The 50,470-nt window shown below is 72.9% G+C and carries 59 protein-coding genes and 2 pseudogenes; 22 read left to right on the forward strand and 39 right to left on the reverse strand.

Annotation, left to right across the window (positions count from 1 at the left end):
• Window positions 1-124 precede the first annotated feature (124 nt).
• Window positions 125-379 carry a WhiB family transcriptional regulator gene (locus ACZ4WZ_RS23155; protein ID WP_467893025.1) on the reverse strand — a complete coding sequence of 85 codons (255 nt, stop codon included), beginning with the start codon at window positions 377-379 and terminating at the stop codon, window positions 125-127.
• 195 nt (window positions 380-574) lie between these two features.
• On the opposite strand from ACZ4WZ_RS23155, the gene ACZ4WZ_RS23160 reads away from it, so the two are divergent.
• A complete protein-coding gene (locus ACZ4WZ_RS23160; protein ID WP_388940513.1) occupies window positions 575-883 on the forward strand; it encodes a hypothetical protein in 309 nt (102 codons plus the stop codon).
• A gap of 53 nt (window positions 884-936) precedes the next feature.
• Here the strand turns inward: ACZ4WZ_RS23160 and ACZ4WZ_RS23165 are convergent, their stop codons facing one another.
• The gene (locus tag ACZ4WZ_RS23165; protein WP_467893027.1) at window positions 937-1,422 is read right to left on the reverse strand and encodes a DUF5709 domain-containing protein; all 486 of its coding nucleotides are present in this window, start codon (window positions 1,420-1,422) and stop codon (window positions 937-939) included.
• Between the two features lie 142 nt (window positions 1,423-1,564).
• Here ACZ4WZ_RS23165 and ACZ4WZ_RS23170 point away from each other — a divergent pair, with 142 nt between their 5' ends.
• Both ACZ4WZ_RS23170 and ACZ4WZ_RS23175 read left to right on the forward strand, forming a co-directional pair.
• Window positions 1,565-2,302: an alpha/beta fold hydrolase gene (locus ACZ4WZ_RS23170; protein WP_467893029.1), complete on the forward strand. Its 738-nt coding sequence runs from the start codon at window positions 1,565-1,567 to the stop codon at window positions 2,300-2,302.
• 50 nt (window positions 2,303-2,352) lie between these two features.
• Window positions 2,353-2,832 (forward strand): hypothetical protein, encoded by a 480-nt coding sequence (locus ACZ4WZ_RS23175; RefSeq protein WP_467893031.1) that lies wholly within the window; start codon window positions 2,353-2,355, stop codon window positions 2,830-2,832.
• Here ACZ4WZ_RS23175 and ACZ4WZ_RS23180 read toward each other — a convergent pair.
• The 3 genes from ACZ4WZ_RS23180 to ACZ4WZ_RS23190 form a co-directional block, all read right to left on the reverse strand.
• A complete protein-coding gene (locus tag ACZ4WZ_RS23180) occupies window positions 2,818-3,156 on the reverse strand; it encodes a hypothetical protein (RefSeq protein WP_467893033.1) in 339 nt (112 codons plus the stop codon). The two genes, ACZ4WZ_RS23175 and ACZ4WZ_RS23180, sit on opposite strands and share 15 nt — an antisense overlap.
• A 13-nt stretch (window positions 3,157-3,169) precedes the next feature.
• Window positions 3,170-4,903, reverse strand: a complete 1,734-nt coding sequence (gene ctaD, locus ACZ4WZ_RS23185; protein WP_467893035.1) for an aa3-type cytochrome oxidase subunit I — start codon at window positions 4,901-4,903, stop codon at window positions 3,170-3,172.
• Between the two features lie 174 nt (window positions 4,904-5,077).
• Entirely contained in the window at window positions 5,078-5,464 is a 387-nt protein-coding gene (locus ACZ4WZ_RS23190; protein ID WP_467893037.1) for a hypothetical protein, read from the reverse strand.
• Window positions 5,465-5,874: 410 nt separating this feature from the next.
• Here ACZ4WZ_RS23190 and ACZ4WZ_RS23195 point away from each other — a divergent pair, with 410 nt between their 5' ends.
• On the forward strand, window positions 5,875-6,357 hold the full coding sequence (locus tag ACZ4WZ_RS23195; RefSeq protein WP_467893039.1) for a DedA family protein: 483 nt from the start codon (window positions 5,875-5,877) through the stop codon (window positions 6,355-6,357).
• Between the two features lie 85 nt (window positions 6,358-6,442).
• Here ACZ4WZ_RS23195 and ACZ4WZ_RS23200 read toward each other — a convergent pair whose 3' ends face one another.
• The 7 genes from ACZ4WZ_RS23200 to ACZ4WZ_RS23230 form a co-directional block, all read right to left on the reverse strand.
• On the reverse strand, window positions 6,443-6,823 hold the full coding sequence (locus ACZ4WZ_RS23200) for a hypothetical protein (RefSeq protein ID WP_467893040.1): 381 nt from the start codon (window positions 6,821-6,823) through the stop codon (window positions 6,443-6,445).
• Window positions 6,820-7,407 (reverse strand): TetR/AcrR family transcriptional regulator, encoded by a 588-nt coding sequence (locus tag ACZ4WZ_RS23205; protein ID WP_467893042.1) that lies wholly within the window; start codon window positions 7,405-7,407, stop codon window positions 6,820-6,822. Before ACZ4WZ_RS23205 ends, ACZ4WZ_RS23200 begins: the two co-directional genes overlap by 4 nt.
• 210 nt (window positions 7,408-7,617) lie before the next feature.
• The gene (locus tag ACZ4WZ_RS23210; protein ID WP_467893044.1) at window positions 7,618-8,550 is read right to left on the reverse strand and encodes an aminoglycoside phosphotransferase family protein; all 933 of its coding nucleotides are present in this window, start codon (window positions 8,548-8,550) and stop codon (window positions 7,618-7,620) included.
• Entirely contained in the window at window positions 8,547-9,059 is a 513-nt protein-coding gene (locus tag ACZ4WZ_RS23215) for a hypothetical protein (RefSeq protein WP_467893046.1), read from the reverse strand. Before ACZ4WZ_RS23215 ends, ACZ4WZ_RS23210 begins: the two co-directional genes overlap by 4 nt.
• Window positions 9,056-10,270, reverse strand: coding sequence for a M48 family metallopeptidase (locus tag ACZ4WZ_RS23220; RefSeq protein WP_467893047.1), 1,215 nt, complete (start codon window positions 10,268-10,270; stop codon window positions 9,056-9,058). The genes ACZ4WZ_RS23215 and ACZ4WZ_RS23220 overlap by 4 nt, the downstream gene beginning before the upstream one ends.
• Window positions 10,267-10,800, reverse strand: coding sequence for a hypothetical protein (locus ACZ4WZ_RS23225; RefSeq protein ID WP_467893048.1), 534 nt, complete (start codon window positions 10,798-10,800; stop codon window positions 10,267-10,269). Before ACZ4WZ_RS23225 ends, ACZ4WZ_RS23220 begins: the two co-directional genes overlap by 4 nt.
• Window positions 10,801-10,944: 144 nt before the next feature.
• On the reverse strand, window positions 10,945-11,175 hold the full coding sequence (locus ACZ4WZ_RS23230) for a DUF5133 domain-containing protein (RefSeq protein ID WP_467893050.1): 231 nt from the start codon (window positions 11,173-11,175) through the stop codon (window positions 10,945-10,947).
• Window positions 11,176-11,341: 166 nt separating this feature from the next.
• On the opposite strand from ACZ4WZ_RS23230, the gene ACZ4WZ_RS23235 reads away from it, so the two are divergent.
• The 4 genes from ACZ4WZ_RS23235 (at window position 11,342) to ACZ4WZ_RS23250 (ending at window position 14,672) form a co-directional block, all read left to right on the forward strand.
• Window positions 11,342-12,577, forward strand: a complete 1,236-nt coding sequence (locus ACZ4WZ_RS23235) for an MFS transporter (RefSeq protein ID WP_467893052.1) — start codon at window positions 11,342-11,344, stop codon at window positions 12,575-12,577.
• Between the two features lie 140 nt (window positions 12,578-12,717).
• Complete coding sequence (locus ACZ4WZ_RS23240; protein WP_467893053.1) at window positions 12,718-13,119, forward strand: hypothetical protein; 402 nt, start codon at window positions 12,718-12,720, stop codon at window positions 13,117-13,119.
• 141 nt (window positions 13,120-13,260) lie between these two features.
• The gene (locus tag ACZ4WZ_RS23245) at window positions 13,261-14,055 is read left to right on the forward strand and encodes a bestrophin-like domain (protein ID WP_467893054.1); all 795 of its coding nucleotides are present in this window, start codon (window positions 13,261-13,263) and stop codon (window positions 14,053-14,055) included.
• Window positions 14,056-14,135: 80 nt separating this feature from the next.
• Entirely contained in the window at window positions 14,136-14,672 is a 537-nt protein-coding gene (locus tag ACZ4WZ_RS23250; RefSeq protein ID WP_362400150.1) for a GNAT family N-acetyltransferase, read from the forward strand.
• On the opposite strand, the gene ACZ4WZ_RS23255 is transcribed toward ACZ4WZ_RS23250, so the two are convergent.
• Both ACZ4WZ_RS23255 and ACZ4WZ_RS23260 read right to left on the reverse strand, forming a co-directional pair.
• Window positions 14,656-15,408, reverse strand: a complete 753-nt coding sequence (locus ACZ4WZ_RS23255) for an IS5 family transposase (protein WP_467893056.1) — start codon at window positions 15,406-15,408, stop codon at window positions 14,656-14,658. The genes ACZ4WZ_RS23250 and ACZ4WZ_RS23255 overlap by 17 nt on opposite strands.
• Window positions 15,409-15,453: 45 nt before the next feature.
• Window positions 15,454-16,305: a caspase family protein gene (locus ACZ4WZ_RS23260; RefSeq protein ID WP_467893057.1), complete on the reverse strand. Its 852-nt coding sequence runs from the start codon at window positions 16,303-16,305 to the stop codon at window positions 15,454-15,456.
• Between the two features lie 246 nt (window positions 16,306-16,551).
• On the opposite strand from ACZ4WZ_RS23260, the gene ACZ4WZ_RS23265 reads away from it, so the two are divergent.
• Together ACZ4WZ_RS23265 and ACZ4WZ_RS23270 are read left to right on the forward strand one after the other, a co-directional pair.
• Window positions 16,552-17,612, forward strand: a protein-coding gene (locus ACZ4WZ_RS23265) for an IS630 family transposase (protein WP_467893177.1) whose coding sequence is annotated in 2 segments (ribosomal slippage) — window positions 16,552-17,038 and window positions 17,038-17,612 — 1,062 coding nt in all. Because the reading frame shifts where the segments join, the coding sequence is not laid out codon by codon here.
• 8 nt (window positions 17,613-17,620) lie between these two features.
• A pseudogene (locus ACZ4WZ_RS23270) lies at window positions 17,621-17,810 on the forward strand (glyoxalase/bleomycin resistance/dioxygenase family protein); the annotation flags it as partial.
• Window positions 17,811-17,866: 56 nt separating this feature from the next.
• Here the strand turns inward: ACZ4WZ_RS23270 and ACZ4WZ_RS23275 are convergent.
• The 8 genes from ACZ4WZ_RS23275 to ACZ4WZ_RS23310 all read right to left on the reverse strand — a co-directional run bounded on the left by ACZ4WZ_RS23275 (window position 17,867) and on the right by ACZ4WZ_RS23310 (window position 26,798).
• Entirely contained in the window at window positions 17,867-18,652 is a 786-nt protein-coding gene (locus ACZ4WZ_RS23275) for a maleylpyruvate isomerase family mycothiol-dependent enzyme (RefSeq protein WP_467893059.1), read from the reverse strand.
• Between the two features lie 1,251 nt (window positions 18,653-19,903).
• Window positions 19,904-21,331 (reverse strand): NAD(P)/FAD-dependent oxidoreductase, encoded by a 1,428-nt coding sequence (locus tag ACZ4WZ_RS23280; RefSeq protein ID WP_467893060.1) that lies wholly within the window; start codon window positions 21,329-21,331, stop codon window positions 19,904-19,906.
• 88 nt (window positions 21,332-21,419) lie between these two features.
• Window positions 21,420-22,649, reverse strand: a complete 1,230-nt coding sequence (locus ACZ4WZ_RS23285) for an MAB_1171c family putative transporter (RefSeq protein ID WP_467893062.1) — start codon at window positions 22,647-22,649, stop codon at window positions 21,420-21,422.
• Window positions 22,646-23,842 (reverse strand): DUF6545 domain-containing protein, encoded by a 1,197-nt coding sequence (locus ACZ4WZ_RS23290; protein ID WP_467893063.1) that lies wholly within the window; start codon window positions 23,840-23,842, stop codon window positions 22,646-22,648. Before ACZ4WZ_RS23290 ends, ACZ4WZ_RS23285 begins: the two co-directional genes overlap by 4 nt.
• A 1-nt stretch (window position 23,843) precedes the next feature.
• Window positions 23,844-24,437, reverse strand: coding sequence for a toxin-antitoxin system, toxin component (locus tag ACZ4WZ_RS23295; RefSeq protein ID WP_467893065.1), 594 nt, complete (start codon window positions 24,435-24,437; stop codon window positions 23,844-23,846).
• A 174-nt stretch (window positions 24,438-24,611) separates the two neighbouring features.
• Window positions 24,612-25,286, reverse strand: a complete 675-nt coding sequence (locus ACZ4WZ_RS23300) for a helix-turn-helix domain-containing protein (RefSeq protein ID WP_467893067.1) — start codon at window positions 25,284-25,286, stop codon at window positions 24,612-24,614.
• 172 nt (window positions 25,287-25,458) lie between these two features.
• A complete protein-coding gene (locus tag ACZ4WZ_RS23305) occupies window positions 25,459-26,631 on the reverse strand; it encodes an MAB_1171c family putative transporter (protein ID WP_467893069.1) in 1,173 nt (390 codons plus the stop codon).
• On the reverse strand, window positions 26,628-26,798 hold the full coding sequence (locus ACZ4WZ_RS23310) for a hypothetical protein (RefSeq protein ID WP_467893071.1): 171 nt from the start codon (window positions 26,796-26,798) through the stop codon (window positions 26,628-26,630). The genes ACZ4WZ_RS23305 and ACZ4WZ_RS23310 overlap by 4 nt, the downstream gene beginning before the upstream one ends.
• A gap of 256 nt (window positions 26,799-27,054) precedes the next feature.
• Here ACZ4WZ_RS23310 and ACZ4WZ_RS23315 point away from each other — a divergent pair.
• Window positions 27,055-27,179, forward strand: a pseudogene (locus ACZ4WZ_RS23315) (pyridine nucleotide-disulfide oxidoreductase); the annotation flags it as partial.
• Between the two features lie 579 nt (window positions 27,180-27,758).
• Here the strand turns inward: ACZ4WZ_RS23315 and ACZ4WZ_RS23320 are convergent.
• From ACZ4WZ_RS23320 to ACZ4WZ_RS23350, 7 genes are all read right to left on the reverse strand, one after another.
• Window positions 27,759-28,835 (reverse strand): DUF8094 domain-containing protein, encoded by a 1,077-nt coding sequence (locus tag ACZ4WZ_RS23320; RefSeq protein WP_467893073.1) that lies wholly within the window; start codon window positions 28,833-28,835, stop codon window positions 27,759-27,761.
• A gap of 145 nt (window positions 28,836-28,980) precedes the next feature.
• Complete coding sequence (locus ACZ4WZ_RS23325; RefSeq protein WP_467893075.1) at window positions 28,981-29,544, reverse strand: GNAT family N-acetyltransferase; 564 nt, start codon at window positions 29,542-29,544, stop codon at window positions 28,981-28,983.
• A 178-nt stretch (window positions 29,545-29,722) separates the two neighbouring features.
• On the reverse strand, window positions 29,723-30,160 hold the full coding sequence (locus ACZ4WZ_RS23330) for an ankyrin repeat domain-containing protein (RefSeq protein WP_467893077.1): 438 nt from the start codon (window positions 30,158-30,160) through the stop codon (window positions 29,723-29,725).
• A gap of 11 nt (window positions 30,161-30,171) precedes the next feature.
• Window positions 30,172-30,630 (reverse strand): STAS domain-containing protein, encoded by a 459-nt coding sequence (locus ACZ4WZ_RS23335; protein ID WP_467893178.1) that lies wholly within the window; start codon window positions 30,628-30,630, stop codon window positions 30,172-30,174.
• A 92-nt stretch (window positions 30,631-30,722) separates the two neighbouring features.
• Window positions 30,723-31,163, reverse strand: a complete 441-nt coding sequence (locus ACZ4WZ_RS23340) for a DUF2267 domain-containing protein (RefSeq protein ID WP_467893180.1) — start codon at window positions 31,161-31,163, stop codon at window positions 30,723-30,725.
• A 59-nt stretch (window positions 31,164-31,222) separates the two neighbouring features.
• Complete coding sequence (locus tag ACZ4WZ_RS23345) at window positions 31,223-31,618, reverse strand: DUF2267 domain-containing protein (RefSeq protein WP_467893079.1); 396 nt, start codon at window positions 31,616-31,618, stop codon at window positions 31,223-31,225.
• A 151-nt stretch (window positions 31,619-31,769) separates the two neighbouring features.
• Window positions 31,770-32,204 carry an Hsp20/alpha crystallin family protein gene (locus tag ACZ4WZ_RS23350; protein WP_467893081.1) on the reverse strand — a complete coding sequence of 145 codons (435 nt, stop codon included), beginning with the start codon at window positions 32,202-32,204 and terminating at the stop codon, window positions 31,770-31,772.
• A gap of 102 nt (window positions 32,205-32,306) precedes the next feature.
• On the opposite strand from ACZ4WZ_RS23350, the gene ACZ4WZ_RS23355 reads away from it, so the two are divergent.
• The 3 genes from ACZ4WZ_RS23355 (at window position 32,307) to ACZ4WZ_RS23365 (ending at window position 35,294) form a co-directional block, all read left to right on the forward strand.
• A complete protein-coding gene (locus ACZ4WZ_RS23355; protein WP_467893083.1) occupies window positions 32,307-33,017 on the forward strand; it encodes a type III effector protein in 711 nt (236 codons plus the stop codon).
• 238 nt (window positions 33,018-33,255) lie between these two features.
• A complete protein-coding gene (locus ACZ4WZ_RS23360; protein WP_467893085.1) occupies window positions 33,256-33,531 on the forward strand; it encodes an isoamylase early set domain-containing protein in 276 nt (91 codons plus the stop codon).
• 377 nt (window positions 33,532-33,908) lie between these two features.
• Window positions 33,909-35,294 (forward strand): M20/M25/M40 family metallo-hydrolase, encoded by a 1,386-nt coding sequence (locus ACZ4WZ_RS23365; RefSeq protein ID WP_467893087.1) that lies wholly within the window; start codon window positions 33,909-33,911, stop codon window positions 35,292-35,294.
• Window positions 35,295-35,336: 42 nt separating this feature from the next.
• On the opposite strand, the gene ACZ4WZ_RS23370 is transcribed toward ACZ4WZ_RS23365, so the two are convergent.
• Entirely contained in the window at window positions 35,337-36,614 is a 1,278-nt protein-coding gene (locus ACZ4WZ_RS23370) for a preATP grasp domain-containing protein (protein ID WP_467893089.1), read from the reverse strand.
• A 227-nt stretch (window positions 36,615-36,841) separates the two neighbouring features.
• Here ACZ4WZ_RS23370 and ACZ4WZ_RS23375 point away from each other — a divergent pair, with 227 nt between their 5' ends.
• Both ACZ4WZ_RS23375 and ACZ4WZ_RS23380 read left to right on the forward strand, forming a co-directional pair.
• Window positions 36,842-37,012, forward strand: coding sequence for a hypothetical protein (locus ACZ4WZ_RS23375; protein ID WP_467893187.1), 171 nt, complete (start codon window positions 36,842-36,844; stop codon window positions 37,010-37,012).
• Between the two features lie 28 nt (window positions 37,013-37,040).
• A complete protein-coding gene (locus tag ACZ4WZ_RS23380) occupies window positions 37,041-37,394 on the forward strand; it encodes a UBP-type zinc finger domain-containing protein (protein ID WP_467893091.1) in 354 nt (117 codons plus the stop codon).
• A 358-nt stretch (window positions 37,395-37,752) separates the two neighbouring features.
• Here ACZ4WZ_RS23380 and ACZ4WZ_RS23385 read toward each other — a convergent pair whose 3' ends face one another.
• Window positions 37,753-38,247 (reverse strand): cupin domain-containing protein, encoded by a 495-nt coding sequence (locus tag ACZ4WZ_RS23385; RefSeq protein WP_467893092.1) that lies wholly within the window; start codon window positions 38,245-38,247, stop codon window positions 37,753-37,755.
• A gap of 143 nt (window positions 38,248-38,390) precedes the next feature.
• Here ACZ4WZ_RS23385 and ACZ4WZ_RS23390 point away from each other — a divergent pair, with 143 nt between their 5' ends.
• Window positions 38,391-39,284: a LysR family transcriptional regulator gene (locus tag ACZ4WZ_RS23390; protein ID WP_467893093.1), complete on the forward strand. Its 894-nt coding sequence runs from the start codon at window positions 38,391-38,393 to the stop codon at window positions 39,282-39,284.
• An 8-nt stretch (window positions 39,285-39,292) separates the two neighbouring features.
• Here the strand turns inward: ACZ4WZ_RS23390 and ACZ4WZ_RS23395 are convergent, their stop codons facing one another.
• Complete coding sequence (locus ACZ4WZ_RS23395) at window positions 39,293-39,982, reverse strand: VanZ family protein (protein ID WP_467893095.1); 690 nt, start codon at window positions 39,980-39,982, stop codon at window positions 39,293-39,295.
• Window positions 39,983-40,234: 252 nt separating this feature from the next.
• Here ACZ4WZ_RS23395 and ACZ4WZ_RS23400 point away from each other — a divergent pair, with 252 nt between their 5' ends.
• Window positions 40,235-40,624, forward strand: a complete 390-nt coding sequence (locus ACZ4WZ_RS23400) for a hypothetical protein (protein WP_467893096.1) — start codon at window positions 40,235-40,237, stop codon at window positions 40,622-40,624.
• On the opposite strand, the gene ACZ4WZ_RS23405 is transcribed toward ACZ4WZ_RS23400, so the two are convergent.
• Genes ACZ4WZ_RS23405 through ACZ4WZ_RS23420 form a run of 4 tightly spaced genes read right to left on the reverse strand, consistent with a single transcriptional unit; the run spans window position 40,590 to window position 44,293 of the window.
• Entirely contained in the window at window positions 40,590-41,192 is a 603-nt protein-coding gene (locus ACZ4WZ_RS23405) for a GTP-binding protein (RefSeq protein ID WP_467893098.1), read from the reverse strand. The genes ACZ4WZ_RS23400 and ACZ4WZ_RS23405 overlap by 35 nt on opposite strands.
• Complete coding sequence (locus ACZ4WZ_RS23410) at window positions 41,179-41,550, reverse strand: DUF742 domain-containing protein (protein ID WP_467893100.1); 372 nt, start codon at window positions 41,548-41,550, stop codon at window positions 41,179-41,181. Before ACZ4WZ_RS23410 ends, ACZ4WZ_RS23405 begins: the two co-directional genes overlap by 14 nt.
• Window positions 41,550-41,954, reverse strand: a complete 405-nt coding sequence (locus tag ACZ4WZ_RS23415; RefSeq protein ID WP_388940587.1) for a roadblock/LC7 domain-containing protein — start codon at window positions 41,952-41,954, stop codon at window positions 41,550-41,552. Before ACZ4WZ_RS23415 ends, ACZ4WZ_RS23410 begins: the two co-directional genes overlap by 1 nt.
• Entirely contained in the window at window positions 41,951-44,293 is a 2,343-nt protein-coding gene (locus tag ACZ4WZ_RS23420) for a sensor histidine kinase (RefSeq protein ID WP_467893102.1), read from the reverse strand. The genes ACZ4WZ_RS23415 and ACZ4WZ_RS23420 overlap by 4 nt, the downstream gene beginning before the upstream one ends.
• A gap of 245 nt (window positions 44,294-44,538) precedes the next feature.
• On the opposite strand from ACZ4WZ_RS23420, the gene ACZ4WZ_RS23425 reads away from it, so the two are divergent.
• Window positions 44,539-45,570: a sulfotransferase gene (locus ACZ4WZ_RS23425; RefSeq protein ID WP_467893104.1), complete on the forward strand. Its 1,032-nt coding sequence runs from the start codon at window positions 44,539-44,541 to the stop codon at window positions 45,568-45,570.
• A 27-nt stretch (window positions 45,571-45,597) separates the two neighbouring features.
• Here ACZ4WZ_RS23425 and ACZ4WZ_RS23430 read toward each other — a convergent pair whose 3' ends face one another.
• The 3 genes from ACZ4WZ_RS23430 to ACZ4WZ_RS23440 form a co-directional block, all read right to left on the reverse strand.
• Complete coding sequence (locus tag ACZ4WZ_RS23430; RefSeq protein ID WP_467893105.1) at window positions 45,598-46,101, reverse strand: metallophosphoesterase family protein; 504 nt, start codon at window positions 46,099-46,101, stop codon at window positions 45,598-45,600.
• A 189-nt stretch (window positions 46,102-46,290) separates the two neighbouring features.
• The gene (locus ACZ4WZ_RS23435) at window positions 46,291-46,896 is read right to left on the reverse strand and encodes a TIGR03086 family metal-binding protein (protein ID WP_467893107.1); all 606 of its coding nucleotides are present in this window, start codon (window positions 46,894-46,896) and stop codon (window positions 46,291-46,293) included.
• Window positions 46,897-47,028: 132 nt separating this feature from the next.
• Complete coding sequence (locus ACZ4WZ_RS23440) at window positions 47,029-48,138, reverse strand: GlxA family transcriptional regulator (RefSeq protein WP_467893109.1); 1,110 nt, start codon at window positions 48,136-48,138, stop codon at window positions 47,029-47,031.
• A 139-nt stretch (window positions 48,139-48,277) separates the two neighbouring features.
• Between ACZ4WZ_RS23440 and ACZ4WZ_RS23445 the strand changes: the two genes are divergently transcribed.
• The 3 genes from ACZ4WZ_RS23445 to infA all read left to right on the forward strand — a co-directional run bounded on the left by ACZ4WZ_RS23445 (window position 48,278) and on the right by infA (window position 50,383).
• Window positions 48,278-49,156, forward strand: a complete 879-nt coding sequence (locus ACZ4WZ_RS23445; RefSeq protein ID WP_467893110.1) for a dienelactone hydrolase family protein — start codon at window positions 48,278-48,280, stop codon at window positions 49,154-49,156.
• A 149-nt stretch (window positions 49,157-49,305) separates the two neighbouring features.
• On the forward strand, window positions 49,306-50,070 hold the full coding sequence (locus ACZ4WZ_RS23450; protein WP_467893111.1) for a GNAT family N-acetyltransferase: 765 nt from the start codon (window positions 49,306-49,308) through the stop codon (window positions 50,068-50,070).
• Between the two features lie 88 nt (window positions 50,071-50,158).
• Window positions 50,159-50,383 carry a translation initiation factor IF-1 gene (infA, locus tag ACZ4WZ_RS23455; RefSeq protein WP_467893112.1) on the forward strand — a complete coding sequence of 75 codons (225 nt, stop codon included), beginning with the start codon at window positions 50,159-50,161 and terminating at the stop codon, window positions 50,381-50,383.
• Window positions 50,384-50,470: the final 87 nt, after the last annotated feature.

Raw genomic sequence — 50,470 nt, forward strand, 5'->3', positions numbered from 1 at the left:
TGGCCGAGCCCACCCCAAAACAGACCGCCCCCACCCCTCCACCCCCCCAACCCCCCCCCCCCCCCCCCCCCCCCCCCCCCCCCCCCCCCCCCCCCCCCCCCCCCCCCCCCCCGCGGGACGGGGGTCAGCCTGTCGACCGGGCACGGGAGCGGGCGGCCCGCCGCTTCGCGGCCCGTCGTTCCTCCTCGCTCATGCCGCCGCACACGCCGACGTCCTGGCCTGCTTCGAGGGCCCATTGGAGGCAGTCCTCCATGACGGGGCAACGGTGGCACACCGCTTTGGCCTCCTCGATCTGGAGCAGGGCCGGACCGCTGGATCCCACGGGGAAGAACAGATCGGGTTCTTCCCACCGGCAGGCAGCCTCGTGGCGCCAGTTCATCGTCTTTCCTCCATCCTTTTCGTCCGAATCCCTATCCCCACGCTCCTGGCCGGTATCGGCCCTTCTATGCGGGGCCGGGGCGAGTACGTGCCGTTTCGGCATCGACCGGCTGATGTGTCGGGACCGAGGGGTTCGAAACGCGGTGCCGGGGCATTCCCCAACGAGACCCGCCTTTTCCAGCCGATGGGAGCAGCAGTGACCACGTACGTCATCACCGTGCCCGGCACGTTCCTGAAGGACGTCGACGATGCGGCCCGCTCGGCGCTGGCGAGGAGCCTGGCCTCCCACCACACCGACTTGAGCGAGACAGAAGACGTGGAGCTGCTGACGGTCCACGAGGACGGAACCTTCTCCGTCCGCCTCGAAATCGAGGCCCCGGACCGGGCGGCGGCCGAGGAAGGGGCCGTCCGCCTGGCGGGCGGCGCCCTGCGGGAACTGGGGTACTCGGAGAAGGACGCCCCCCTGGGGCCGCCGGCCGTGACCGGCATCGAGGGTGAGCTCTGAGACGACCCGGTCATTCCGCTCGCGGGCCCGGGCCGGAGCTACGGCTCCTCGAGCTACGGCTCCTCAGGGGCGTCGTCCGGCTCTTCCGGCTCGACGACGTGGACGGCGGCTTCCTCGGCGCTCGCCGCGCCACCGTCGATGCCCACGTCCTCGGCGGTGAGTTCCGCGACGGTGTCGGGGTGGGCGCCCTCGTCGGGCGCCACCATCCGGCCGGCGCGCCCGGTGCCGACCTCGCGGTCGAGCGCTTCGCCCTCACCGCCCGGCAGGTCGCCGATCCCGTCGCCTTCGGCCTCCCCCACGTCGGGCACCTCCTGGGCCAGCCTCTGGTCGAGGCTTTCGCCCTCCCGCTGCTCCGCGGCCGTGGTGCCCGGCTTGGTGACCCCCAGCGGCCGTTCCGGGGGTGAGTAGCCCTCGTCCAGCATGGCGTCGTACGTGCGCTCGTCCACGGCGTTCTGGAGGTCCAGCGGCGCCGCGTCCTCCTGCTCCTCGTTGGTGCCGGTCGGCTGGTAGGCGTCGTCGGCCTGCGGTGTCTCACTCATCGGGATCTCCTCGCGTCGGCATGGCCTCTCTACGCGCTGCTGTCCCTCCTACCCCACCCAAAACGTGCCATGCCGGGATGGATCCGACAGTGATGACCAGCACCAGGGGCCTGGCCGCCCCGGGCGCCGATAGGGTCGCCCCGTGGGTGACATCGTGGTGGTGCGCGACGGCTCCGGGCCGGAGGTCCTGACGGTGCACGGCGGAGCCGGCCCCCGGACGACGTGGGGGGCTCTGGCTCCGCTGGCTGACCGGTGGACGCTGGCGCATGTCCACCGCCGCGGATATCCGCCGAGTCCGCCACCGCGGGGGCGTCAGGACTTCGCGACGGACGCGCTGGACCTGGCGCCGCTGCTCGCCGGCCGCCCGCACGTCGTCGCCCACTCCTACGGCGTCCTCGGGACGTTGCTCGCGGCCGCCGCCGCCCCGGACGGCGTGCGCTCGCTCACCCTGATCGAACCGCCGCTCACCTACCTCGTCGCCGACGACCCCGAGGTGGCGCGGCTCGAGCGCATCGGCGACGCGGTCCTCGACCGCGGCATGGAAGCGGACCCGACCGAGCTCCGGGAGTTCCTGCGTCTCGCCGGCGCACCCGTCGGCGACGGCCCGCTCCCCGCGGGCGTGGTCGCCGGCGTTCGGCGGGCGCACGGCAGCCGGCCGACGAGCGAGGCGCGCCCACGGCTCGACGTGATCCGGGACGCCGGTGTTCCGGTGCTCGTCGCGTCCGGAGCGCACGCGGCCGCGCACGAGCGGATCTGCGACGCCCTCGCGGATGCGCTGGGCGGCGAGCGCAGCGTCCATCCGGGCGCCGGTCACTTCGTCGCCGCGGCGCCGGGCTTCGCCGGACGGCTCGAGGCCTTCCTGCGCGAGAACGTCACGTGACGAGCTCCCCTCGCCGGCACCGGCCCTTCCGCGTGGGGCATCCTTCCCGCATGACATGGATCCGCGCACTGGTGTTCGGACTGCTCGCGGGCAGTTTGGGCGCTCCGCTCGCAGGCCCGCGGGGCGAGGGCGCCGGCCACCTGTGCCTCGCACTGGTAACAGGAGCGGTGGCCGGGCAGGTGCCGGCCGTTCCGCTGTCGCTCGCCGGAGCGGGCGTATGGACGTGGGCCCGGGGGCGGCCGGGGCCGACGTGGCGGTGGGATCCCGTCCTGGGGGCGGTGTCGCTCGCCTACGGCGTGCTGGCGCTCGCGCTGGCGCGCGCGGTACTGCGATGGCTGGATGCCGAACCCGTTCCCAGCGGTGTGGGCGATCCCGACGGCGAGACCTCCCTGGCTCTGCTCGCCGGCCTGTCGGGAGGCTTGGCCGTCCTGCTGGGCCTTTCGGTCCTGGTACGCCACCTGATGACGCGGGCCGGGCGGCGCAGCGCGGACACGGGAACGGGAACGGGCCGGAGCTCACCGGGTGCGTGACAGGCCGATCGCGAGGAGGCCCACGGCGGTGGCGCTGCCGAGGAGGACGGTGGCGAGCATGCGGCGGCGCAGGACGTGGTAGCGGCGGGAGTACTCGTCCCTCAGTTCCTGGCTGCGGCTGGTGACCTCGTGCAGGACCTGGCGCGTGCGGGCGAGGTGGCGGGCGGCGTAGAGGCGGATGACGTCCTCCCGTTCCGCGCCTCCGAGCCAGGGCAGGCAGTCGGCGAAGGCTTCCGCTTCGCGGGCGGCGCGGTGGTGGGCCGCCCGGCTCATCAGGTACCCCTCCAGCTCGGCCAGGCCGGCGGTCACGTCGTCTCCGTGCAAGTCGCCCACCCCTTCAGCCCCCGGAAGGACCTTGGCCCGATCCCGGGGACTCGCGGTTCCGGGGGTCGTCGAGGACGTCGCGCTTGGCGCGGTCGTTGGCCTCGTCGAGGGCGGCGATCTCGGGATGGTTCAGGTCGAAGGCGGGGGATTCCGACCGGATGCGGGGCAGGGTCAGGAAGTTGTGGCGGGGAGGCGGGCAGGAGGTGGCCCATTCCAGGGAGCGGGCGAAGCCCCAGGGATCGTCAACGGTGACGCGGGGGGCGTATTGGGCGGTCTTCCACACGTTGTAGAGGAACGGCAGGGTGGAGAGGCCGAGGAGGAAGGCGCCGATGGAGGAGAGGGTGTTGAGCCCGGTGAAGCCGTCGGCGGCGAGGTAGTCGGCGTACCGGCGGGGCATGCCGTCGGCGCCGAGCCAGTGCTGCACGAGGAAGGTGGTGTGGAAGCCGATGAACAACGTCCAGAAGTGGATCTTCCCGAGGCGTTCGTCGAGCATCGTGCCGGTCATCTTCGGCCACCAGAAGTAGAAGCCGGCGAACATGGCGAAGACGACCGTGCCGAAGACCACGTAGTGGAAGTGGGCGACGACGAAGTAGGTGTCGGTGACGTGGAAATCCATTGGAGGCGAGGCGAGGATGACGCCGGTCAGCCCTCCGAACACGAAGGTGACGAGGAAGCCGATCGACCACAGCATCGGCGTCTCGAAGGAGAGGGAACCCTTCCACATGGTGCCGATCCAGTTGAAGAACTTCACCCCGGTCGGCACCGCGATCAGGAACGTCAGAAAGGAGAAGAACGGCAGCAGGACGGCTCCGGTGGCGAACATGTGGTGGGCCCACACGGTGAGGGAGAGTCCTGAGATCGCGATCGTCGCACCGATCAGGCCCAGGTAGCCGAAGAGGGGCTTGCGGGAGAAGACCGGGACGATCTCGGTGACGATCCCGAAGAACGGCAGCGCGATGATGTAGACCTCGGGGTGCCCGAAGAACCAGAAGAGGTGCTGCCACAGCAGCGCACCGCCGTTGGCCGGGTCGAAAACGTGCGCGTTGAAGCGCCGGTCCGCCTCCAGCGCCAGCAGCGCCGCGGCCAGCACGGGGAACGCGAACAGCACCAGGACCGAGGTGAGGAGGATGTTCCAGGTGAAGACCGGCATCCGGAACATCGTCATCCCCGGCGCGCGCAGGCAGATGATCGTGGTCGCGAAGTTGACGGACCCCAGGATGGTGCCGAACCCGGACAGGGCCAGCCCCATGATCCACATGTCGCCCCCGACGTAGGGGGTGCGCTCACCGCCGCTGAGCGGCGTGTAGGCGGTCCAGCCGAAGTCCGCGGCCCCCTGGGGGGTGAACAGGCTCGCCACCACGATGATGCCGCCGAACAGGAACAGCCAGAAGGACAGCATGTTCAGTCGCGGGAACGCGACGTCCGGGGCGCCGATCTGCAGGGGCATGATGGCGTTCGCGAACCCGGCGAAGGTGGGCGTCGCGAAGAACAGCAGCATGATCGTGCCGTGCAGGGTGAAGATCTGGTTGTACTGCTCGCTCGAGACGATCTGCATCCCGGGCCGGGCCAGCTCGGCGCGCAGGAGCAGCGCCAGGATGCCGCCGATCAGGAAGAACCCGAAGGACGCGATCAGGTAGAGGTGCCCGATCTTCTTGTGATCGGTCGTCGTCAGCCACGACACGATCACCTGGCCCGGCGTCCGTCCGGGCGTCGGAACGGGAGCGATCGGCTCGGTCATCGTCACCATGACAAGCCCTTACGGCAGAGGGGGTCGGCGAGCGCGCCGGGGGCCCGTCCAGCGTCCAGCACCCCACACGCTCTCGATCTGTCTACCGTGAACCGTGGATCCCCGCGTCACTGCCACGCGGACGCGTCCAGGTGATGGGAAGGGCGCTTCCCCTTCTCGGCTCGCACGGGCAGGTCAGTGACCTCGACGGCCGCCGCCCCCCACGGCGCGGCCGAGCCTGCGCAGGAGGCCGCACCAGCGCCGGAGAGGACGGGGCGACGGGCTCCGCCAGGCCGGCGGCTTCTCCGGGAGCAGCGGTACGCGCGGCATGAGGTAGCGCACCCCGTCGAGCTCCATCTCGCACAGGTACGCGCCGCCCGTCTCCGCCAGCGTGACGCTCAGCGGGCGCGGCGGGGATCCGGGGAGTTCGGCGCGCCACACGGTACGGTCCTCCCGGGGCGCGGCGCCCTGGGCGACGACCTTCCCGTCGACCAGCACCTCGACCGGGCGGGAAGCTCCGGCCGTCTGCACGGTGATCGAGTGGCCGTCCCGGTCCAGGTGGAAGCGGGGGTGATCAGCCATGTCTCCAGCGTACGGCCGCGCCGTCGCCACCCCCCGGCCCACGCCGTGCGCCGGGACCCCCAGCGGGGTCATCGCGTCGGCGCGGTGTTCGGCTGCGTCGGTGAGAACCGGGAAGGATGGGTCCATGCCCCGGTTGGGTCCATGCCCCGGTTCCCCTCGACCCCGCGAGACCCGCAGGGGCATATCCGCCGCATGATTGTTCGGTTAGGCTTGCCTTGCCTGGTGTACGTACCCGGGCGGACGGTTCGTGTTCCGGGCCGCAGGTGATACCGCGGGACGGAACGGGCAGAAGCGGGGTGCAGGTGAGAGACGGTGATCGGGTTCGTGTGCGTCCGGCGCCCGCTCGGGCGGGACGTCGATGCGGGTGACCGCCGACGCGGCCGCCGGCCCGGTGCCGGGGACGGGGCGTCGTGAATAGGATCGCGCTGACGGCCGGAGTCCTGTACCTCATCGTGCTGCTCCGCGCCGGAGGGACGTTCGCCCTCGGGTGGCTCGCCGGCGCCGGCGCCCGGCGCAGCAGGTTCGGCGAGCGGATCACCTCGGCGAAGTTCCAGCGCGCCGAGCGGGCGATCCAGCGGTGGGGAGCGCCGGTGGTGGCCGTATCGTTCCTGACCGTTGGTTTCCAGACCGCCGTCAACTTCCTCGCGGGCAGCATGCGCATGCCGCTGCCGCGCTATCTCCCCGCCTTGTTCGTGGGCGGAGCGGTCTGGGCGCTGATCTACGCGACCGCGGGGCTCGGCGCGCTCGAAGTGCTGGGGAGGCTCTTCGCCGAGCAGACGGCCCTCGGGGTGTCCGCCGTGGCCGTCCTCCTGCTCGCGGTGTGCGCGGTGGTGGTGTACCGCAGAAGGAGGTCGGCCCCGTCCAGCCGGGACGCCATGACCGACGGATCGTGAGCCCGTCACGCACGCCGGCGAGCGTCCGGACCGGCCGGCCCCCCGCGCGGGCCTTCGCGGCCGCGCGGGTGATCCGGCGGCGTGGTTACGCGGCGCCCGCCGCTGCCAGGAACGCGACGGGCAGGAGCAGGATCCACTGCGGCAGGCGGAGCAGTGGTCTGGGCCAGCCGACGGACAGGGTGACGACGAGGAAGGCTGCCGCGTACGCGACGAAGTGCGCGGCCACGAACCACGCCACCGGGCCGGTACCGGGCGTACCGTTCGCCTGGGCGAGGTAGAGCAGGCCGAGGCCGGACAGCACCAGGTCGACGCTCACCATGTGCCACACGGCGTGCAGGACACGCTTGGGTTCGTCCGCGAGACCGCAGGACAGCAGCGGGCGCACCACGTCGCGGTGCCCGGCGACGATGTGCACCGCGGCCACGGCGAGAGCGGTGATCCCCGCCGCGAGGAGCCAGCCGTTCACCGGACCTCGATTCCCTTGGCCACGACGGCGGCCAGTCGTGCGGGCAGTTGGGGATCAGGGTGTTCCCCGACCAGTCCGATGTGGAAGAACACGGCTCCTGCCAGCGTGTCCAGCACCAGGTCCACGGGCGTTTCGCGGGCGATCTCGCCGCGCAGCGCGGCGCGTTCGAAGACGACCAGCAGCCGCTGCTTCGCCGGGGCCAGGAAGTCGCCGCGGATGCGCGCCTTCAGCTCCGGGTCGGCGGCGAAGTCGGCCAGCAGCCCCGGGAGGGCCGCCGCGGCGGCGGGCGCGCGGAACTCGTCGACCAGGCCCTGGACCAGCACGGTCAGATCCCCGGCCAGCGTTCCGGTGTCCGGGGGCGGAGCATCGTCCGTGGTCGCGAAGACGGCCTCGAAGACCAACTCCGGTTTGCCCGGCCACCGCCGGTAGATCGTGTCCTTGCCGACGCCGGCCCGCGCGGCCACCGCGCCGATCGACGTCGCGGCGTAGCCGGCCTCGGCCACCAGCTCTGCCGTCGCCCCGATGATCGCCTTGTGCGATCGGGGATCCCTGGGACGCCCCCGGGAAGGCGGAGAGGAGTTCATGACATTTACCTTACGGGTCGACCCGTAACGTAAACAAGGGGCAGGCGGAGTGCTCTCTCGACGACGGCCGCGGCTGTCCCCGTGGCGCGCTACCCCCGGTTGCGGCTCCCACCGACACATCGCCGACGCATCTCCGGCGGTCCCGCCGGACGGCCGCCGTCCCGCCGATGCGCGGCTGTGAGCCAGAGCCGCCCGGGGGCACCCGGCCGGCTAGGCACGTTCGAGGAGCAACTCCGCCAGGTGGTCGGCGAACTCCGTGAGCCAGTCCAGCCGTGGACCGCTGCGGGCGATACGGAAACCGTGGCGGCGGCCCCAGAACGCCGCCTGGACGGCGTGCAGCTGGGCCCACCGCCGGACGCGTTCACGGTCGAGCTCCGCAGCCTCGGCGAAGACGTCCAGGACGCGGTGGACCGCCTTGCGCGGGTCGTCCGCTTCGAGGAGGGTCAGCGCGCGGGACTTCAGCAGCGTCCCGCCGTCGTAGGCGGGATCCCCCGCGTACCCCTTGGGGTCGACGGCCAGCCATGGCTCCCGGCCGGCTCGCAGGATGTTCCGGGCATGGAGGTCGCCGTGGACGAGGACGTCCGGGCCGGCCCCCGTCAGCTCGCGAACGGTCGCCACGGCGGCGTCCCGCACCCGGCGCGGCAGTGCGTGCGTCAGCTCCTCGGCGTCCTTGCGCAGTTGCTCCTCCCACGCGTCGGCCTGCTCCCGCAGCCGGGGCAGGCCGGGCGGGGCGGGGACGGCCAGGCGGCGATTGAGCCGCCCGGCGACCGCCACCACCTCGTCGCCGTCCTCGACCTCCGCCAGGGTCGACGGCTGGACCCGCTCCAGCAGCATCGCGAACCGCTCGTCGTCGCGCTCGTGCAGCAGGACGGCGCCGCGCCCGCCCCACGCGACGAACGCATCCGGCTCATGGACGTTGCCCGGGTGCGGAAACGACACCTTCAGCGCGGCTCTCTCCTCGCCCCGCCGCCGTACCGGAACGATGATCCCGACGCCACCGTGCATGACCTCGCCGTCCGGCACGCACTCCCAGCGCCCCAGCAATTCCTTCACGATGCCGGGCAGATCGGCGAGCCAGGCCGTCCCGGCCTCCCCCTCGCGGTCGACGGTGCTCTGTGCGAACTCTTGCGGCAGCAGGATCATCCCGGCACCCTACGCGCCCGCCCGTTCCGGGGCCGTGTGATGATGCGCCCGCTCAGCGGCACCAGTGCGAGGGCTGCGGCGGCGAGGGCTCCGTACCCCGTGGGGATCTGGTCCTGAGCCACTGTGAGGACCCGGAGCAGATAGGTTCCGGTCCCGCGGTCCCCCGCGTCCGCGGACGCCGAGAACGAGAGTGCCACGTCGGTGGGGTGGATCACGTAGGACAGGCCCAGCCCGAAGCTGAGCGGTACGAGGGCGCAGCACATCACGGTGGCCACGAGGAGTTCCCGGACTCTGCCCACCGCTGTGAGGGGAGCCCAGGCCCGAGCCGTGTACGCGAGCCATTGGACGAAGGCGTAGCTGCCGACGGCGAGGAGGAAGAGCCAGGCGGCCTGTTCGCCCGGGTGAGCGGTGGGTCCCATCTGCGGCGCGCCGAGGTTGGTCGGTCTGAGGGTCGTACCGGCCAGGAAGCCCAGTCCTGTGGCGACCGCCGCACGATGGACGCTGCTCACCGCCCGCCCGAAGTGGAGGGCCGCCAGCTCCGCGCGCCAGAGCGCGTACGCCGTGCCGCCGGCCAGGGGCAGGGCAGCGGGCAGTGCTGCCAGCGGGTGACTCGGTGGGAGTCCGAGCAGTCCACTGGTGAAGGCGGTGACCGGCCCCTGGGCGATGGCGCAGAACAGGCCCAGGGCAAAGCCTTCCCAGCCGGCGAAGGAGAAGAGCGGGGCGGGATCACGCAGTGCGTCCAGCCGCGGGCCGCCAAAGGGTGCGGACGCAGGAACTCCACGGGAGGGAGCGCTGCTTCGGAGTCGATTCGGCGTTGTGCGGCGAGTACCGCCGCCAGTCCGGTACCACCGTTCTCCCAGGCGGCGGCGCGGGCATCCGCGTGGAACTCGCGGCTGCGCAGCACCGCGTTACGGGTCAGCGGCACCGACAGTCCGACGACGAGCGTTCCGGCGGCGGTACCGAGGTAGAAGGACGCCGACCCCGCGGACGGGTCGAAGACGCCGAGCGGAAAGGCGATGGTGACGGGGATCGCCACCAGAAGGGTGAAGAGCCGGGAGGAGATCAGGGTGAGGTACGCGATGTCGACGTCGCGGTTGCGCAAGTGTGCCAGCTCGTGCAGCACGATCGCCCGGAACCGTCCGGGATCGGTGTCGTGCAGCGCGATCAGACCGCGGCTGAGCAGGACGTACCGTGTGCCGACCCTTCCGAAGGCGAGCGCGTTCACCCTGCCGTCCAGAAGGTCCACCAGCAGGTTGATCCGCCGGTGGTCCGCGCCGACCGACCGCATCAGCCGGTCGAGCTCTTCATGGACGGCCGGAAAGGAACGTACGGGCAGGGGGACGTATCCCCTCCGGCGTATGCGCCGGCCGGGGAGGAACCAGTACACGGTGGCCACCAGCGCCCAGAAGCAGCCCAGGACGGCGAGCTGGATCCACAGGACGTGGCGGTCGGACAGGCCTCCGCACAGGGCGAGTTGCCGTACGGCGTCCGCGTCGCCCGAGGCCGCGCCCGGGGCGTACTTCTCGACGCACGCGCGGGTCGCCTCCAGGCCGGCCGCGCGGTCTCCGAGGAACGGCCGGACCCAGAAGAGGCCGACGGAGAAGACCGTTCCGGAGACGGCGACGATGAGCAGAGCGAAACGGAACGCCGTGCCGGAGGGGAGCGAGAACGGGGAGAGGGGAGGTGGCGCCGGCCGTGCGCCGGCCGCCGCGGGACTCATTCTCCCGTACCGGGATCCGCAGCCCCTCCGGGCAGGGCGCCGCGCCCGTCGTCGCGTTCCGCAGCACTGTCCTGGGCGCTTCGTGCCAGTCCGCCGACCAGGGCGTCCGCGAGCAGTTCCGCGCGGTCCGGGGAAAGCCCCAGCTCGACGCCCCGTTTCCGGGCGAGCTCGCGCAGCCGGCCCACTTGGGCGTCGGACAGCGGTTCCGGGTCCGGAACGGGCGGGGCCGCTTGCCGCCTCCTGCCGAACCGGAACCTGTTCCCGGTCCGGTCCGCCGCTTGTACGGCAACGTGCTGGAGAACGGAGGTGGTCACTGCCAGCGCTACGCCCGACAACACGCCGACCACCGTTTCCAGCCCCATACCGACGGGATCCCGAACCGCCATCGCACGGTAGGGAACCGGCTGGGCGAAGAAGGCCCGGGCCGTCTGGTCGAAGAGCTCCAGTTCCTCCGGCGCGATCTCGGCCACCACCGAACGGGCGAGCCGGGCGGTTTCCTCACGGTCGTGATGATGGCGCAACACCGACACCTCTGCTCCGGGCGGGCGCCGTCCCCGCCGACTGCCCTGAGACTCCATCTGGCGCCCTGACAGCGGTGGTTGTCAATGCACGAGGTGTGACTCGGTCTCCCTGCGTTCCCGCGCCGTATCGGTCGTCGCGCGGCGTGCCGCCGGTCAGGAGGGGGTGAGGACGGAGTCGTCGAAGGTGTCGGCGCCCGGCAGATGGTGACGGGCGGCTATCAGGGCGGCGTGGATGTCTGTCGTCCCCGTCGCCACGCACAGCGCCTGCGCGACGTCCTCGATCTCGGCCCGTACGTGCGACGCGCCGTTCCCTTCCGCCAGAACGGCCAAGGCCCAATAGCGGTCGACGAGACCGGGAAGCACCGCCGGGTGAGCCATCAGCATGGACGCGTCCTCTCCTCAGTGATCATTTCCTGGCTGGCCCTCAGGTACCCGGCCGCCCGCCGTCCATTCGCTCCGTTCGCCGGCAGGGCCGGAGGCGACAGCCGGGGCTGGCTTGATCCGGTGCCTCCGGCCGCGGGCGGCGGAGCGGGGCTGACACCATCTGCGGATGCTCGGAAAACGAGGTGTCGTCCTCACCGTGGTGGCCGCCGCGTACGGCATGTCCTCCCTGGGGGACCAGATGGCGATCGTCTCCCTGACCCTGCGGCTGCACGACCAGGGGCGGTCGGGCGTCGCCATCTCGGCCCTGGTGATCGCGAGCGTGCTGCCGCTGGTCGTGATCGGGCCGCTGGCCGCCCCGCTGGTCGACCGGGTCGAGAGCGGCCGGCTGATCGTCACGGTGACGGTGCTGCAGGCACTGGTCAGCGCGGGGCTGGTGTTCGTGACCGGTCTGGCCGGCACGCTCGTCCTGCTGGTGCTGCTCGGGGCGGGACTGGCCCTGGTCTCCCCGGCCCTGCTGCTGCTGGTCCCCCGGATCGTCGGTCCCGACGACACCGCCCGCGGCTACGCCCGGCTCGACGCCTTCCGGTCCGCCGGAAACGTGGCCGGGCCCGCGCTGGCCGGTGTGCTGATCGCCGTGTTCGACGTACGGGTCGCTCTGGTGGCGAACGCGGCCACCTTCGTCGTCATGGCCGTGGTGCTGTCCTGCCTGAAGGTCCGCCGCGAACCCGAGGCGGAGGCGGGCGGGCGCTGGCTGGTGCAGGTCCGCGAGGGGGTCCAGGTACTGGGAGGGGACCGCCTGCTGCGCACGGCGATCCTCGCGCTGGCGTCGGCGATCGTGTTCACCGCCGTGCTGAGCGTGGCCCGCGTCTTCTTCATCCGGGACGATCTGAACGTGTCCGGCACCGGCTACGGCTTTCTGGTCAGCGGCCACACCATCGGGATGCTGCTCTCCTCCACGCTGATCGCCCCGCGGGTCCCCTTGAAGTGGCAGCCGCGGGTCCTGGTCGGGGCCGGGGCCCTGATGGGGACCGCGCTCGCCGTCGGGGCCGCGGTGCCGGTCCTCGCCGTCACGGCGGTGGCGTTCGTCCTGACCGGCGTCGCCAACTCCCTCCAGGGGCTCGCGATCCGCAACCTCATCCACGCCCGGGTGCCCGCGCAGGTACGGGGCCGGGCCTTCGCCACCTCGGGGGCGACGCTGAACGGGGCCAACCTGGCGGGGACCGCCCTGGGCGGGCCGGCCGCGACGCTGCTCGGCGGCGCCGGGGCCCTGGAGCTGGCGGGGCTGGGGACCCTGGTCGTCACCCTGGCGGGCAGTCCGGTGCTCCTGCGGCACACCGTCGGTGCGGAGGATCCGAAGCCGTCCCGGCCTCCGGAACAGGTGGCCGATCCCGCGCAGGAGTAGGTGGCCGATTCCCGCTCATGCGCGTTGACGGGCCGCCGAGCCGTCCCTAGCGTCAAAACGCGACCGCATACGGTCGAGCACATCGTGTCTGATCTCAGAGGGCGCCAGGCAGGACTGCCGCCCGTCAGAGGGGGAAACCCATGTCCAGCACGATCCTTCCCGGCAACCCCGTAACCCGTGAACTGGTGCTCCTCGGCGACTCCGCGCCCGGACGCCGGGGCGAACGCACCATCGTCGCCCAGTCCCACTGCGAGATCGAGCTCGCCTCCGACGAGGCGCTGGACCGCTGCGTCCAGGCGCTACGGGCCTCCGACGAGCGTCTCGCCGAGCAGGCGGACGGCCCGTACGACTGGCAGCGGACCTGGGTGGAGCGCAACGGCCGGGCCGGCGGCAAGGTCATCTTCGACGTGGCCTGGTACGACGAGGAGTTCTTCCAGGAGAAGAAGGACACCTTCCTCGCTCCCGAACACCTCGCGATGTACGCGCACATCGGCGCCGGGGAGGGAGCGGTGCAGGTCACCCACTGGCAGAAGGTCGACTGACGCGACGCCCAGCACACCGGGAGGGCCGTCCGCCACCACCGTGGGCGGCCCTCCCCGCGTCGGGGATCGCTCGAACCGCCGGAAACGCCACGTGCGAGTGGACACGTGCACACCTACAGAGGGCTCCTCGTTGAGCAGCGCATGATCCTCTGGCTCTTGAATCACCTGAGTACGTTCTTCCTCGGCGTCGTCATCGTCGGCGGCTTCGTCGCCCTGGCCCTGGGGGGAAGCCTGGTGGCCCGCCGCCGGTTCCCGCACCTCGCGAACGGCGAGCACAACGAGATGGTCGGCGTCGCCCTCGGGATGTTCGGCGCGATCTACGGCATCATCCTCGCCTTCGTCGTCGTCACCCTCTGGACGCAGCTCGAGAACACCCAGAACATCGTCGCCGACGAAGCCACCGGCCTGGCCCTCGTCGTCCGCAGCGCCGAAGCCTTTCCTCCCGCCGAGCGTGCCCGTGTGGAACGCTCGGTCGGGGACTACGTGCACGCCGTCGTCGAGATCCAGTGGCCACTGATGCGCCAGGGGAAACCCAGCTTCGAGGCGACCGCCGCGCAGACGCACGCCATGTACACCGCGCTGCAGGGCTACGAGCCGGTGGGCACGCGCAGCGAGACCTTCTACGCGGAGGCGGCCGCCCGCCTCAACGACGTGGCCGGACAGCGCCGGGCGCGGGTCACGATGGCCGAGACCTCGCTGCCCGGGCTGCTGCAAGTGCTCGTGTTCGGAGGCGCCCTGGTGATCCTCCCGCTCACGTTCCTGTTCGGTCTGCGCAGTCTGAGGATGCAGCTGCTGTTCGTGTCGGCGGTGGCCGGGCTGATCGGCTTCAGCCTGCTGCTGGTGATGGTGCTGGACCGCCCCTTCGCCGGGGAGCTCAGTGTGAGCCCCGCGCCCTACAAGGAGGCGGCCCTGGCCCAGTTCTGGCCGGACCGGTAGCCGGCTCCTAGGGCGTGTATCGAAAGTGCCTGGTGAGGATGACGGAGAGCCCTTTTGTGATCAAGAATGATTGGATGGTCATGCTTGAGACTCCCCGTTTGATCCTGCGTCGCTGGCGCGAGGAAGACGTTGCGCCCATGGCTGCCGTCAATGCCGACCCCGAGGTCATGCGGTGGATCCGCGACGGCGGCGTCCTTGACGAACAGCAGACACGCGGCCGGGTCCAGGCATGGGAGAGCGAGTGGGAGTCACAGGGCTTCGGCTTGTTCGCCGTGGAGATCCGGTCCACTGGCGAGCTGGCCGGGTTCACCGGCCTTTCGGTGCCCAACTACTTGCCGGAGGTACTGCCGGCGGTTGAGGTCGGCTGGCGGCTGGGACGTTCCCACTGGGGGCAGGGCTTGGCCACCGAGGCCGCTGCGGCCGCTGTACGGTTCGGGTTCGAAGAGCGAGAGCTGGAGCGGATCGTCAGCATCGCTCAAGTGGGCAACGACGCCTCCGAACGGATCATGACCAAACTGGGGATGCATCCGGTCCGTGAGACCGTCAATCCCGCCGGTGGTCGGCGAGTACGGGTGTTCGAGTTGTCGTCGGACCAGTACGTCACAACCACTCGTTGACAGCCGCTACGAGGACGGTCGCCTCGTAGCGGACCGCGAGTTCGTCGAAGCGGGTGGCCACAGCTCGGTGCCTTTTGAGTCGGTTGATTCCACACTCGACCGCATGCCGAGCCGTGTAGTCCTCGGCGTCGAATCTGGGCGGCCGACCACCGAGAGCGCCCAGCTTCTTGCGGTTGCGTGCCTGGTCGGCCTTGTCCGGGATGGTGCAACGGATGCCGCGTCGGCGCAGGTGGGCGCGGTTCCTGCGGGAGGCGTACGCCTTGTCAGCCCTCACGCGATCGGGGCGGACACGTGGGCGGCCGGGCCTGATGCGGGGCACGCGTACCTTCTCCAGCACGCGTTCGAACTGCGGCGAGTCACCGCGCTGCCCAGCCGTGATCACGATCGACATGGGCTTCTGGCCCTGGTCGACGGCCAGGTGCGACTTAGTTGTGAACCCGCCGCGCGAGCGTCCCAGCCCGTGATCTCCGGGCTCGGTGAAGACACCTCCCGGTGGTTCCTTTTGCAGGTCACCCCGCTTGCGGGCGCCGACCGCATGCTGGTGAGCGCGGCTCCGGCCCCACGGCCCGTACTCGACTGGTACGTCCCGCCACGGCACGCCGCTACGGACCCGGAACCTTATGCCGTCGATCAGCTGCCGCCGGGGCCAGACGGGCGGCCGCCCCGCCTTCATCCCCTTCGGCAACAACGGCTCCAACACCGCCCACTGTTCATCCGTGAGATCTCCCCGACCCATGAACCGTGATCATCCACAGCTCAAGATCCACTTTCGATACACGGCCTAGATGGCGAACGGTGACTGGAAGAGGAATTCCTGGGTGGCCTTGCCCGTCCGGAACATGTTGGGCGTCTGGTAGAAGGGCATCGCCTCGACGATCTGGCGGTGGAGGGCCGCGTACGTTCCCTGGAACGCTCCGTTCTTCCAGGTCTTGAGCAGCGTTTCGGTGAACAGGCCGTTGGCTCCCACGCCGTCGCTGGAGGTCTGGTTGTCCTGGCAGCCGGAGATCAGCAGGACGTCGGCCCCGATGTCCTGCTGGTCCAGCGCGGGCACGGAGCGCTGGATCGCGTCGTACCGCTCCTGGTCGCGCTGGTAGTCGCGGAACTGGACGTCCTGCGGCAGCACACGGATGCGGGCACGGACCGCGGACGGTTCGCTGGTGTCGAAGGTGCGCACCAGTTCCGCGTCGTCGAGGAACAGCGAGACGTCCCGCGCGACGGTGCCGCTGTGACAGCTGTCGGAGAGGAGGAGGACGCGTACGTCTTCGGCGAAGGAGGCGAGGAGGGCGTACAGCTCGTCGTCGATGAACTGCCGGTCGTAGAGCACCCACGTCTCGTCGCGGCGGTCGGGCTCGTCCCCGTTCTTGTCGGGGACCTGGGCTCCGTGGCCAGCGTAGGTGAGCAGCAGGAGGTCGCCGGCGGTGAGCCGGGCGGCTGCCTCCTGCAGTACGGAGGTCACCTTCTCGCTCGTGGCGTCCTTGGTGAGCAGGGTCGCGAGGGGGGCGAAGCCGTTGGCTTCGGCGACGTTCCTCATGGCCAGGGCGTCGTTCTCCGGGTTCTTCAGCTCGCCCTTGGTTCCGTAGCGGGTCTCGTCGATCTCGTTGAGGCCGATGTGGATGGACAGTCCTTTGGGCATGGCCGTTCCTCCGTGACTCTTCGATAGCCCGCTCAGATCAGGGCGTACAGGTGGTCGTGGATCTCATGCGGGCGTGGCCGCGCGGGACCGGCAGAAGGTACCCGAGCTCCTTGAGGTTACGGAAAGTGACGGGTCGTTGCCATGACGCCGCGCGAGGGCCACACGAACAGGCGAGCGCGTTCAGGTGCGGCGGGAGCGCGCGGTCCGCTCTGCGGCCGTGGCCCTCAGGTCACTCCTGGTGGGGGCCTGACCGCTGAGCGTCGGGCGTTTCGTGAGGAGATCCGGCTTCAGGCCGGGCAGCGGTTCGCGGCGGGTGAGAAGACCTCGGTGATCGCGAAGGACCTGCGAGTGAGCGTGCGGTCGGTGGAACGCTGGCGTCGTGCCTGGCGCGAGGGCGGCATGGGGGGCCTGCGTTCGGCAGGTCCGGCGAACTCACCGACCATCACCGATGCCCAGTTCGCCGTGCTGGATATGGAACTCGACAAAGGCCCGGCGACGCACGGCTTCGAAGACGAACGCCGGACCCTGGTCCGGGTCCAGGTGGTGATCCGCCGTCGGCTGCGAGTGAGCCTGTCGGTGGCGACGGTGTGGCGGCTGCCGAAGCGGCACGGCTGGTCCTGGCAGGCGCCCGCCCGCAGAGCACTGGAGCGTGACGAGCACGCGGTGGAGCCGTGGAAGAAGGAGGTGTGGCCTCGGGCAAAAGGCTCGCGGCGGCCTCTGGAGCCTGGATCGTCTTCGAGGACGAGGCCGGCTTCTCGATGACGCCGCCCCGTGCCCGCACCTGGGGCCGACGCGGACATACCCCCGTCATCCGCGTGCGCGGCAGGTCCCGCCGCCGGACCTCGGTTGCCGCGCTGTGCTGCTACAAGGCCGGCGAGAAGAGCCGTCTCATCCACCGGCCCCGCACGCACTTACTGCTCAAGGGCGCCGGCAAGAGCTTCTCCTGGCAGGACTATCACGACCTCCTGGTGCGGGCACACATCCAGCTCGACGGACCGATCGTGGTGGTCTGGGACAATCTCAACACCCACCTGGCCGCGGGGCTGAAGCGGTACGAGGCCGAACACCACTGGCTCACCACCGTCCGGCTTCCGCCGTACGCACCTGGCCTGAATCCGGTCGAGGCTGTCTGGTCACTCGTGCGCAGAGCAATGGCCAACACTGCCTTCACCACACCCGGCGACCTCGACCGCGAGCTCCGCAGCGAGTTACGCAGGATCCGACTCCGGCCCCGTCTCATCGGCGGCTGCCTCACCGCCACAAGACTGGCCATCAACACACCGACCCCGCCTTCAAAACCTCAGTAACCGGCTCCGCGCTCCAGGACAAGGTCTGGGTGCATGGCCCTGGGCAAGGAGCCCTGGGAGGTGTACGTCGTCAAGGCCGACGCCGGCACCCTCGGCAAGAGCGCGGAGGCGCCCCGGATGCCTGCTGCACCACCGGCGCGTAGGCCATCGAGCCCGACCGAGGCGAAGGCCGCCGTCGGCTGCGCGTGCGGCAGCTGAGGGAGTGGTGGAGATGAGCCGACGAAGCGACCGGGCGCCGCGTCGTCGACCACGCCTTACGCGTTCGGGTCCCAGGCGACGAGCCGCTCGAAGATGACCCGGTCCCCGTCGATCTTCACCGAGTCCATCGGGGTGCGTCCATAGAACCACAGGACCAGCTCACCGGCCGTGCCCTGGGCGGAGGCGTCGGCCGGGGCCTCACCCTCGCCAGCAGCCGGGAGGCGGGCGGCGCGGGCGCCGTCCGCCTCGACCGTGAAGCGCCAGGAGCGGCCCTCGGTGGCGTGGTAGTCGACGACGGCCGGCTTGTGCGGCCAGACGCCCGACCACGCGCAGCAGGTGAACAGGAAGTCCTCGACGCCGTCCAGCGCTACCTCCGCCGGCAGCGGCTGTGCGGCGCCCACGGTGAGCTGGGCGTCATAGGTGTGCATCGCGATCTCCTGAAGCTGGTGCCGGGCGACGGCACCGCTGGTCCGCGGCGACTGCGAGGCGCCCCACCACGTCCAGCACTCGGCGTCCGGGCCGACCTCCCGCAGGGTGTCCAGCAGCTCCTGCGTCGACGCGGCCAGCCAGGCCACCAACGCCCCTCGCTCCCGGGGCGCCTGTGCCTCGGCGCGCGCCGCCACGGCCTCGGCCGGCGGGGCGTCGGCCGGACCGGCCTCGACGACGGCGGCCCAGAACGGGCGGCCCGAGCCCAGGTGCCGCGCCAGGTCGAACAGCGTCCATTCCGGACAGGTCGGCACCTGCGCGTCCAGGCTGGGAGCGGCGGCGATCGCGGCGCGGAAGGCGCCCGCCCGTTCGTCGATGAGTCGCAGCAGGTCAGGGAAGTCCAGAGTGTTTTGCACTCCGGATGTCTATCACTGCGCCCCGTGTGACCGCACGCGGATTTTCGCAGCCGACGCGGCGGGCGCGCGGCACGGTCCGCGCGCCTTCGGATGGCGCGGTGCCCTGCTCTCACGCACAGCATCGGTCGAAGTCGCCCGATCGGGGATTCCCGTTCGACCGACACCCCACAGGATCGGAACGGCAACAGCCGCTCAAGATTCGCTGTCGCAGGTCACCTGTGCAACGTACGGGGCTGAGCGTGCCTTATGCGGCAGAACGCCTGAGTTGGCCAGCGAGTTCTGCCCGGCCTGAAGCCGGATCTCCTCACGAAACGCCCGACGCTCAGCGGTCAGGCCCCCACCCTCCGAATACCTCACCCCACCGGCATACCGCAGGGATCACGAACCGTCACCACCCGACGACAACACGACAACCTCAGTAGGGAGTGTTAGCGGGATTCGTGATCGTGGGCCGCTGGGATCGTCGGCCCGTGCCCGCGACGCCGGGAGCCGGCCGGTCCACGCCTCGGAACGCCGGGTTCAAAAGAGAGAGCGCGATGAAAGCAAGAACCGTCGAAACCGCGATAGCCGTACTGCTCGCCGTCGGTTCCGCTGCTGTGGTCGCCACCGCCTCCGCTTCGGAGCACACCGGCATCGCCGTCTCGGCCGCGAGCGGTCCGGAGCAACCGGGCGAGCCCGCCCCCGGGGAAACCCAGACAGTGCGGAAGGAAGGTCGTCGTCACGTACGGGGGAAGGTCCGTAACGGCGACGGTCCTTGACGCGGCCCCCGCCGCGGGAAGGTACGGCATCGCTCTCACGCGGGCCGCGTTCGCCGCGCTCGCGCCTCTCGGCCAGGGGCAGGTCGACGTCACCTGGTACTTCGCGCAGTAGTCGGGCGGCGGCTGCGCTGCACGACACGGTGTGGCTGGATCTCGGCCCGGAAGGATCCTGGTCCGGTGCGGTGTCCGTGGGACGGGCGAACGCCCCGCGGGGAGGGGGCCCACAGGGAGACGCGCCGGAGGGCAGCACACCGTGCGGGACGTGAAGGGCCGGCTTCCCTTCGGATCTTGGCGTTCGCCGGCCGCCGGCCGGGCGCCGAGTCAATGGTGCTGGTCTTCGCCGAGCGCGCCGACAAGGCCGGTGAAGCCGACGGGGTGCTTTCCGGTCTGCCGGAGCTTCGCGTGCGGGGGCTGGCCGCCCCCGACGCCCGCCGTGCTCGACGCCGCGCCGCCCAGCAGCCTCGTGGTCGCCGGCGATACGCGCGGCCGCGCCTTACGGCGTCCGCTCGCCGCCGCGTACGAGGGCCAGTTCCCGCGCCGTCAGGGGCGGCCCGGTCAGAGGTGGACGCAGGGGGCCCCGCAGGGCACCGAGCAGCACTCGCGGTTTGACCAGGCGGGTCAGCGGGGCCTGGAGGGAGGTGACGTCGAAGAAGTCCTTCGTCATCGTGAAGTTGCCGCAGCAGGTGTTCAGCAGGCGGTACGTGTAGCCGGCCACGAGCCTGTCCTTGCGGGTCGGGCCCCCTCCCTGGACTCCCGGGTAGAGCACGTCATGGCCCAGTGCCAGGTCCCAGGCTGCCGCGACGGGCTTGGCCACGGCCTTCTGGACGCGCTTCGCCAGCTGTGGGGCGTCGACTCCGTGGCACGACACGAGGCGGCGGAGCATGAGGGCCGCTTGGGCGGCCACCGACATGGCGTGACCGTAGATGGGGTTGAAGGCCGCGAGGGCGTCGCCCAGTACGACGAACCGCTCCGGCCAGTTCCTGACGTCTTCGAAGTACCTGCGCGCATTACGCGTGCTGCGGTTGACCGTCACCCCGGTCAGTGGCTCAAGGCCGGAGATGATCTCGCCGATGACGGGGTGGCGCAGGCTGCGGGCGAAGGCCTCGAAGTCCTCGGTCCTGCCTGTGGGCTCGCCCCCGCGGGTGCCGGCCGTGGTGACGATCCACTGGCCGTTCTCGATGGGCAGGATGCTGCCGCTCTTCCCGGGGCGCGACGTCCGCGGGTCGGACTGCACCACGACGAGAGGGAAGCCGGCGGCGCCCTCGGGCGCGCGGAAGACGCGGCTCGCGTACGTGAGGCCGAGATCCAGAGACCGTTCGGGGGCTGGGGCGACCCCCAGCTGCTCCAAGTGGTGGGGAGCCCGGGATCCCCGTCCGCTCGCGTCGACGACGAAGTCGGCCCCGAGGACTTCTTCCCGGCCGTCGGCCCGGCGTACGCGCACGCCGGTGACTCGGGCGGCGCTGCCCGTGAGGGATTCGACCCGGGTACGCGGCAGGACCCGCACGCTGGTGTCGGAGAGGACGAGGTCGCGGACCACGAAGTCCAGGAGGTCGCGGCTGCACGCGATAAGGAACGACGTCTCCTGGTTCCAGCGCCTGAGCCATCCCTCGGGGGTGAATCCGACCATGCCGGTGGGGATCGGGATGCGGTTGGCTCCGGCCGCCATCCACCGGGCGGTGGCCCCGGGCAGGAGGGCTTCCGCGGCGTTCACCCCGCGTCCCCAGAACATGTGGGCGTGGCTCGCCTGAGGAAGCCCTCGCCGGGGCACCGGGCCGTCCGGCAGTTCGTCGCTGTCGACCACGAGGATTTCCCGCACCAGGCCGCGCAGTGCGGCCGCCGCGAGCATGCCGGCCAGACCTCCGCCGATGACGATGGCACGCCTGGGTGCCGCTGTGGTCCGGGGGGCGCGGGGCTGGGTCATGTGGCTGCTCTTTCGTGGACCGTGGCAAGTGCGGGGGATCATCGGGAGGGACGGAAGCCGGGTGACCGGAGGATCGGCGTGGCCGGCCTCAGCTCTCGGCGTGACCGGCGTGCGCCGGGGGGCTGTCGGGGTGCGGTCCGCCGAGTACGGCGGTTCGCGGGACGGCCGGCGAAGCGGGCGCGTGATCGGCCCCGGGGCGGGGAACGGCCAGGACGCGCAGCGCCTCGGAGAGGCGGACGAGCTGGTCGTCGTCACCGGCGAGCATGCTCTCCAGGTGCCCGTCGGCATCGTCGGGGTGGGTGCCGCGCATGCTCCTCAACGCGGTGGTCACCATCGAGACGTGGCGCGCGGCCTCCGGCTTCACGGCGCCCGGACGGGTCGTGTGCCCCTGTTCGCCCTGGCACACGTCGCGGTCGGTACAGGGCGAGAGCAGCCGGAGTCCGTCACGGATGTCGCAGGTCCGGCGGAGGTGACGCCTGCCGAGTGAGGACCACCAGGGAATGCGCACCAGTTCGTACGGGGTCACCTCGCGCATCGTCAGCCACAGCGGGCGGAGCCGCCGGTACTGCGACCACCGGTGCCACCAGCCCGTCAGCCCTTGGCCCACGGAGGGCAGGACGAACCCGACGCACTGGCAGAGCGAGGCCACGAAGGACACGTTGGGCGCGAGCGCGGTACTGACGCCGTCCCAGTCGTGACCGGACCAGCGGGCGCCGATCGCCAGGAGCTTGCAGGCCACGTATCCCAGACCCAGCACGGCGCCGGTCACGATGAGGACCAGGCCGGCACGGAGCAGGCCCGTGACCTCGCGCGACCAGCGCCAGCAGAGGCGGCCCAGCACGCCGATCGCCGTCCCGTAGGCCAAGAGGCTGAGGACGATCATCTCGCGGAGGTAGGGGGTGGTGGCGTAGTAGGTGTCGAAGTCCCGGAGGCGTTCGTCTGGTGCGTCACCCAGGGCGAACAGGGTGAGCTGTCCGGCGCAGACCACCGCGTACGCGCCGACGCACCAGCGCGTGGCGGCCTGGCGGCGGTCCTCCGGTCCCCCGCGCCAGGTGATGGTCAGGTGGATGAGGGCGGCGCTCGCGACGGTGACGATGCAGTACACCAGGGGAGCCGAGAAGTTGGCGATGCCGGTCAGCGTGTTGACCTGGGAGATGGTCGGTGGAGCGGCGAAGAAGAACACGGCTGCGCCCAGGGGCAGGAGCAAGGACACCGAACGGACGAGAGGGTCACGCCAGTGCCTGAGGAGTCGGGGCACCCTCAGCGCGAAGGCGACGGACAGGACGCCGACGACGAGGTAGAAGAACACATTGGTCATGAGGTCTCCCCGCCGGTCCGGACACCGCGCGGGGGCGTCATGCCGGCTTCCTCACGGCAGCGGCACCCGGCATGCCCGAAGTCCCGGCGGGGACGCCGGAGCAGCGACTGGGAGATCCGTACGAGGTCGTGCTGCTCCCCGGGCCCGTCCTGGAGGACTCGCGAGGAGGTGACCACGCTGTGCGCGGAGTCGGCGCGCAGCGCCTCCACCGCGGCCGCGGAGGCATCGGCGGGCGCGGCACCCCTGGCGAGTGCTTCGGCGAGGGCGCGGGCCCGCAGGGCCGGGTCGAAGTAGGGGTTGAGGGTGAGCAGTCCGTCGTGGATCCGGGATTCGCGCTGCAGGCAACGTACCCCCGGCGATGAAAGGAGGGGCATCCCCATCAGCGGGGCGGCCGGGGTCACCGCACCGACCAGGCGCGACAGCGGTCCCAGCTGCCGGTACCGGGTCCAGTCCCGCCAGGGACCCTTCACCCGCTGCACGACCAGGTGGACCCCGAAGCCGCAGATGATGAAGGGGGAGGCCGCGGAGACGAACGGCTTCGCCGTCTCGGTGCTGAGGACGTCCCAGTCGGGGCCGGCCCAGTGGGCGCCCGCGGCCGCGAACTCGCTCACGTTGTAGCCGAGCGGGGGGACGTATCCCGTCACCATGAGCGTCGGACCCACGCGCAGCTCCCCCGACACCTGGCGTTGCCAGCGCCAGCGCAGGGACGCCATGACGACCGCGGCGGTGGCGTGGGCCACCAGGTGGAGCACGATCATTTCGCGGATGTAGGGGGTATCGGCGTAATGGGTGTCCAGGTCCCGCAGCCGTTCGACAGGTGCCTCACCCAGTGCGAACAGGACGCACAGGGCGACGATCACCGCCCCGTAGGACCCGATGCACCAGTGCGTGGCCCGCCGGACGCGCGCGGGCGGGCCCCCTCTCCAGTGGATGACCAGCACGATGCCGGACGCCGAGCACGCCATCAACAGCGAGTAGACGAAGGGGGCCGCCGGATTCGGGATGCCCGTGAAGGCGTCGACCTTCGCGAGCATGGGAGTCGCGCCGAACACGAAGACGCCGATGGCACTCAGCAGGAAGACCTCCACGGCCCGGAAGAGGGGGTCGCGCGGAACGCGCCGCAGGCCGCGGCGCCTGAGCAGGATGACCGCGGCACCCAGCGCCGCGAGCAGGTGGAAGCTCGGATCGGTCACGTCAGCCCCGTGCGCCGTCGTGGCTGAGGGCGGCCTCGATCCGGCCGGAGGTCGTGCTCCGGTCCAGCGGGTGCGGAGGCGCGTCCTTCAGGAGGTGCTGGACGGCGTGGGCCAGTTCGAGCCCGTAGCGTTCGGCGGCCTGCTCCTGCCTGGTGTGCTTCTTGGCGGCGGCGTCGTTCTGGTCCGCCGGCAATGTCCTCCGGCGTCCGGCGGCCGCGAGGACGGACTCGACGATCCGTTGTAAGTCCGTGCCGAGGCGCAGGGGACGGCCGGCGGCGGAGCTCTCGGTGACTTGGCCGTGGCAGTGGCCGAGCTCGAGGTGGCGCAGTTCGTGTCCGGCGATGATGATCTGGTGCGCGGGAACACTCCTGCGCTCCACGATGACGAGGTCCTGCGCGCCGAGGTTCAGCGCGAGTCCGCTGGCGGTACCCGGAGGGAAGGAGGTCATTCGGAATTCGATCTTCCGGCCCCGGCGCTGCCCCATGGCGTCGCAGAGCGCTCGGCATATCACTTCAGCCGGCACGGGCGCCTGCAGGTGGCCGAGGGCGTCCACGAGGGCTCCGACCGACTGCCGTATCTCCCGCTGCTTGAACACGAATCTCTCCTCTGCCCCTGCTCTGCCCAGGGGCAAGAACGCGTGCGCCCCGGCAGGATCCACTCCATCGGCGCGCCCGCACGGACCGCGCTCGACGGTACGGGCGTTCCGCGGGCCGCCGCCCCTCCGGATTCCTTGAGTCGTTGCCGGGGGATCAACCCCGGGCAGGGGCTCTCAGGGCGGGTTCCCGGCCTCGTCCGGCCTTTGCTCGGACGCGTACTCGTCCATGTAGGCGTCCAGCCACTGGAGCAGCTTCGTACGCCCCTGGTCGGGCAGCAGGGCCGCGCGCAGGGCGATGCCGTCGACGCCGTGCCGGGCGTAGAGGCTCGGACCGCCGGCGCCGGCGGCGGCTGCCGCGGGAACGTTCCGTTCGCTGTACTCGTGGAGCAGCGTCTTCTCGATCGCGGTCAGGGCGCAGTGGAGGGCGTCGGCGTCCTCGGACTGGAGGAAGCCGGCCGGCCTCTGGAAGAACCTCTCCAGCCGGGCGCAGTGGTCCATGGTCGGCCGGCGGTCGCCGCCGAACAGCGCCTGCACCTGCTGGCGGGAGATGCCGCTCGCCCGGGCGATCTCGCCGTGCGAGTACTTGCGGCCGTTCTCCTTGAGGTACGTCGAGTGGAGCAGGTCCAGCCGCTGGCGGAAGCGCTCGTGGATGTCCGGCTCCCCCGCCTCTCTCCCGGCGAGGAGTTCCCGGACCACGTCGAGGGGTACCCCGGAGGCGTGGCTCAGCCGCCCGGGGTCCAGGACCTCGTCACGGCCGCGGCCGAGCTTGGCTCCCAGTTCCGCGACCCGCTCGATGACGGAGGCCAGTCGCGCGGCGGCCGTGGGTGGCAGGGCAGTGGGTTCTGTCACCGGTTGGTCTCCCCGAAGTCACGCAGGACGAGTCATCCCGGCGCCACCGGGAGGCAGGGCCACGGCGGTGGCGGCTACGACTCCGAGCCTGCCACAACCGTGGCTGCACGGCCACGAGTCTCCGGCCAACCTGCCACAGCCGTGGCAGGAAAGCGACGATGACGGGCCCGCTTCAGCGCAGGCCCGGCCCCGCCACCGGCGAGGGGACCTGTTCCTTCGCCACTCCCGAGAGCACGCCCATGACCCGGACCGCGTCGGAGAGGCGCACGAGTCCGTCGTCACTGTCGATCAGGGTTTCGACGCTTCCGCCGCCGTCGCCGGGCTCGGTCCGCAGGGAATCGAACGCCGCGATGACCAGCGCCGCGTGCCGGGCCGCCTCCGGCTTCAGCGCGCCGGGGCTCGCCGCGAGGGCACGCTCGGCCGCCGGACCCGTGCCGTGTTCGAGGTAGGGGGACAGCAGCCGCAGGCCGTCGCGGATGTCGCAGGTCCGCCGCAGGTGACGCCTGCTCAGCGACGACCACCGGGGCAGGGGTACCAGTTCGTACGGGATCACCGCGCGCATGGTCTCCCACAGCGGCCCGAGCCGCCTGTACCGCGACCGCCGGTGCCACCACTCCAACAGGCCCTGGCCGGCGGCCGGCAGGGCGAAGCCGACGCACTGGAGCAGCGAGGCCAGGGCGGCCAGGGAGGGAGCCGCCGTCGTACTGGCGGCGTCCCAGTCGTGGCCCGTCCACCGGGCACCGACGGCAAGGAGCTTGAACGCGGCGTAGCCCAGGTTCAGCACCCCTCCGGCGACGATGAGGAGGAGCCCCGCGCGCAGCAGACCGGCCACCTCGCGGGCCCAGCGCAGGCACAGGGCCGACAGGACGACGGTCGCCACCGCGTGCCCCAGCACGTAGAGGAGGATCATCTCCCGGAGGTAGGGGCTGGTGGCGTAGTACGTGTCGAAGTCCCGCGGGCGTTCGTCGGGAGCGTCCCCGAGCGCGAACAGCGTGAGCAGCAGCACGATGACCACCGCGTACGCCCCGGCACACCAGCGGGTCGCCGTCAGGCGCCGGTCCTCCGGTCCTCCCCGCCAGGTCAGCATCAGGTTGATGATGCTGGCGCTCCCGGCCGTGACGACGGCGTGGACGAGCGGGGCCGAGAAGTTGGCGACGCCGGTGAGCCGGTTCACCTCGGAGACCGTCGGCGGAGCGGCTAACAGGAAGACGACGGCGCCCAAGGCGAGCACCGCGGCCACGGAACGGACCAGGGGCTCCCGCCAGTGCCGTACGAGTCCCGGCACCCTCATCGCGAAGGAGACCAGGAAGAGGAGGGCGGGTATGTAGTAGTACATGCTGCTCATCGGGTGTCCCCGTGGGCGTCGAGCGACCGGAGCGGCTTGGCGCGCCCCTGACCGGGCAGCGGGACCGCGCGCGACACGATGCCGTCGACGCCGTGGCGCTCGTACGGACTCGGCCGGGCGGCACCCCCGGCCGAGGCCGCCGGCGGTACGGAGGATGCTTCTGTCACGGGTCGGTCTCCCGAGATCACACAGGACGGATGATCCCGGCGCCACCGGGATGCAGGCCACAGCAGCGGCAGCTGCGACCGTCATCCTGCCACAGTCGTGGCAGAGCATCCACGCCCTCCGGCGCAACTGCCACAGCCGTGGCAGTGAGTTGGCGGCGCTCCAGCGCTGACCGGACGCGTACGGATCACCGGACGGGGTCGGCTGCCGTCCCGGTGATGGCCTTCCGTTCGGCCTGCGTCAGGGGCGGACCCTGGGGCCGTCGAGACCGGCGCGCGCAGCCCCGGACCCTCGGCGCCCTCCTGGACGTCATCAGCCTCGAGAGGCCCGCGACGCGGCTGTTCTCCCGCGAGATGCTGGTACCGATGTTCCTCGGCCCCAAGAACCGCACACGCCGGCTTCGCAGGCCGAGGGCCTCCAGCCACTCGGGGGCGCGCGACCCGCGCCCCCGAGGCATCGATGACGAGGCCGGCGTGGAGGGTCCGCGTCCCGGTGCCGGTCCGCACGCGGATACCGGTGACTCGGTCCGGTCCGCCTTCGAGGCACTCGACGGCGGAGTCCTCGTGGAGGGTGATGCGCGGGTCGCCGAGGACGCGCTCGCGCAGGGCGTGGTCGAGGAGGTCGCGCGAGCCCACCAGGTTGCGGTGGCGGCTGCCCTCGAAGCGGCGGAACCAGACCTCGTTCGGGGCCCGGGAGACCATGTCACCCATGATGCGGACCAGTCGGCCGCCCTGGACGACGACGCTGTCGGCGAAGCCCGGGAGGAGCTCGTCGAAGGCCTGCACGCCGCCGCGCGAAACGATCACCGGACGGCGGGGCCGCGGCAAGCCAGCGAAGCGGGGGACGCTGCCCGAGTGGCTCCCGGAGGCCGTGGCGACCCCGTGCCGCTCGCGTCGAGGGCCGGCGGCATCGCGTCCCCGTACTCTCAGTTGCTCGAGCAGGGAGCGCCCGGCAGCCGCCGGTCAGCCGGTGTACTTCGTGCCCTCGAAGGAGTACGGCAGGTTCGACTCGGCCGCGACGGACACCTCGCCCGAGGCGCCCGCCGACACCTTCAGCACGGTCAGGGCCATGATCCGCTGGGTGTACGAGGCCCAGGGGATCCCCGTCGTACCGGCCCAGCCGCTGCTGCTGAAGGTCGTCGACCGCCCCGGGCCCAGCTCCGTGTACACCTTGCTGACGGCGGTGCAGGCCACGAGCGCCCCGCCGTCCGTCGTGCGCCAGACGGGGCCGTGCGGGGTGCGGTTGACGTCGATGCCGAAGTCGGCCTTGGCGCCCTTCCCGAGCGACTTGCGCAGGCCCTCCAGCCCTTCGGCGGAGGCCGTCTTCCGCTCGGTGACGTCCTGGCTCCACTTCACGCCGCCCGTACCGGCGTCGGTGTGCAAGTAGTCGCCGTACAGCCCGCAGACCTTCGAGGGGTCGGCGCCGAGACCCGTCGTGTCCCCGCCGGTGACCGCCCGGCCATCGGGCCCGACGGCTATCGGGGGAAGGTCCGTCGGCTCGGGAGCGCGGGCGACGAACGCCGCGAGCCAGGGCGCGCCGGCCCGTTGCTGGTGGAACAGCGACCAGCGCAGCACGGCCTTCTTCCCGGCGTCGCCGACGGTGTGGCCCTGGACCTCGTGGGCGCCCAGGATCCACCGGTCGCTGCCGTCGTCCTTGCCAGTGGTCCACGTGTGCACCGCGGGGTCCGTCTTCGGAGCGTCGGCGGGTCGCGGCCCCCGGTCGGTGCCGTACTTCTTGCCGGTCTCCACGACGGCGAGCTGCTGCTCCAGCAGCGGGCCCTCGGTGACGCCCTTCCAGTACTCGGCGTCGAAGTTGTCGGCCTCGACCTTCAGGGTGAGGTCCTTGACCACGCCCCGTGCCTCCTCCGCCGAGAGCGGGGGTGCCGTGACGGGGGCCGTCGGGCTGCTCGTCGCGGGGCCGGCAGCGGGTTTCGCCGGCGCTCCGGCGCTCGGCTTCGCGGCCTGCCCGCCGCAGCCGGCCGTGGCGGCGAGTGCGAGCAGGGCGGCCAGGGCGGCGGGTACGGGTGCGGAGCGTCTCATCGGAATCCCCCTCGGGAACGGTGCAAAGGCCCCTGATCATGCACGATGCCTCCGAGGGCCGCCGCACCGCCCACCCGTGATGTCACCGCCGGGCCCCTGAGGGGGCCGGCGGCGGTCTGCCTGGACCGCCGCCGGACCCCACGGCTCACCGCTGACGGTGCTCCGGCGTCGAGGTCATCCGGTAGCGGGCCTGCTCGCCACCGTCCTCGGCGCGCGCGGTCTCGTACCGTTCGAAGCCGGCCTTCTCCAGGACGCGGACGGAGGCCGGGTTCGACGGTTCCACGGAGGCAGCCACCGTGTGCACGCCGGGCGCGGCCAGGGCGTGCACGGCGAGCGCCCGGGTGGCTTCGGTGGCGTAGCCCCGTCCCCGGCGGGAGGGGACCACGCCGTACCCGAGCTCCAGGACGCCCTCGTCCGGCGGCCAGAACAGGCCGATCGAGCCCACCACGAGGCCACTGTGCCGTTCGGCGATCAGCCGGTGGCCGTACGTGCCGAGCCAGTCGGGGTGGTCGCCCAGGAGCCCCGCGATGACGCGGTCGCCGTCGGCGGGGAAGTCCTCGGCCCAGTCGGCCGGCCGGGAGCCGGCCTGAGCCTCCGCGCCGGCGCCGGCGCCGGTGAGGACGGCGGCGACGGTCTCGGGCGTCCAGCCGCGGAGCACCAGCCGCTCGGTGGTCAGATCGGTGAGGTCGTTCGAAGGTGCGTGACGCACGGTTGTCTCCAGGTCGTTCGGAACGACCGGACCGCGTCGCGTCGGCGCACGGTCCGGAAAAGGGCATGCCGAGAAAGGCCGTCGACGGCCATATTCATCAACCTCCCTGTTACCGGTCTGTGTTGGCGCGCGTCCCGCGTGCCGGGAAGACCGTAGCAGGCTCCCGCGCCGTCACCCCTTACGGGCGTTGAGCCGCTGCGTGCGGGTGGGCTCCTGCGGCGAGGAGTACGTCGACCGTCTCCTGGTACGGTCCCGTCAGCGCCCAGCCGAGTGGGGTACGGCCCGTGCCGTGGTCCTCCCGAAGGTTCGGGTCGGCGCCCTGGGCGAGCAGTTCGCGCACCGTGTCGGTGTGGCCCCAGCACGCGGCGGCGCACAAGGGGGTCCCCTCGGCGCCGCGTCCGCTTTCGGTGTTCGGGGAGGCACCGGCCGCCAGGAGGTGGCGGACGGTGTCGAGAGACCCGTGAACGGACGCCGCGTACAAAGGAGTAGTGCCCTCCGCATTGGCCGTCTCCGGGTCGGCGCCGGCCCGCAGGAGTGCTCCGACCCGGGCGGTCCGCCCGAACATCGAAGCTTCGACGAGTTGCCTTGACAGTTTCTTCTGCCGTCTTCGGTTCACAGTGGCCCAGACTAGTCAGCCCTGCCGGGCGCCGGGGTGGCGCTGCCCGGGCCCGGGTCGGGGCGGGCCGCTTCGGCGCCGGCCGTGCGGTGGGAGGTCGCGGTGTTCCCGAGGGTCCGGCGTAGCAGCCGTGTCGGTGCGGCGCCGGTGACCGCGGTGCGGCCGGTGGAGGGGAGGAGCCCGTCGGCGAGGTCGAGGAGGAGGCGGGGCTGGTGCTGCCAGTCGTAGGCGAAGAACGCGATTCCGTGGTCGTGGAGACGGCCGGCGAGCTCGAGGAGGCCGTGCAGGCCCGTGATGTCGAGGAAGTCGAGGCCGCGCATGTCGCAGGCGACGACGGCCGGCGTGTCGTCCTCCAGGCCGGCGACCGTCTCCTGGAGGGCGGGCCAGGTGTCCATGTCGAGCTCGCCCGCCAGGGTCAGGTGCACGGTGGGTCCGTAGCGTCGCACGGTGACCCGGAAGCCGCGGTCCATGGCGCTCACCTCGCCGCCTTCGTGCAGTCGGTGCTGTGTCCGGGAGTACGTGTCCGTCCGTCGCCACCGGGACCGTACCGGCCGGCCGTTCGTCAGGCCGCCTGGCTGCGGCGGAGTTCGGCCTGGCCGAAGAGGAGGGCCCATCCCTCCGGCAGGCGGTCGATGAGGCGGTTCAGGAGGGTGGGGCCGGCGAGGCGGGCCACGACGGTCAGGACGGCGCCGGTCTCCCAGCGGGCGACGGCGGGGGTGCGGCCGGTCCGGGTCGCGAGGTCCTTGACGAAGTTCCAGCCCGTGAGCGGGGCGGCCTGCGGGAGGTGCGCGCGGAGGGCCACCGCGGCCTCGAGCGGGAGACACCGCGCGAGGTCATCGCGTTCCTCCCCGGCGAGCTGCCGGCCGAGGGCTGTCATGACCCGCTGTACGGCTTCCGCGGCGCGTTCCGTGGTGGGGTAGGCGCCGTCGTATCGGACCTGCTCCAGCATCTGCTCGTAGGTCGTGCCGAGCGTCTGCGAGGAGAGTACGGGCTGGTCGAGCACGGTTGTCACGCCTTTCTCGTGTGCGGGTCGGGGTGGGCTGGTGGCCGCGCGGCCCGCGGTCAGGCGGGCTGCGGGCGGCCGAAGAGGGTGTCGTACCCGGCCGGGAGCTGGAACAGGATGCGTCGGGTGAGCTCCTCGCCCGCGGCGTCGGCGACGACGCTGAGGACGGCGGAGACGTCCCAGGTCGCGGTGGCCTGGGACGCGCCCTCGATCCATGCCGCCGTGGCACGGACGAAGCGTTCCGGGCTGAGGGGCTCCGCCGCGGGGAGCGGGTTGAGCAGGATCAGGGCGTAGGCCTCGGGCAGACGCGCGGCGAGTTCGCTGCGTTCCGCCCCGAGGAGGTGGGCGCCGAGCAGGGCCAGTACCACGCGGGCCGCTCGGTCCGCCTCCTGGCGGGTGTTGTATTCACCGCGTTCCTGGACGTGGTCGAGGAACGCGTCCCATCGCAGGGTCATCGCCTGGGACCTCCACGGAAACGGTCTGTGGATCCGGGGGTGGGAGGGGGCGAAGGACGGGTGCCGAGGGGGAGGGAAGGATGGTCCCGTCCTTCGCCGGCTCCGGGGGACGGCCGGTGCCTGCCGGTCGGGCAGGGAGCGTCCTGGGGGGTCAGCCGCTGATCTGCTTGCGGCCGCCGTCCGCCTTGATGCTGATCTTGCGGGGCTTGGCGCGCTCGGCGATCGGGATGCGCAGGGTCAGGACACCCGCGTCGTAGTCGGCGGCGATGTGCTCGGTGTCGAGGGTGTCGGCGAGCACGATCTGCCGGGAGAAGACGCCCAGGGGCCGCTCGGACAGCTCCATCTGTACGTCGTCCGACTTCACGGCGGGCCGGCGCTCGGCCTTCACGGTCAGCATGTTCCGCTCGACGTCGATGTCGATCGCATCGGGGCTCACGCCGGGGAGGTCGAAGGCGATGACGTACTCCTCGCCTTCGCGGTAGGCGTCCATCGGCATCACGGACGGCTTCGACCAGGTCCCGGACGTACCCGACAGCTGCTGGACGATCCGATCCATCTCGCGGAACGGGTCAGTGCGCATCAACATCGCGAAACACCTCCAGTCGGTTCAGGCAGGAACTGCCAATGCGCTTCCATCTCCCCCTGTTGTAGCATGTCATCGGAACGATGACAACAACAGTGTCATCCGATGGACGACAACAGGCTGGAGTGCTCCATGTCCCCCTCTGGTGAAGACGCCCAGGCCAGCCCGCCCGCCCCCCGAAGGCCGGCTCCGGCCTCCTTCTGGGCCGCCGCGAGCGCTTTGGAAGCCATCCGGACGGCGATCCACGAGGTGCACACCTCCGAGGCCGACGGCGCCCTCGACCCGGCGGACGGCCCGGGGCGCGCCCTGGACTCCCTCCGGCTCCTGCGCGAGACGCGCGAGGAGCTCGCCGGATGGGAAAGCGTGCTGATCGAGACCGCCCGGGCGGCCGGCGCCAGCTGGGCCGACCTCGCCGGCCCGCTCGGCGTGGCCAGCAGGCAGGCAGCCGAACGCCGCTACCTGCGGCTTCGCCCCGGGGCCGCCGACACCACCGGGGACCAGCGCGTCCAGGCCGTCCGCGACCGGCGCGCCGCCGACCGCACCGTCACCACCTGGGCACGGGAGAACGCGAGCACGCTGCGGCAGCTGGCCGGGCAGATCATCGGGCTGACCGACCTGCCCGCCGGCTCGCACGGCAGGATCGACGAGCTCAACAAGGCCCTCGCACACCATGACGCGGCCCGCCTGGTGGAACCGCTGTCCGCCACCCAGGACGATCTGCACGGCGCACACGGCGATCTCGCCCGGCGCGTCGAAGCCGTCAAGGACCACACCCGCCGGCTGCGCAGCCACAGCAACAGGCGACGCGGCGTCTGAACACCTGACGGCCGCCAGGACCGGTCAGCCCGTCGGGAAGGGCCACGGACCGGCCGCCTCACGGAGGGCGGAGGCCGCTCGCGCCGTGACGGCCGGGGGTGCCCCGCCGGCGCCGCACCGGCAGGCGACTGCCCGGGTGACGTCGACACCGTCGGCGGCCCTGTCCGCGCACTCCCGGTGGGCGTCGGGGCGAGGATGCACGGGCGCATTCCCCCTCACTTCGCCGCTGGAGACTCCTGTGCTCGAACGCAAACAGGTCAAGGGCCGCACCCAGGTCACCTTCGTCCTCCCCGCCCACACTCCCGACGGGCCGGTCAGCGTGGTCGGCGACTTCAACCACTGGAACCCCGCCGCCCACCCCCTCGAGCCCCGTGGCGACGGCACCCGCGCCGCCACCGTCGCGCTCCCCCGCCACAGTACGCACTCCTTCCGCTACCTCGCCGCCGGCGACTACTGGTTCAACGACGAGACGGCCGACAGCCACGACGGCCCGAACAGCCGCCTCCACACCTGAACGCTCCGGAACACCGACGGCCGCGCCGCCCTCGGTGGCCGTGCCCGTGACGGGCGGGCCGGCCGCGCGTGATGTCCCGTACGGCCGTGCGGCGGTCGGGACAGGCGGCACGGTCCGCAAGCCCCGTACGCAAGGGCCCCGACCAGCCGGGGGGGGGTGGGCTGGCCGGGGCGGGCCCCGGCCGGCGGGGGGGATGCCGACCGGGGGCACAGCGGGCAGGGCCACAGGAGCGACCGCTTCGCAGCGACCACCTTGACCCCAGCCCCTCGATCCTCGCAGGAAACCACCCGCCAGGCCCGCCGGACACGCACGGCCGCCGGCACCGCCCCGGCGAACCGCGGGAGGTTGCGCGGCGGCGGGCGGGGCAGGCGTCGGTCATGAGCCGTGACCTGCGAGGGCCGGGGCCAGTACCGGGGCCGGAGGCCCTCGCGGCCCTGGCGGAGTGGGTCGCCGTCGAGTCGGTCTCCTCGGAGCCCGACCGCGCGGCCCGGGTACGCCTTTCCGCCCGCTGGCTGGTGGACGCGCTGCACGGGGCGGGCTGGCCCCGGGCGGAGGTGTGGGAGACCGACGGGCTGCCGGCCGTGTACGGGTGTTGGCCTGCGGCGGATCCCGGCGCCCCGGTGCTGCTGGTCTACAGCCACCACGACGTTCACCCCGCCGATCCGTCCGAGTGGCGGGTGACCGCGCCGTTCACCCCCCTGCTCCGTGCGGGCCGGCTGTACGGGCGCGGCGCCTCCGACGCCAAGGGCCAGGTCATGTGCCACCTGTGGGCCCTGCGCGCCCACCTGGCTCAACGGCCGGCACCTGCCGTGACCGTGAAGTACCTGGTCGAAGGGGAGGAGGAGACCGGCTCCGGGCACCTGGCCCAGCTGCTGTCCGAGCACGCCGGCGACCTCGCCGCCGATGTGGTCATGGTCTCCGACACCATGCTCTGGTCGCTCGACGAGCCGGCCGTCTGCACCCTGGTCCGCGGCTCCGTCACCGCCTCCCTCACCGTCCGGGGCGCCCGGCGGGACCTCCACAGCGGCGCCTTCTCCGGCGCGGCCGCGAACCCGGTCTTCGAACTGTGCAGGCTGCTGGACCTGCTCCGCGACGGCCGCGGCCGCGTCGGGCTGCCCGGGTTCTACGACGCCGTGTCGGATCCCGGACCGGCCCTGCGCGCCTCGCTGGACACCCTGCCCTTCCGCCTGTCCGACTGGCTCGCCGAGACGGGCACGTTCCGGGCCGACGGCGAGGCCGGGTTCGGGGTGCCGCGGCGCCTGTGGACGCGGCCCTCGGTGGAGGTCGCCCGCCTCACGACCGGCGGGGGCGGTGTCCCCTCGCTCGGGCTGATCCCGGCGGAGGCCGCTGCCGACGTCCTGCTCCGGCTGGTCCCCGGCCAGCGGGCCGAGGAGGTGGCGGGGCAGCTGCGTACCTGGCTGGACGGGAACCGGCAGCCGGACTTCCACTACGGTCTCGACATCTCCCCGACCATCTCCGACCCCTACGCCACACCTGAGGACCATCCCGCGCTCGGGGCGCTCCTGCGGGCGGTGGGCGGTGCGTACGGCTCCCCGGCGCGGCGGATCGGCAACGGCGGCGCCGCCCCCGCCGCGCAGCTGTCGCGCGCCTGTGACGCTCCGGTGCTCTTCTTCGGGACGGGGCTGCCCGGGGACCACTGGCACGGCCCGGACGAGCGGGTCGAGGTGCGGGCGCTCGAGCTGGGGGTCCGGGCGCTGGCCGGGTTCTTCGACGGGCTCGCGTCCTTGCCCCGGCCGTGGTGACGGGCTCCCGGGCACAGCGGTGACGGGCTTCCGGGCGGGCGGTCACCATGCCGCGTGCAGGTCCTCCTCGTACCGGGCCAGCCGGCCGTGGCCCTCGGCGATCACCGCGTACCGCCAGCGGAGGCCGTCCTTCGGCGCGCCCGCATAGAGCACGACTCCCCCGGCCTGCTCCGGGTCGTAGGCGAGACGGTGGGATCGGAGCCGGTCCAGGGCCTCGGCGAAGCCGTACGGACGGCTCGCGCGGACGGTGCCCGTCGCCCAGGCCGGTGCTCCGGTCCCGGCCAGGCGGGCGAGGCGGGTCGCCATGACGTGCGGGGTGGTGGTGGCGGTACGGCGGACGTTGCTCTCCCCGGCGAAGAGTTCACCGTCGGCGGACACCATGGCGTCCAGGCTGAAGGGGCCCGCGTATCCGTGCCGCGCGAGACGGTCGCCGAGTGCCCGGCCCCATGCCTCCAGCGCGGGCCGCACCGCGGGAGGGACGGAGGCGGGCAGTGGTGAGACGTAGCCCGTGAACGAACCGGCCGCCGTGCGCATCTCGCCGCTGAACACCGGGCGTGACCCGTGCGCGCCCGTCTCCATCTGGATGCTCACCGACCGCGCGACGTCGATCCGCTCCTCGACCACCCACAGCCCCTGCTCCCCGCCGACCGCGGCGAGGTCGGCGGCCGTCCAGGTCCCGGCGGGGGCCGGGAGGAAGAGCAGGCCGTGGCCTCCGGCGGACCGGTCCGGTTTGACGACGACCCGCCCGTGCGAGCGCAGCAGCCCGGCCACGGCTCCGGCCACGCCGTCCCGGCGGCACACCCGGCCGTCCGGCAGCCGCATGCCGAGGTCCCGCGCCGCCCGGCGGAAACCGGCCTTGGTGTTGAGCAGGGCCGTCACCTCCAGCGCGGCCTCGGCCGCCTCGATGCCGGCGTACGGGGCGACGGGCACCCCCAGGGCACGCGCGAGGGCCACCGCCGAGCCGTCCAGCGCGGTGGGAAGGACCCCTTCCACCGGCCGCCCGCCGGCCGCCGCGCGCACCGCGGCGGCGTCTTCGGCCCGCGTCCGGGCCTCGGTGAGCACCGTCACCGATCCGCGGGGCACGGCCGTCAGGTCACAGGCGTAACGGAGGAACTCCTCCGCGACCGGTACGGGGGACAGCAGTACGTCGCCCTCGCGCAGGGTCCACACCTCGCGCGGCGCCTGCTCCGCCCAGGCACGCAACACCTCCCGTTCGGCCGGGTCGACGGCTAGGTCCGACACGAGGTTCGCGTACACGACCAGCGGGCCGGATCCGGTCATGTCCGCGCCGGCGCCGGGGACGTCCGCGTGTTCGGTCATGATCCCTCCCGGGGCGGTTCGACGGGGACGGCGGCGACACTCCCGTACGCCGGCTGCACCCCGCCGCCTACCCCGTGTGCCGGGACGCACCGTCCGCGCGAGGTGCCGGGGCTGCCGGGGCGGGCCGTCCTGGAGCGGTCCCGGCCGGTCGAACATACGATGGGCTGGAACCGGCGCGTACGGCGGCTCGCCGTGCCGCCTCCCGGAGCGCTCGGGGTGGAGACCGTATGGCGCAGCCCGTCGAGACCGCGCGGCCCGTCATCCTGACCGTGGACGACGACCCGGGCGCCTCCCGTGCCGTCGCGCGTGGCCTGCGCCGCCGCTACGGCTCCGGTCACCGGATCGCCAGGTCGAATCCGTCCCCGGCGACACCCGTTTCCAGGTGCTGCTGCCGCTGACCGCACCCGACACCCCCGAGGAGACCGCATGACCGGGATCGACGGAATCGACCCTGCCGTCCCGCCCTCCGGCACCGGCTGCGTCGAATGCCAGGCGGTGGACGGCTGGTGGTTCCATCTGCGCCGCTGCGCCCAGTGCGGGCACATCGGCTGCTGCGACTCCTCGCCTGCGCAGCACGCCACGGCCCACTGGAAGGCCACCGGCCATCCCCTGGTGCAGAGCTTCGAACCGGGCGAGGACTGGTTCTGGAACTTCGCCACGGACTCCCTGTACGAGGGCGGGCCCGCGCTGGCCCCGCCGACGGAACACCCGCCGACCCAGCCGGTCCCCGGTCCGGCCGACCGTCTCCCTCCGGACTGGACGAGGCGGCTCCACCGCTGACGGGCCGGGGGGGGCGGGAAGGCGGGGTGAGGGACGGTCGTCGTCCCGCCGACGGGCCCGGGGACCGCTGGGGGGCCAGTGGGCGCCGGGGGCTTGGGCCGGGCCGGGTCCGCGGGGAGGCATGGACGCGGCCGCGGGCCGTGCCTGCGGCGGGACGACGGAGCGGTGCCGTCTCGGCGGCCCGCAGGCGGCGGCCCCGGGAGGGGGGCCGCCTGCGGTCGCCAGCCGCGGTGGTCGCCGGTCTGGCGAGACGTGCCGCCGTCACGGACGCGTGTGTCCCCGATTCCCGGGCCCAAACCCCTGTCCGGGGCGACGAGTTCGGCCCGGCGGCGGGGAACGGCCCCGGGCGGCTCCCTGGTCACCCCGCGGGTGTTCCGGCCTGTCGGTCGTGCCGAGCGGCGGCGAAGTGCACGTCGTACTGGTCCTGCCCGTCCAGCAGCACCTCGAAGGGCTCCTCACCCCGCCGCACCCGCCCCAGCGCCCGGAAGTAGCCGAAGCGGTCGGTGCCCGGCGTCAGGAGCACCAGCAGCTCCGCCCCCTGCCCCGGGGCGGCGCCGAAGGCGTGCACGGTGCCGGGCGGGACCACCACGAGGCTGCCCTCCGGCACGGTCTCGGCGCGTTCGGCGTCGGCGCCGTCCAGCAGGAAACGCGCGGCGCCGCCCATGACGAAGAACACCTCCGTCGAGCGGCTGTGGTGATGGGGGCCGGCGCCCTCGGCTCCGGCGGGCAGGGTCAGCCGGTTGACGCCCAGGGCGCCCCCGGTGTCGGAGGCGTCGGCGAGCAACCGGAAGCCGCCCCCGCCGGGCAGTGCGATGTGCTCGGCCTCCTCGGGCCGTACGACGAACGGGTTCACGGTCGCTCCTCCTCGAACAGGACGGGTGGGGTGGTCGCCCCATTCGACCGCGGGAACAAGCGGCGGACCAGAGCCGGTTGACGATCACGGCCATCTCGGATCGGGATGGCCGCGGAGCAGCGGGCGTCACGCCGGGGGTGAAGGTGGAACTGCGACAACTGGGGTACTTCGTCGCGGTGGCCGAGACGGGCGGCTTCGGCCGGGCCGCCGACAGCCTGGGCATCGTCCAGTCCGCCGTCAGCACGCAGGTGGCACGCCTGGAACGGCAGCTCGGGGTGGTGCTCTTCGACCGGGGCGCGCGGCGCACCGTCCTGACGGGTGCGGGCGAGGCCCTGCTGCCTCAGGCCCGGGCCGTGCTCGAGGCGGCCGGCCGTACGCGGGCACTGGCCGCCCGCATCGCCGACGGAACCGCCGGCCTGTTGCGGCTGGGTGCCGTACGCGGCCCGGGCGAGCGCACCAACCGGTTGCTCCACCGCCTCGCGGACGGCACGGGCTCCTTCCGCGTCGCCCTGCGCCACCTCCCGGCGGCGGAACGGCTGCGGTGCCTGCGCGACGGCGAACTCGACGCCGCGTTCGTACGCGGTGAGCCGGCCGCCCCTCCCGGCATCACCCTGCTGGAGGCCTGGCGGGACCCGTTGTACGCGGCCCTGCCGGCCGGGGACCCGCTGGCCGCCCGCCGTGTCCTGGACCTGGGCGACCTGGCGGGACTACCGCTGCGGCTGGTGGAGCGGCCGGCGAACCCGCCGTTCCACGACCTGGTCACCGGGATGCTGCGGGCGGCCGGGATCCAGCGGCCTGCGCCGGGGCCCCGCTTCACCACGCTGCCCGAGACCCTTGCCTCCATCGCCTCGGCCGCCGAGCCCTCCTGGACGGTGTTCTACGAGGTGACCGGCCTGCCCGACTTCCCCGGGGTCACGGTGCGGCCCCTCGCGGGGCCCGGGGTGACCACCTGGCTGGCGGTCCCGGAAGGCCCGCCCGCGCCGGCGCTGCGGGGACTGCTCGCGGCGCTGGCCGAGCAGGCCCCGCCGCCGGCGTAGGGCCGGCGTCAACCGCGGTCGTCACGCCGGCCGGGGTGCGGCGCGGAACCGGGGGCCGGGGCGGGGGCGGCCCGGCGGCGGGTCAGGCGGTGCCACCAGTGGTGGCGGCGCGGGTGTACGGCCCGGCCCATCCGGCGGCCCAGGAGGAGATAACCCAGCAGTGCGCCCGCGGTGTTGAGGAGGAGGTCGTCCACGTCGAAGGCGCGGCCGGTGACCAGGGCGCCCTGGATGAGTTCCACGAGGGTCATCACGACGGCCGTCACCGCCGCCACCCTCAGCAGCCCGCGCGCCTGGGGAAGGAGCACCGGGAGCAGCACCCCGAAGGGAACGCCCAGCAGGACGTTCCCGCCGAGCTGCTCGGCGGCCTCCCTGAAGGACGCGCCGTCGAGGTACGGGCCGATCGAGGCGCCCGGGCGGGTGTTGCTGTGCGCGATCCCGGCCGAGGCCGCCGAGGGCTCCAGGGTGATGTGCGCCAGGGCCAGGCTGAACAGGACGGTCCCGGCGAAGGCGGCCAGCATCGCGAGGGCCCGTAACACCGGGCGGGCGGGGGGCCGGAGCGGGGGAACGGTCTCCCCCGCCCCCGCCGCCCGCTCCACCCGCTCCACCTGTTCGGCCCGTTCGGCCCTGTGCTCCGCCCGTTCCGGTCGCTGCCTCCGCTTCGGCCGGCGCAACGCGGCGAGCCTTGCGCGTACGTCCATGGACCGCTCCCTCCTCCGTGACCCGCTCCTGCCGTGCAGGCCCGTGTACCCCGGTGCGGGGTGCCGACGCGGGTACAGGGGTGCCCGTCAGCCGCGGGGCCGGCCGGGGTGGGGGTGGGCCGGCGCGGCGGAGTGGGCGCCGCGCAGCAGGGCGTCGAAGTCCGCTCATGTTGGCCGAAACCCGGGCTCCCTGGCACCTGCCGCCCTGACCTAGCCTGCGGACCGGACCGGGCCGATATCGAGGGGACGCACGTGACGTGGGAGCCGCAGGCGCACGGGCAGGACGGGGCGGACGCCGGCCTCGACACGGTGGTCTGGGGTCGTTGCCGCGCGGGGACCGGCTGGTTCTGGATGGCCCGCCACACCGCGTGGGACGGCATCGTACGGCGCACCGCGCACGGGTGGAGCCGGAAACAGGACGACGCGCTGCGCGCGGGGGCGGCCGCGGCCCGGGACCTGGCGGCCGGCACCCGCGCGCAGGTGTTCCTGCGGCACCGGGCCGCCGAGTGCGCGTTGCAGGTGCTGCTGGAGGACGGCGGCGCCCCGGCCGACCGGGATCCGGCGTGCGCACGGCTCGCCGCGTCGCCCGCCGCCGCCCGGTGCCCCGTCAGGTGGCGGCCGGGGCCGCCGCCCGGGAGATGACCACGTCGAGCAGGGCGAGCAGCGAGTCGCGGGCCTCCCTGCGGGACCGGGCGTCCAGCAGGAGGACGGGGGTGGCGGGGTCCCTCAGGTGCAGTGCGGCGGCGATCTCCGCGGGGGTGTACGGCTGTTCGCCGTGGAAGCAGTTCGCGCCGACGACGAACGGCAGCCCCCGGCTCTCGAAGAAGTCGATCGCCGGGAAGCCCCGGTCCAGGCGCCGGGTGTCGACGAGCACGAGTGCCCCGAGGGCCCCGTGGAGCAGGTCGTCCCACATGAACCAGAACCGCTCCTGGCCGGGCGTGCCGAACAGGTAGAGGACGACTCCGGCGTCGGCGAGGGTGATCCGGCCGAAGTCCATCGCGACGGTGGTCAGTGTTTTGGACTCGATGCCCTCGAGGTCGTCCACGCCGACTCCCGCGCTCGTGAGGCGTTCCTCCGTACGCAGCGGCTCGATCTCGGAGACCGATTCGACCAGGGTCGTCTTGCCGACTCCGAATCCACCGGCGATGAGGATCTTGACGGGGGACGCCCCTGGGGTGGCGAAAGCGTCGGGAGTGTCATATCCGGGCAAGGTTGTCCCTGATTTTCATGAGCAGGTGGACGTTGGTGGTTTCGGCGCCCTCCAGCGGCGGCCGATGGTGGACCAGCCCGCGGTCCACGAGCTCGCCCAGGAGGAGCGTCATCGGGGTGAGGCGCATGTGCATGCGGGCGGCGATCTCGGCGACCGCCAGTCCGCCCGGCCGCGCGCACATGGTGAGGACGGCCCGCCATTCGGTGGCCAGTCCGGTGTGGGCGTCGTCCGCCGCGACCGCCGCCACGATGGTGGTGTCCATGGTGAGGGCGGTCTGCGGGGCGGCGTACGTGCGGCCGTCGGTCAGCGCGTACAGCCGTGTCCGGCGGGGTCTTCGGCGCTGCGGCTCCTCGGGCATTACGCGGTCGGCGGGGACGTGCGCTCGGGGGTTCCCAGCCACTCGCCGAGCGCCTGGGCGGTCCGTACGGCCTCGCCGCCCAGTTCTCCGAGCCGTGCCTTGCGGGAGGTCACCACGATGAGCGTGCTGCCTTCTCCGCATCCGACGACGCAGAGGTACCGGTCGTCCATCTCCACCAGCTGCCGGATGACCCGGCCGCCGTCGATCTCCCTGGATATCGCCTTCATGGTGGCGGCTATGCCGGAGGACGCGGCCGCGATGCGCTCGGCCCGGTCCCGGTCCAGCAGGTAGGCGCTGAGCTTGATCCCGTCGTTGGAGAGGAGCACGGCTCCTTCGATGCCGGCGATCCTGCTCAGGTTGTTGTCCAGGATGCCGTAGATCATCTCACTGGCTGTCGTCGTCATGGCTGATCCGCTCCGAGCTCTGCTTCCACTTTCCTGGTCCCCTCTTCGTAGTCCGCCCAGGCGTCGGCCACCTCTTCGGGTGTCGCCGTGTCCCGGCCGGCGTCGGGCTCCGGGGCGCGGGGCCCTCGGAGCTGCCGGGTGAGATGGGTCTGCGGGACGCGCTCGGGCAGGGCGGGCCGGGCGTCGGCCGGCCCTGCGGAGCGGGCGGGCCGCGGGGGTACGGGCACCGGAGCCGGGGCCGGCGGGGCGCCGGCGTCCGGCGCGGGCTCGCGCACCGGGAGGCGCACGGGGGCGGGCACGGCGGCCGGCGCGGGGTGCCGCTCGGGCAGCGGTGCGGGCTCCCCCGGTGCGGGGGCGTGCCCGTGCCGCTCGTCCCCCTGGGCGGTGGGCGCCAGCAGAGCGCTCGGCAGGATCACCACGGCCGCGGTCCCCCCGTACACCGAGCGCCGCAGCGTGACCCGGGCCTGGAGCTGGTCGGCCAGGTGGCCGACGACGAAGAGGCCGAGCCGGTGCGCGTTCTCGGCGAGGACGGAGTACGGCGGTGCCGAGTGCAGGCGCTCGTTCATGGCCTCGTAACCGGCCGGCGAGACGCGTGGCCCGCGGTCCTCGATCTCGACGGAGAGTCCGTCCGCCACGAGTTCGGCGCGGACCACCACCTTCGACCGCGGCGGCGAGAACCTGGTCGCGTTGTCCAGGAGCTCCGCCAGCAGGTGGCTGATCTGGCTGATCGCGTGCGGCCGCACGCTCGCCTCGTCCAGCGCCTGCCGTTCGATCCGACGGAAGTCCTCCACCTCCGCGGCGGCCTCGCGCAGCAGGTCGGCGACGCGCATGGGCTCGGTGTGCGGGTCGGGGACCTCGCCGCCGGCGAGGATGAGCAGGTTCTCGATCTGGCGCCGCATCCCCACCGTCAGCTGGTCGGACCGCATCAACTGGGCCAGGAGCGCCTCGTCGTGGCCGAAGGTGTCCTGGATGTCCTCGGTCAGGCTCAGCTGCCTGCTGACGAGGTTCCCGGCGCGCGCGGCGATGCCGGAGGCGAACAGTCCGAAGCCATGGCGTTCGGCGGCGAGTTGCCGGTGTCCGTCGACCGACACGGCGACCACCCGGGCGAAGGCGTCGGCGATCTGCCCGACCTCGTCCTCGCGCCCGCGCACCGCCGGCAGCGCCTGCGTGCCGACGGCTTCTCCGCGCTGGAGCCGGGCCACCACATCGGGCAGCGTCTCCTCGGCGATGGCGACCGTACGGGTGTGCAGACGGCTGAGGCGCCGCAGGACGGACCGCGTGGTGAGGACGACGACCGCGGTGACGAGCAGCAGGGTGGTGCCGCTGGCACCGACCAGCCAGTAGACCTCGGTCTCCAGCGCGGAGGCCTTCGCGTCGGCGCGGGCGAGCACGCTCCGGGCCCGGTCCGTGTTGAGTTCGGCCAGCCGCGGTGCGAACGCGTGGTGTGCGGCGGGCCAGTCGCCGACGTCGGCGGGCAGCTTCGCGCCGGTCGCGGTGTCCTTGTGGTTGGCGATGACCGCGTTCTCGACGCGGAGCTTGGTCTGCCAGGCCTCTGAGGCGGTGAGCTGGTTGAACGAGGCGAGTTCGGCGGGCGGGAGGTACGGCACGATCCAGGTGTCGTACAGGTACCGGTGGGTGCCGACGGCGTTGAGGAAGTCGGAGAAGCCGGTGGCCGCCAGCTCACGGGAGGGGCCGGCCAGCGCGAGGGCGCTGTCCTCGCGCGCGACCATCTCGGTGGCGGAGAACAGGGCGACGGCGGGCCTGCTCTCCTGGGCGAGTTCGGCGTCCTCGGCGTGGCTGAATTCCTCCTGGTAGGCGCGGATGATGTCGTCGATCACACCGGTGTAATAGCCGACCGCCTGCTCGGCACTGCCGTTGTGGGCGTCTACGCGTTTGCGGTACGAGGTCAGGAGGTCGAGCCGCCCGGTCACGGTGGCGAGGTGCTCCTCGCCCGGCCCGGACCGCTGCGCCGCGTCCTCGCCGGCGCCGCCCGAGAGCCGTCGCAGCTCCGCCGCGGCCCGGTCCGTCGCGGCCCGCCTCTCCCGCAGGGCGTCATCGGCCACGGAAGAGCCCGCCCAGCGCGCCGCCGTCACCGCGCGCTCGGCCTGCAGCTCGGTCATCAGCCTGACCAGCGGCATTCCGGTCCGCTGGCCGGCCTTCACGTCGGCGCGCAGGTGCTCCGACTGGGCCAGCAGCCGCTGGGCGGTCACGGTGACCTGGGCACCCATCGCCACGGTCGGTACGACGGCCATGCAGACCAGCAGCGTGCGCAGGCGTACGGTGCGGCGGCGCCGGACGGGCGGCGGGCTCGGTGGTCCTTCGGGTGCCATCGCAGACATCGGTCCTCGGGAGCGGCGGAGAGGGGGACGGGCCTGAACGGGGGCGTGCGGGAACTGCCTGCACGGCCCTGCGGGGTGAGGATGCCGATCATATCCAGCCAGTCCGAATAAACGGAGACCTTACTTCCAAGCCTTTGCGTGGTAAGAGCGCGGGCAGCGGCGTTCGCGGTCGTGGCATCGGGTGACGGCCCCGGGGGAAGGCTGGTCGCGATCGGTACGGGTCGTCTCCGGAGGAGCGTGGTGGCATGCGCGGTCTGACGTTTGTCGTGGGTACGGGCCGCAGTGGGTCGACCGCGCTGTCGGGCATCGTCAACACGCACCCGGATGTGCTCAGCCTGAACGAGCTGCTGTCGTCCGTGCAGAGCCGGGGCTTCCCCGAAGGCGTCCTCACCGGTGGCGAGTTCTGGCGGCTGCTGGCCGACCCGAATCCGCTGTTCGAGCGGATGATCCGCAGCGGGGTGCCGATGCCGGAGTTCCTCTACACGCGCCGTCCCGGACGCTTCGCGACCGGGACCACCGGTATCCCCGCGCTGTCGCTGATGGTGCTCCCGCACCTGACCGACGACCCGGACGGCCTGTTCGACGAGCTGGAGAAGGAAGTGCGCGGCTGGCCGGGCCGCACCGCCGCCGGCCACTACGAGGCACTGTTCGGCCTGCTGTGCGCCCGGACCGGGGCCACGGCGGTGGTGGAGCGGTCGGGCTATTCGTCGGACCGGGTTCCGCTGTTGCGCCGGGTCTTCCCGCGGGCCCGCTTCGTCCACCTGTTCAGGGACGGGCCCGACTGCGCGCTGTCCATGAGCAGGCACACGGGCTACCGGCTGATCTTCCTGCTGCGGGAGATCCTCGCCCGGACGGGGGCCGCTCGCGTGGAGGACCTGACGGAGGAGCAGGTCCGCTCCCTGCCGCCCGAGCTGTCGCAGCTGCTGGCCGAGCGTTTCGACTCCGCGTTGGTGCTGGGCCGCGAGCTGCCGTCGGCGGGGTTCGCGGCGCTGTGGTCCGAGATCGTCGTACGGGGCGTGGCGCACCTCGGCGAAGTGCCCGCGTCCCTGCGGACCACGCTCGCCTACGAGGACCTCCTCGACCGGCCCCGCGAGGAGCTCACGCGGCTGGCCCGCTTCATCGGCGTCGAGCCGCTCCCCCAGTGGCTCGACGCGGGCGCGGCCCGGCTGGACGCCGGCCGGCGGGGCGCCTCGCTGGGCCTGCCTCCGGCTGAACTCGCGGCCCTGCGGGAGGGTTGCGCTCCGGGCACGCGCGCGCTGGAGGGCAGTCGGGGGTAGCGGGTACGGGCGTGGCCGGCCGCCGTGTCAGGGCCGGGCGGGCAGGCGGTGGAGGACGACGTCGCGCAGCGTCCCGTCCTCGGCGGTGAGGGTCAGGAAGGTGTGGTGCGGCTGGCGTCGGCGGTCGGTCGGCGAGCCGGGGTTGAGCAGGCGGAGCCCGCCCGGGGCCGTGGAGTCCCACGGGATGTGGCTGTGGCCGAACACCAGGACGTCGGCGTCGGGGAAGCGGGCGGCGCAGCGCCGCTCGCGCCCGGTCGCCGGGCCGGTCTCGTGGACGACCGCGAAGCGCAGCCCGCCGAGCTCCGCGCGGGCGATCTCGGGGAGCCTGGCGCGCAGCGCGGGGCCGTCGTTGTTGCCGTGGACGGCGATCAGGCGGCGCGACCTCGACTCCAGCAGGTCGAGGGTGGCTTCGTCGGTCCAGTCCCCGGCGTGGATCACCGCGTCGGCGTCGTCGACGGCTGTCAGCAGGGCCTCGGGCAGGCGTTTGGCCCGCGCCGGTACGTGCGTGTCCGAGGTCAGCAGGAGCCTCACGCGCCCACGGTACGCGCCGCACCGGCCCGGCGCGCACCTCGTCGGCGCGGCCGTGCGGGTGGTTCGGCCGGCCCGGAGCCGAACCGCGAGCCCTGACCGCCGCGCCGTGGGCGCGTACGGGGAATCCCCCTCGCCGCGGCAGGCCCTGTGGGCCGGTGGCACCCGTGGGCCGGCGTGCCCGCGGGGCGGTCAGGACCGCGGTGACGGTGGCGCCCAGCCCGGGTCACGTCCGCTCAGGCCGATCGTCCGGTCCAGCAGCGGCGCGTCGTCCGGGACGGCCACGACCGGGCCGAAGATGCCGTCGCCGCGGTCGTCCTCCTGAGCGGCCGCCAGCAGGAAGGCGTGCGAGGCCCGCAGCGCGGACGGGTCGGGGGCGTACTCCCGGCCGGTGGCCCGGGCCAGGTCCCAGCCGTGGACGACCAGTTCGTCGACCGCCACGGCGGCCGCGACGGCACCGGGCAGGTCCACGCCGCCCGCGCGGGTCATCCCGGTCCACGCGGCGGGGTCCCGCCACGCCCGCGCCAGTTCGTCCAGATCCCTCGGCAGCCGCTCGCGCCAGTCGGCGGGCAGCCCGGGCGCGGAGGCGTCCGGGGGCGTGTCGGTCGTCGGACCGAGGTCCTTGCGGGCGGCGTCGCGGAAGGCCACGGCCAGGCCCGCGAGGTGGCCCAGCAGGTCCCTGACCGCGTACTCGGGGCACGGGGTGGGGCCGGTGAGCCGGGGCTCGGGGACGCCGGTGACGAGACGGGCCACGACGGCCGCCTGCGGTCCGAGATCGAGCATCTCCGTGCCGGTCATCCTGCGCTCCCTCCGGAACGATCACGTGTGAAGGGTAGACCCGCGCCCGGGCCGCGGCTCATCGGACATGCCCGCGCACCGCGGGCTTCCGCGCGGCCGGCGGGTCGCGCAGGGCGGCCGCGTCCACGCGGATCACGGCCCGTCGAGTACGTCACCCGGGACGCCGCCGTCCGGGGCCGGGGCCGGGGCGGAGGCCGGGTCCGTACGGCGGAAAGCGGCCCGGTAGGTGCTCGGACGGTGGCCGGTGTGGCGGGCGAAGAGGGCGGCGAAGGTACCGGCGTCCTGGTAGCCGACGGCCGCGGCCACGGCGGCGACGGTACGGTCGGTGGTCTCCAGGAGACGGCGGGCGCGGCGGACCCGGGAGGCCTGCAGATGGGCCAGCGGGGTGCGTCCGGTCTCCGCGGAGAAGCGGCGCAGCAGGGTGCGGGTGCTGACGCGGAAGGCGTCCGCGAGCGCGGTGAGGTCGTAGGGCTGGGCCAGGTTCTGGTCGAGCCGGCGCATGACCCGCTGGGAGAACTCCCGCCCCGGCTGCGGCAGGAGGCCAGGGTCGACGTACGGGGTCTGGGAGGTCCGCGCGTCGCCGAGGAGCGCCACCCGGGCGGTCGTGCGGGCCACCCGGGGGCCGTCGTGCCGGCGGATCAGGTCCAGCGCGAAGTCGTACATGGCGCTGAAGGCGGCCGTGGTCGTCACGCCCGTGTCGGTGACGACCAGCAGTTCGGGCCGCACGTCGGCGGCCGGGCAGCGCCTGGCCAGTTCGCCGGCGTGCAGCCAGGAGGTGGTGGCCCGGCGCCGGTCGAGGAGCCCTGCCTCGGCGAGCAGGAACGCGCCGACGCAGAGGGAGACGACGGCCGTGCCGGCGGCGGCCCGCGTCCGGATCGCCGCGACCTCGGGGGCGAGCCCGGCGAGCCGCGCGTCGAGGTCCGCGTCCGGGGGCAGTTCGAACCCGGGCACCACGAGGACGTCGACCTCGCGCAGGGGGCGCACGTCCAGGCTCGCGCCGCCCGAGGCGGTGACCCGGCGGCGGGGCGAGACGACCGACACCCGGTAGCCGGGCGCCTCCGGTCCGGCGACGTGCCCGGCCATGGTCAACAGGTCGGGGACACCGAACACTTCGGACGCGAAGCAGCCCGGGTACGCCAGGACCCCCACCCGCAGCGCGACGTCCTGTCCCCCGCCGTCCCGCGGCTGCCTCGGCGCGCCCGGCGCCCCTCGGTCCTGCGGCCGCCGCCCCGTCTGCGCCATTCGTTCCGTCCCTCCGGTGTACACGGCCCCGCGCCGACGGCCGCCTACCGCTCGCCTCCCGCGCGCGTGGCGAGATTACCCCCGGCCCCGGCGATCCCGCCCCTCCCCGGCGGCCCGGTCCGGGGGCGAGCCTGGCCCCATGAGCGACGACGATCCGATCAGCGACTTCACCCGCCGGGGCGTGGCCGTGGAGGGGGTGGAGAAGACGGTGTACGTGGCCGGGGCGGGGCCCGGCGTCGTGGTACTGCCCGAGATGCCGGGGATCAGCCCCGACGTCCTGCGGCTCGCGCGCTGGGTGCGGGACGCGGGCTTCACCGTCCACGTCCCCTCCCTGTTCGGCACGGACGGTGCCTTTCCCACGGTCGAGGGCGGCCGGGAGGTCGTCCGCCGCGCCTGTGTCAGTGCGGAGTTCCGTGCCTTCGCCGGGGGCGGCACCAGCCCGGTGACGGCGTGGCTGCGTGGCCTGGCGCGCCGGGCGCACGCCGCGTGCGGCGGGCCGGGGGTGGGCGCCATCGGGCTGTGCTTCACCGGCAACTTCGCCCTCACCATGGCCCTGGAGCCGGCGGTGATCGCCCCGGTGGTCAACCACCCGTCGCTGCCGCTCGACGACCCCGGCGGCCTCGAACTCGACGCGGCGGACGCGCTCGCGGTGCGCGACCGGCTCCACCGCGACGGGCTCACGGTCCTCGCCCACCGCTTCGCGGGCGACCGCTGGTGCACGGGGCAGCGCTTCGCCGCCTACCGTGCGCTGCTCGGCGACTCCTTCGACGGACGCGTCCTCCCGGACACCGCCGCCAACCCCGCCCCGCCGCCCTTCTTCGCCGACCTGGTCGGCACCCCGCACAGCGTCGTCACCGCCCATCTCGTCGACCAGGCCGGCCACCCCACGGTCCGGGCCCGCGACGAGATCCTGGCGTTCCTCACCGACCGCCTGTACCCGCAGGGCAGAACGCTCCCGCCGTCCTCCGGCCGGCCCGGGACCGGAAAACCGATAGGCGGGTCGTCGCCGGTTGACTAGTGTGGGGCGCACCGTGACAGGACGTGAGGAGGTGACACCCGTGAAGGCTGTATCGAAGTGGGTGCTCCCACCTTCCGTCACGGTGTACGACTGACTCAGGTGTCGTCGGGAGCGCCTCCGCAACCAGGCACTCCTGAAAGGCGACACCTATGAACTCAGTGATGGTCGACCGGGTGACCGAGTCCCAGTGGCGGGCGGTGGCCGACGGTCGGACCGTGGGCCACGGCGATGTCTCGCGGCGGCCCGACGGGCGGCTCTTCGTCAGCATCGACGTATGGCAGGACGCCGCCTTCGGCCGGCTCGCCGCCGCGATGCTGGAGGACCTGCCGGCCCCTCTCCACACGCTGGTCGGCGAAGCCGACCCCGGCCTGCGGTCCCGCTGGGAGCGGGCGGGCTTCACTGCCGCACGCCGCGAGTGGGAGTACGTCGTGTCCACCGATCCGCGCGAAACGGGGCTCGACGCCCTGCGGGCACCTGACGGTGTGACGATCCTGCCCGGTGAGGAAGCGGACGAAGGTCTGCTGGTGGCGCTGGACCTCGCGATCCGCGAGGAGGTCGAGGCAGGCGTCGGATGGCGGACCATGCCGGCCGAGGTGCTGCCGCTCTCGGCCGGGCCGGTGCCCCTGGACCCGTCGAGGTTCACGGTGGCGGTCCGCGACGGCGCGTACGTGGGGTTGGTGCGGGTTGCCCCGGTTCCCCGCCGGGCGCGGATCGGACTCGTCGCGGTGCGGGCCGGTCAGCGACGCCGGGGCGTCGGCCGGGCCCTGCTGACGCACGCGCTGGGCTCGTTGCACCGCGCCGGGACCGGCTCGGCCTGGGCCGAGGCCGACGCGTCCAACACCGCCGCGCTCGCGCTGCTCGAGCGCGTCGGTGCCCGGCGGACCAGCGGCATCGTGGAGTTGGTGCGCGACTGACGTCATGCCGGCGCCCACCGGCCCCACATCCACCTCCACATCCAGATTCAGATTCAGATTCACATCCCGATCCGAGGAAAGAGGGACATTGGCTCGAACGTCCAAAGGCCTGGAAGTCGAGGGCACCGTCATGGAGTGCCTGCGCAACGCCACCTTCAAGGTGGAGCTGCAGAACGGGCACCAGGTGCTCGCGCACATCAGCGGGAAGATCCGGAAGAACTACATCAGGATCCTCCCCTTCGACCGGGTGCTCGTCGAAGTCAGCACGTATGACCTGACCCGCGGCAGGATCCTGTACCGGTACCGGACCTGAGCGGCGTGGGGGGGGGGGGGGGGGGGGATGGGGGGGGGGGGGGGGGGGGGGGGGGGGGGGGGGGGGGGGGGGGGGGGCACGGTTCGC

The organism is Streptomyces sp. NPDC029122 (genome assembly GCF_055569445.1).

What these genes read in the sequence shown, in the direction of transcription:
- ACZ4WZ_RS23155 (WP_467893025.1), bottom strand. Translation starts at nt 379, where the DNA reads ATGAACTGGCGCCACGAGGCTGCCTGCCGGTGGGAAGAACCCGATCTG.
- ACZ4WZ_RS23165 (WP_467893027.1), bottom strand. Translation starts at nt 1,422, where the DNA reads ATGAGTGAGACACCGCAGGCCGACGACGCCTACCAGCCGACCGGCACC.
- ACZ4WZ_RS23175 (WP_467893031.1), top strand. Translation starts at nt 2,353, where the DNA reads ATGACATGGATCCGCGCACTGGTGTTCGGACTGCTCGCGGGCAGTTTG.
- ctaD (WP_467893035.1), bottom strand. Translation starts at nt 4,903, where the DNA reads ATGGTGACGATGACCGAGCCGATCGCTCCCGTTCCGACGCCCGGACGG.
- ACZ4WZ_RS23190 (WP_467893037.1), bottom strand. Translation starts at nt 5,464, where the DNA reads ATGGCTGATCACCCCCGCTTCCACCTGGACCGGGACGGCCACTCGATC.
- ACZ4WZ_RS23205 (WP_467893042.1), bottom strand. Translation starts at nt 7,407, where the DNA reads ATGAACTCCTCTCCGCCTTCCCGGGGGCGTCCCAGGGATCCCCGATCG.
- ACZ4WZ_RS23210 (WP_467893044.1), bottom strand. Translation starts at nt 8,550, where the DNA reads ATGATCCTGCTGCCGCAAGAGTTCGCACAGAGCACCGTCGACCGCGAG.
- ACZ4WZ_RS23220 (WP_467893047.1), bottom strand. Translation starts at nt 10,270, where the DNA reads ATGAGTCCCGCGGCGGCCGGCGCACGGCCGGCGCCACCTCCCCTCTCC.
- ACZ4WZ_RS23230 (WP_467893050.1), bottom strand. Translation starts at nt 11,175, where the DNA reads ATGCTGATGGCTCACCCGGCGGTGCTTCCCGGTCTCGTCGACCGCTAT.
- ACZ4WZ_RS23235 (WP_467893052.1), top strand. Translation starts at nt 11,342, where the DNA reads ATGCTCGGAAAACGAGGTGTCGTCCTCACCGTGGTGGCCGCCGCGTAC.
- ACZ4WZ_RS23240 (WP_467893053.1), top strand. Translation starts at nt 12,718, where the DNA reads ATGTCCAGCACGATCCTTCCCGGCAACCCCGTAACCCGTGAACTGGTG.
- ACZ4WZ_RS23245 (WP_467893054.1), top strand. Translation starts at nt 13,261, where the DNA reads ATGATCCTCTGGCTCTTGAATCACCTGAGTACGTTCTTCCTCGGCGTC.
- ACZ4WZ_RS23250 (WP_362400150.1), top strand. Translation starts at nt 14,136, where the DNA reads ATGCTTGAGACTCCCCGTTTGATCCTGCGTCGCTGGCGCGAGGAAGAC.
- ACZ4WZ_RS23255 (WP_467893056.1), bottom strand. Translation starts at nt 15,408, where the DNA reads ATGGGTCGGGGAGATCTCACGGATGAACAGTGGGCGGTGTTGGAGCCG.
- ACZ4WZ_RS23260 (WP_467893057.1), bottom strand. Translation starts at nt 16,305, where the DNA reads ATGCCCAAAGGACTGTCCATCCACATCGGCCTCAACGAGATCGACGAG.
- ACZ4WZ_RS23280 (WP_467893060.1), bottom strand. Translation starts at nt 21,331, where the DNA reads ATGACCCAGCCCCGCGCCCCCCGGACCACAGCGGCACCCAGGCGTGCC.
- ACZ4WZ_RS23285 (WP_467893062.1), bottom strand. Translation starts at nt 22,649, where the DNA reads ATGACCAATGTGTTCTTCTACCTCGTCGTCGGCGTCCTGTCCGTCGCC.
- ACZ4WZ_RS23305 (WP_467893069.1), bottom strand. Translation starts at nt 26,631, where the DNA reads ATGAGCAGCATGTACTACTACATACCCGCCCTCCTCTTCCTGGTCTCC.
- ACZ4WZ_RS23320 (WP_467893073.1), bottom strand. Translation starts at nt 28,835, where the DNA reads ATGAGACGCTCCGCACCCGTACCCGCCGCCCTGGCCGCCCTGCTCGCA.
- ACZ4WZ_RS23335 (WP_467893178.1), bottom strand. Translation starts at nt 30,630, where the DNA reads ATGGACCGCGGCTTCCGGGTCACCGTGCGACGCTACGGACCCACCGTG.
- ACZ4WZ_RS23345 (WP_467893079.1), bottom strand. Translation starts at nt 31,618, where the DNA reads ATGACCCTGCGATGGGACGCGTTCCTCGACCACGTCCAGGAACGCGGT.
- ACZ4WZ_RS23350 (WP_467893081.1), bottom strand. Translation starts at nt 32,204, where the DNA reads ATGTTGATGCGCACTGACCCGTTCCGCGAGATGGATCGGATCGTCCAG.
- ACZ4WZ_RS23355 (WP_467893083.1), top strand. Translation starts at nt 32,307, where the DNA reads ATGGACGACAACAGGCTGGAGTGCTCCATGTCCCCCTCTGGTGAAGAC.
- ACZ4WZ_RS23365 (WP_467893087.1), top strand. Translation starts at nt 33,909, where the DNA reads ATGAGCCGTGACCTGCGAGGGCCGGGGCCAGTACCGGGGCCGGAGGCC.
- ACZ4WZ_RS23370 (WP_467893089.1), bottom strand. Translation starts at nt 36,614, where the DNA reads ATGACCGAACACGCGGACGTCCCCGGCGCCGGCGCGGACATGACCGGA.
- ACZ4WZ_RS23375 (WP_467893187.1), top strand. Translation starts at nt 36,842, where the DNA reads ATGGCGCAGCCCGTCGAGACCGCGCGGCCCGTCATCCTGACCGTGGAC.
- ACZ4WZ_RS23380 (WP_467893091.1), top strand. Translation starts at nt 37,041, where the DNA reads ATGACCGGGATCGACGGAATCGACCCTGCCGTCCCGCCCTCCGGCACC.
- ACZ4WZ_RS23395 (WP_467893095.1), bottom strand. Translation starts at nt 39,982, where the DNA reads ATGGACGTACGCGCAAGGCTCGCCGCGTTGCGCCGGCCGAAGCGGAGG.
- ACZ4WZ_RS23410 (WP_467893100.1), bottom strand. Translation starts at nt 41,550, where the DNA reads ATGCCCGAGGAGCCGCAGCGCCGAAGACCCCGCCGGACACGGCTGTAC.
- ACZ4WZ_RS23415 (WP_388940587.1), bottom strand. Translation starts at nt 41,954, where the DNA reads ATGACGACGACAGCCAGTGAGATGATCTACGGCATCCTGGACAACAAC.
- ACZ4WZ_RS23420 (WP_467893102.1), bottom strand. Translation starts at nt 44,293, where the DNA reads ATGTCTGCGATGGCACCCGAAGGACCACCGAGCCCGCCGCCCGTCCGG.
- ACZ4WZ_RS23425 (WP_467893104.1), top strand. Translation starts at nt 44,539, where the DNA reads ATGCGCGGTCTGACGTTTGTCGTGGGTACGGGCCGCAGTGGGTCGACC.
- ACZ4WZ_RS23435 (WP_467893107.1), bottom strand. Translation starts at nt 46,896, where the DNA reads ATGACCGGCACGGAGATGCTCGATCTCGGACCGCAGGCGGCCGTCGTG.
- ACZ4WZ_RS23440 (WP_467893109.1), bottom strand. Translation starts at nt 48,138, where the DNA reads ATGGCGCAGACGGGGCGGCGGCCGCAGGACCGAGGGGCGCCGGGCGCG.
- ACZ4WZ_RS23445 (WP_467893110.1), top strand. Translation starts at nt 48,278, where the DNA reads ATGAGCGACGACGATCCGATCAGCGACTTCACCCGCCGGGGCGTGGCC.
- ACZ4WZ_RS23450 (WP_467893111.1), top strand. Translation starts at nt 49,306, where the DNA reads ATGAACTCAGTGATGGTCGACCGGGTGACCGAGTCCCAGTGGCGGGCG.